Annotated in this window: 52 protein-coding genes and 1 pseudogene; 17 read left to right on the forward strand and 36 right to left on the reverse strand. The window is 61.0% G+C overall.

Features of this window, described 5'->3' with window-relative positions:
• Window positions 1-821 (forward strand): 4-hydroxythreonine-4-phosphate dehydrogenase PdxA (gene pdxA, locus MOV76_RS15925; RefSeq protein ID WP_247264860.1); only part of this gene is annotated, 821 nt, incomplete at its 5' end.
• A 13-nt stretch (window positions 822-834) separates the two neighbouring features.
• Here pdxA and MOV76_RS15930 read toward each other — a convergent pair.
• Complete coding sequence (locus tag MOV76_RS15930; RefSeq protein WP_247264861.1) at window positions 835-1317, reverse strand: RES family NAD+ phosphorylase; 483 nt, start codon at window positions 1315-1317, stop codon at window positions 835-837.
• Window positions 1314-1745, reverse strand: coding sequence for an antitoxin Xre-like helix-turn-helix domain-containing protein (locus tag MOV76_RS15935; RefSeq protein ID WP_247264862.1), 432 nt, complete (start codon window positions 1743-1745; stop codon window positions 1314-1316). The genes MOV76_RS15930 and MOV76_RS15935 overlap by 4 nt, the downstream gene beginning before the upstream one ends.
• Before the next feature lie 170 nt (window positions 1746-1915).
• Between MOV76_RS15935 and MOV76_RS15940 the strand changes: the two genes are divergently transcribed.
• A complete protein-coding gene (locus MOV76_RS15940; RefSeq protein ID WP_247264884.1) occupies window positions 1916-2761 on the forward strand; it encodes an alanine--tRNA ligase-related protein in 846 nt (281 codons plus the stop codon).
• Window positions 2762-2874: 113 nt separating this feature from the next.
• Here MOV76_RS15940 and MOV76_RS15945 read toward each other — a convergent pair whose 3' ends face one another.
• The 5 genes from MOV76_RS15945 to MOV76_RS15965 all read right to left on the reverse strand — a co-directional run bounded on the left by MOV76_RS15945 (window position 2875) and on the right by MOV76_RS15965 (window position 6947).
• On the reverse strand, window positions 2875-3645 hold the full coding sequence (locus MOV76_RS15945; protein ID WP_247264863.1) for an ABC transporter permease: 771 nt from the start codon (window positions 3643-3645) through the stop codon (window positions 2875-2877).
• The gene (locus tag MOV76_RS15950) at window positions 3642-4430 is read right to left on the reverse strand and encodes an ABC transporter ATP-binding protein (RefSeq protein WP_047620406.1); all 789 of its coding nucleotides are present in this window, start codon (window positions 4428-4430) and stop codon (window positions 3642-3644) included. Before MOV76_RS15950 ends, MOV76_RS15945 begins: the two co-directional genes overlap by 4 nt.
• Window positions 4431-4438: 8 nt before the next feature.
• Complete coding sequence (locus MOV76_RS15955) at window positions 4439-5485, reverse strand: ABC transporter substrate-binding protein (protein WP_247264864.1); 1047 nt, start codon at window positions 5483-5485, stop codon at window positions 4439-4441.
• Window positions 5486-5537: 52 nt separating this feature from the next.
• On the reverse strand, window positions 5538-5975 hold the full coding sequence (locus MOV76_RS15960) for a VOC family protein (protein WP_181292273.1): 438 nt from the start codon (window positions 5973-5975) through the stop codon (window positions 5538-5540).
• A gap of 108 nt (window positions 5976-6083) precedes the next feature.
• Window positions 6084-6947 carry an AraC family transcriptional regulator gene (locus MOV76_RS15965; RefSeq protein WP_018446150.1) on the reverse strand — a complete coding sequence of 288 codons (864 nt, stop codon included), beginning with the start codon at window positions 6945-6947 and terminating at the stop codon, window positions 6084-6086.
• Between the two features lie 366 nt (window positions 6948-7313).
• Between MOV76_RS15965 and MOV76_RS15970 the strand changes: the two genes are divergently transcribed.
• From MOV76_RS15970 to MOV76_RS15985, 4 genes are all read left to right on the forward strand, one after another.
• Window positions 7314-8324 (forward strand): sugar ABC transporter substrate-binding protein, encoded by a 1011-nt coding sequence (locus MOV76_RS15970; protein WP_018246659.1) that lies wholly within the window; start codon window positions 7314-7316, stop codon window positions 8322-8324.
• Window positions 8325-8389: 65 nt separating this feature from the next.
• On the forward strand, window positions 8390-9940 hold the full coding sequence (locus MOV76_RS15975) for a sugar ABC transporter ATP-binding protein (protein WP_247264865.1): 1551 nt from the start codon (window positions 8390-8392) through the stop codon (window positions 9938-9940).
• Window positions 9930-10949, forward strand: coding sequence for an ABC transporter permease (locus MOV76_RS15980; RefSeq protein WP_247264866.1), 1020 nt, complete (start codon window positions 9930-9932; stop codon window positions 10947-10949). Before MOV76_RS15975 ends, MOV76_RS15980 begins: the two co-directional genes overlap by 11 nt.
• Window positions 10950-10951: 2 nt before the next feature.
• The gene (locus MOV76_RS15985; protein WP_247264867.1) at window positions 10952-11953 is read left to right on the forward strand and encodes an ABC transporter permease; all 1002 of its coding nucleotides are present in this window, start codon (window positions 10952-10954) and stop codon (window positions 11951-11953) included.
• A 37-nt stretch (window positions 11954-11990) separates the two neighbouring features.
• Here the strand turns inward: MOV76_RS15985 and glpK are convergent, their stop codons facing one another.
• The 10 genes from glpK to MOV76_RS16035 all read right to left on the reverse strand — a co-directional run bounded on the left by glpK (window position 11991) and on the right by MOV76_RS16035 (window position 23145).
• Window positions 11991-13493 (reverse strand): glycerol kinase GlpK, encoded by a 1503-nt coding sequence (gene glpK, locus MOV76_RS15990; RefSeq protein WP_018446154.1) that lies wholly within the window; start codon window positions 13491-13493, stop codon window positions 11991-11993.
• 147 nt (window positions 13494-13640) lie between these two features.
• Window positions 13641-15365, reverse strand: coding sequence for an ABC transporter substrate-binding protein (locus tag MOV76_RS15995; RefSeq protein ID WP_247264868.1), 1725 nt, complete (start codon window positions 15363-15365; stop codon window positions 13641-13643).
• Between the two features lie 81 nt (window positions 15366-15446).
• A complete protein-coding gene (locus MOV76_RS16000) occupies window positions 15447-15743 on the reverse strand; it encodes a DUF2160 domain-containing protein (protein ID WP_018246653.1) in 297 nt (98 codons plus the stop codon).
• Entirely contained in the window at window positions 15743-16654 is a 912-nt protein-coding gene (locus tag MOV76_RS16005) for a carbohydrate ABC transporter permease (RefSeq protein ID WP_018246652.1), read from the reverse strand. The genes MOV76_RS16000 and MOV76_RS16005 overlap by 1 nt, the downstream gene beginning before the upstream one ends.
• Window position 16655: 1 nt before the next feature.
• Entirely contained in the window at window positions 16656-17522 is an 867-nt protein-coding gene (locus MOV76_RS16010; RefSeq protein WP_003552206.1) for a carbohydrate ABC transporter permease, read from the reverse strand.
• A 2-nt stretch (window positions 17523-17524) separates the two neighbouring features.
• Window positions 17525-18595, reverse strand: a complete 1071-nt coding sequence (locus MOV76_RS16015; protein WP_018246651.1) for an ABC transporter ATP-binding protein — start codon at window positions 18593-18595, stop codon at window positions 17525-17527.
• 9 nt (window positions 18596-18604) lie between these two features.
• Window positions 18605-19684 (reverse strand): ABC transporter ATP-binding protein, encoded by a 1080-nt coding sequence (locus tag MOV76_RS16020; RefSeq protein WP_168319803.1) that lies wholly within the window; start codon window positions 19682-19684, stop codon window positions 18605-18607.
• A 41-nt stretch (window positions 19685-19725) separates the two neighbouring features.
• A complete protein-coding gene (glpD, locus tag MOV76_RS16025) occupies window positions 19726-21240 on the reverse strand; it encodes a glycerol-3-phosphate dehydrogenase (protein WP_115157788.1) in 1515 nt (504 codons plus the stop codon).
• 119 nt (window positions 21241-21359) lie between these two features.
• Window positions 21360-22133: a DeoR/GlpR family DNA-binding transcription regulator gene (locus tag MOV76_RS16030; protein ID WP_018246648.1), complete on the reverse strand. Its 774-nt coding sequence runs from the start codon at window positions 22131-22133 to the stop codon at window positions 21360-21362.
• Between the two features lie 94 nt (window positions 22134-22227).
• A complete protein-coding gene (locus MOV76_RS16035; protein WP_247264869.1) occupies window positions 22228-23145 on the reverse strand; it encodes a DMT family transporter in 918 nt (305 codons plus the stop codon).
• Window positions 23146-23219: 74 nt separating this feature from the next.
• Between MOV76_RS16035 and MOV76_RS16040 the strand changes: the two genes are divergently transcribed.
• The gene (locus tag MOV76_RS16040) at window positions 23220-24149 is read left to right on the forward strand and encodes a LysR family transcriptional regulator (RefSeq protein ID WP_247264870.1); all 930 of its coding nucleotides are present in this window, start codon (window positions 23220-23222) and stop codon (window positions 24147-24149) included.
• 108 nt (window positions 24150-24257) lie between these two features.
• Here the strand turns inward: MOV76_RS16040 and MOV76_RS16045 are convergent, their stop codons facing one another.
• Window positions 24258-24749: a GNAT family N-acetyltransferase gene (locus MOV76_RS16045; RefSeq protein WP_032994396.1), complete on the reverse strand. Its 492-nt coding sequence runs from the start codon at window positions 24747-24749 to the stop codon at window positions 24258-24260.
• A 76-nt stretch (window positions 24750-24825) separates the two neighbouring features.
• Window positions 24826-25347 (reverse strand): DUF992 domain-containing protein, encoded by a 522-nt coding sequence (locus MOV76_RS16050; protein WP_018246644.1) that lies wholly within the window; start codon window positions 25345-25347, stop codon window positions 24826-24828.
• Window positions 25348-25936: 589 nt separating this feature from the next.
• Between MOV76_RS16050 and MOV76_RS16055 the strand changes: the two genes are divergently transcribed.
• Both MOV76_RS16055 and MOV76_RS16060 read left to right on the forward strand, forming a co-directional pair.
• A complete protein-coding gene (locus tag MOV76_RS16055) occupies window positions 25937-26185 on the forward strand; it encodes a membrane protein (protein WP_012759902.1) in 249 nt (82 codons plus the stop codon).
• Window positions 26186-26205: 20 nt separating this feature from the next.
• The gene (locus MOV76_RS16060) at window positions 26206-26565 is read left to right on the forward strand and encodes a hypothetical protein (protein WP_028732287.1); all 360 of its coding nucleotides are present in this window, start codon (window positions 26206-26208) and stop codon (window positions 26563-26565) included.
• Between the two features lie 80 nt (window positions 26566-26645).
• Here the strand turns inward: MOV76_RS16060 and MOV76_RS16065 are convergent, their stop codons facing one another.
• The 4 genes from MOV76_RS16065 to MOV76_RS16080 form a co-directional block, all read right to left on the reverse strand.
• Entirely contained in the window at window positions 26646-26810 is a 165-nt protein-coding gene (locus MOV76_RS16065; protein ID WP_003549551.1) for a DUF1328 domain-containing protein, read from the reverse strand.
• A gap of 86 nt (window positions 26811-26896) precedes the next feature.
• Entirely contained in the window at window positions 26897-27487 is a 591-nt protein-coding gene (locus tag MOV76_RS16070) for a hypothetical protein (RefSeq protein ID WP_018246642.1), read from the reverse strand.
• A 107-nt stretch (window positions 27488-27594) separates the two neighbouring features.
• Window positions 27595-27987, reverse strand: coding sequence for a VOC family protein (locus MOV76_RS16075; protein WP_018246641.1), 393 nt, complete (start codon window positions 27985-27987; stop codon window positions 27595-27597).
• Between the two features lie 101 nt (window positions 27988-28088).
• Window positions 28089-29711: an ABC-F family ATP-binding cassette domain-containing protein gene (locus tag MOV76_RS16080; protein WP_247264871.1), complete on the reverse strand. Its 1623-nt coding sequence runs from the start codon at window positions 29709-29711 to the stop codon at window positions 28089-28091.
• 205 nt (window positions 29712-29916) lie between these two features.
• Between MOV76_RS16080 and MOV76_RS16085 the strand changes: the two genes are divergently transcribed.
• Entirely contained in the window at window positions 29917-30246 is a 330-nt protein-coding gene (locus MOV76_RS16085; protein WP_047620396.1) for a DUF6665 family protein, read from the forward strand.
• A gap of 120 nt (window positions 30247-30366) precedes the next feature.
• On the forward strand, window positions 30367-31236 hold the full coding sequence (locus tag MOV76_RS16090; RefSeq protein WP_047620395.1) for an aldose 1-epimerase family protein: 870 nt from the start codon (window positions 30367-30369) through the stop codon (window positions 31234-31236).
• Window positions 31237-31277: 41 nt separating this feature from the next.
• Here MOV76_RS16090 and MOV76_RS16095 read toward each other — a convergent pair whose 3' ends face one another.
• Window positions 31278-32867, reverse strand: a complete 1590-nt coding sequence (locus MOV76_RS16095; RefSeq protein ID WP_018246637.1) for a DHA2 family efflux MFS transporter permease subunit — start codon at window positions 32865-32867, stop codon at window positions 31278-31280.
• 24 nt (window positions 32868-32891) lie between these two features.
• Window positions 32892-34076, reverse strand: a complete 1185-nt coding sequence (locus MOV76_RS16100; RefSeq protein WP_247264872.1) for an HlyD family secretion protein — start codon at window positions 34074-34076, stop codon at window positions 32892-32894.
• Window positions 34077-34212: 136 nt separating this feature from the next.
• Here MOV76_RS16100 and MOV76_RS16105 point away from each other — a divergent pair, with 136 nt between their 5' ends.
• Window positions 34213-34860 carry a TetR/AcrR family transcriptional regulator gene (locus MOV76_RS16105; protein ID WP_247264873.1) on the forward strand — a complete coding sequence of 216 codons (648 nt, stop codon included), beginning with the start codon at window positions 34213-34215 and terminating at the stop codon, window positions 34858-34860.
• A 125-nt stretch (window positions 34861-34985) separates the two neighbouring features.
• Here MOV76_RS16105 and uxuA read toward each other — a convergent pair whose 3' ends face one another.
• Window positions 34986-36173: a mannonate dehydratase gene (uxuA, locus tag MOV76_RS16110; RefSeq protein ID WP_018446169.1), complete on the reverse strand. Its 1188-nt coding sequence runs from the start codon at window positions 36171-36173 to the stop codon at window positions 34986-34988.
• A 42-nt stretch (window positions 36174-36215) separates the two neighbouring features.
• Entirely contained in the window at window positions 36216-36938 is a 723-nt protein-coding gene (locus MOV76_RS16115; RefSeq protein ID WP_028732280.1) for a GntR family transcriptional regulator, read from the reverse strand.
• 285 nt (window positions 36939-37223) lie between these two features.
• Here MOV76_RS16115 and MOV76_RS16120 point away from each other — a divergent pair, with 285 nt between their 5' ends.
• The 3 genes from MOV76_RS16120 to MOV76_RS16130 all read left to right on the forward strand — a co-directional run bounded on the left by MOV76_RS16120 (window position 37224) and on the right by MOV76_RS16130 (window position 39526).
• A complete protein-coding gene (locus MOV76_RS16120) occupies window positions 37224-37628 on the forward strand; it encodes a DUF2934 domain-containing protein (protein WP_247264885.1) in 405 nt (134 codons plus the stop codon).
• A 38-nt stretch (window positions 37629-37666) separates the two neighbouring features.
• Window positions 37667-37918, forward strand: a complete 252-nt coding sequence (locus tag MOV76_RS16125) for a hypothetical protein (RefSeq protein ID WP_247264874.1) — start codon at window positions 37667-37669, stop codon at window positions 37916-37918.
• Between the two features lie 333 nt (window positions 37919-38251).
• Window positions 38252-39526, forward strand: a complete 1275-nt coding sequence (locus tag MOV76_RS16130) for an O-antigen ligase (protein WP_026230626.1) — start codon at window positions 38252-38254, stop codon at window positions 39524-39526.
• A 21-nt stretch (window positions 39527-39547) separates the two neighbouring features.
• Here the strand turns inward: MOV76_RS16130 and MOV76_RS16135 are convergent, their stop codons facing one another.
• Both MOV76_RS16135 and MOV76_RS16140 read right to left on the reverse strand, forming a co-directional pair.
• A complete protein-coding gene (locus tag MOV76_RS16135) occupies window positions 39548-41542 on the reverse strand; it encodes a nucleoside-diphosphate sugar epimerase/dehydratase (RefSeq protein ID WP_018246629.1) in 1995 nt (664 codons plus the stop codon).
• Window positions 41543-41663: 121 nt separating this feature from the next.
• Window positions 41664-42230, reverse strand: a complete 567-nt coding sequence (locus MOV76_RS16140) for a sugar transferase (protein ID WP_026188787.1) — start codon at window positions 42228-42230, stop codon at window positions 41664-41666.
• A gap of 555 nt (window positions 42231-42785) precedes the next feature.
• On the opposite strand from MOV76_RS16140, the pseudogene MOV76_RS40350 reads away from it, so the two are divergent.
• Together MOV76_RS40350 and MOV76_RS16150 are read left to right on the forward strand one after the other, a co-directional pair.
• Window positions 42786-42867, forward strand: a pseudogene (locus MOV76_RS40350) (type II toxin-antitoxin system VapC family toxin); the annotation flags it as partial.
• A 102-nt stretch (window positions 42868-42969) separates the two neighbouring features.
• Window positions 42970-43227, forward strand: a complete 258-nt coding sequence (locus tag MOV76_RS16150) for a CrpP-related protein (protein ID WP_168319733.1) — start codon at window positions 42970-42972, stop codon at window positions 43225-43227.
• A 94-nt stretch (window positions 43228-43321) separates the two neighbouring features.
• Here the strand turns inward: MOV76_RS16150 and MOV76_RS16155 are convergent, their stop codons facing one another.
• From MOV76_RS16155 to MOV76_RS16185, 7 genes are all read right to left on the reverse strand, one after another.
• Window positions 43322-45124 (reverse strand): adenine deaminase, encoded by a 1803-nt coding sequence (locus MOV76_RS16155; RefSeq protein WP_247264875.1) that lies wholly within the window; start codon window positions 45122-45124, stop codon window positions 43322-43324.
• 452 nt (window positions 45125-45576) lie between these two features.
• A complete protein-coding gene (gene lhgO, locus MOV76_RS16160; protein WP_247264876.1) occupies window positions 45577-46782 on the reverse strand; it encodes an L-2-hydroxyglutarate oxidase in 1206 nt (401 codons plus the stop codon).
• A gap of 146 nt (window positions 46783-46928) precedes the next feature.
• Entirely contained in the window at window positions 46929-48371 is a 1443-nt protein-coding gene (locus MOV76_RS16165; protein WP_247264877.1) for an HlyD family type I secretion periplasmic adaptor subunit, read from the reverse strand.
• Window positions 48368-50512, reverse strand: a complete 2145-nt coding sequence (locus MOV76_RS16170; RefSeq protein WP_018246621.1) for a peptidase domain-containing ABC transporter — start codon at window positions 50510-50512, stop codon at window positions 48368-48370. The genes MOV76_RS16165 and MOV76_RS16170 overlap by 4 nt, the downstream gene beginning before the upstream one ends.
• Before the next feature lie 43 nt (window positions 50513-50555).
• Entirely contained in the window at window positions 50556-50864 is a 309-nt protein-coding gene (locus tag MOV76_RS16175) for a hypothetical protein (RefSeq protein WP_247264878.1), read from the reverse strand.
• A gap of 66 nt (window positions 50865-50930) precedes the next feature.
• On the reverse strand, window positions 50931-52151 hold the full coding sequence (locus MOV76_RS16180) for a GTP-binding protein (protein WP_247264879.1): 1221 nt from the start codon (window positions 52149-52151) through the stop codon (window positions 50931-50933).
• 22 nt (window positions 52152-52173) lie between these two features.
• Window positions 52174-57516, reverse strand: a complete 5343-nt coding sequence (locus MOV76_RS16185) for a DUF4082 domain-containing protein (RefSeq protein WP_247264880.1) — start codon at window positions 57514-57516, stop codon at window positions 52174-52176.
• Window positions 57517-57671: the final 155 nt, after the last annotated feature.

Genomic DNA, 57671 nt, shown 5'->3' on the forward strand with positions numbered 1-57671 from the left:
GGCTGCGGTTCGGGCCCGCCGATGCACCCAGTGACGACAGGATCGCCGTCGACGAGGTCGCGCTCGGCGCGGCCCTACCCGAGATCGGCAAGGTCAGCCCCGTCGCCGGCGATGCCTCGGTGCGCTATATCACCCGCGCCGTCGATCTCGCCATGTCGGGGCAAGCGGATGTCATCGTCACCGCGCCGATCAACAAGGAGGCGATGAACCTCGCCGGCCATCACCATGACGGCCACACCGGGCTTCTCGCGCATCTCACCGGCTCGAAGAGCTCCTTCATGCTGCTTGCCTCCGAGCGGCTGAACACCATCCACGTCTCCACCCATATCTCGCTGAAGGGTGCGATCGAGCGCGCCAAGACCGAGCGGGTGCTCGCCACCATCGAAGCTGGCCACAAGCACTTCCTGCGGCTCGGTCGCAAGGCGCGCATCGCCGTCGCCGGCCTCAATCCGCATTGCGGCGAAAACGGCCTGTTCGGCACCGAGGACATGGAATTCCTGGCGCCCGCCGTTGAGCAGGCGCAGGCAAAAGGCGTCGACGTCGTCGGGCCGATCTCGGCCGATACGGTGTTCGCCCGCGCCTATAACGGCGCCTTCGATCTTGTCATCGCCCAGTATCACGACCAGGGCCATATCCCGATCAAGCTCGTCGCCTTCGACACCGCGGTCAACGTCTCGCTCGGCCTGCCGATCGACCGCGTCTCGGTCGACCACGGCACCGCCTTCGACATTGCCGGCACCGGCAAGGCCAACCACGTCAACATGCTCTCGGCCATCGCCTATGCCAGGCTGATGGCCCGCTCGCCGCGGCGGGAGGTGTGAACCACCAACCCCATCAAATGCCGAACAAGCGACGATCCCAGAAGACGGGTTGGTGGAGGCTCGCGGTGATCGAGGGGAATTCCGGGTGGGCCGGGTTGATCAATATGTTGCGGTCGACGCGGGCGACGACGCTTGGCACCAGCAGGATGACGCTGCGTTTTTCCTGGCACCAGCGTTCGCCAAAAGCCTTGCTGACGGCGGCCGGCATGCTGTCCCAGCCGGGCAGCGCGGGCTCGGAGAAGACCTCGTAGCTTAGCCCACGCGGCAGGGTGATTGTGACATAGTGCTGGTTGGGCGGCAGCCGCCCGCTGCCGTGAACGAGCTTTTCCAGCAGCGCTGTCGAATAGTGCTCGCTTGTGTAGATGATCGGGCTGCCCGAAGTGTTCCACCGCCCTGGCGCGATGGTCGAGCCGGTGGCGTCGAAGATCGGATAGGTTCCACTGGGATCTCCGATGCGGACGGATGTCAGCGTGCGGTCGAGATGCTGTGCGTTCACGCAGCACTGCCGTATTTCAGGCTTCCGAGGATATCGAGCACGAGTTCGCCGCCGATCTCGCTCTGGATGACCACGTCGATCGGCCGCCTGTCCTCCAGCATCGCATGCGGACGAAACAGGAAATCACGTGCCTCGGTCTCGGTCAGCCAGACATCGAGCGCCGATCCCCAGACGCGCGCCAGACGCGCGAGCTTTATGCCCTCGTCGGAAGAGAGCCGATGCTTGGATTTGCGCCGCTCATAGGTGGCCTTTGGAACGAGCCGGTATTTGAACTGGGTATCATCAGGCGCCAGGAGCAGCGCCATGCGATCAAGCGCCTTGACCGGCAAACCTTCCTCGATACTGGAGAGCAGGCCGAAGGCCGAACGCGACGCCGGCTCCCTGGCGGGCAATCCGAGAACATCGGCGATGACTGCAAATCCCATCATGGTCATGGTCCTTTTCACTTGATGTTATATTTAGTCTCAAGTGAGACAATGATCAATAGCGCCGATCCGGCTTATCTCCGATAGCAGCGGATTGCCCTGCGCGCCGGAGACCTCTATATTTTCCGAAGGCACGAACAACGAAGGAGGTTGCCTATGTCACCGCGGGACGCCTGATCCAGCAATATCAAGACTTCTGCCTTTCCAAGGGCATTGATTTCATACGCATCGAATCCGTACGGCCGCATGACGATACCACGCTCTTCTGCAGCGCTGGAATGCAGCAGTACAAGCCCCTCTTCTCCGATCCCTCCCATAGTGGAACCGTCGCAAACAGCCAGGCCTGCCTGCGCATGGGCGACCTCGACGAGATCGGCGACGGAACTCATCTTCTCCATTTCACCATGCTCGGCCTTTTCTCGTTCAGGGAAATGACCGTCGGCAGCGCCATCGATTTCTGGCTCGAGTTTCTGGGAACGCTCGGGCTCGTGCCGGATCATGTGACGATCCATCCGGATCGTCTGGTGGAATGGACGCCGCTCTATGGCGGGCGTGTGCCCATCGTGCCGGATCCGGAATGCATGTGGGGCGATGGCAGCATCAGCGGATACTGCACCGAGTTCTATAAGGACGGCGTCGAGATCGGAAACATCGTCAATCCGCTTGGAAGCTGCATCGACGTCGGCTTCGGCCTCGAGCGTCTCGACATGATCGTCAACGGCACGCCGCAAGACGATGCGCTCGGAGAGCTGTGCGAGACGGTCATGACAATCGTGGAAAGCGGCTACCGGCCGGGCAACAAGGAGCAGGGATACGTCTTGCGAAAACTGCTCCGTCGCATCCACAAGATGGGCGGCACGCTCGATCATCCCTTCTTCACAGAAGAGGTCGAGCGCCAGAAGCGGCTGCGCGCCAAATATCTGCGTCTGCGTGACCGGCATCCAGAGATGAGTCCCGACTGGTGGTTCGACACTCACGGCATCGATCTCTCCGACATCCGGGAGACCGCGGACGAGTAGCAAGGCGCAAGGCCTCCCGCAGAGAACAGCGGGAGGCCTTGCCATATCCTGGAAAGCGTCAGCGTTTCGGCCGCCTCCAGTTTGCCCAGGCGGCGTTCGTTCGCGCCGAGGTTTCAGCCTTGCCCCTGATGCAGCCGACGGAAAATCCGCTCGATCTGGGCAACAGCGGCATAAAAGACGATGCCGGAGAAAGAGGCGAGCACGACGGCGGCAAAAAGCCTTTCCGCCTGATAGTTGAATGTCGACTGGATGATGACGGCACCCAGCCCCTGGTTCGAACCGATCCACTCCCCGACAATCGCGCCGATCACACAGGTGGTCGCCGAAATGCGCAGCGACGCAAAGAGTAAGGGGGCAGACCGTGGGGCGCGCAAGCGCCAGAAGGTCTCCCACCCGTTCGCCGAAAGCACGTGCATCAGGTCAAGCTCGCTCGCAGTCGCCAGATTGAGGCCCCGGGCGGTATTCACCAGGGTTGGGAAGAAGCAGATGAGAGCGGCGATGATGACCTTTGGCAGCATGCCGAGGCCGAAGATCAGGATGATGATCGGTGCGAGCGCCAGCACCGGGATGGTGTTGAAGAGCAGGACAACGGGAAAATAGGCGGCCTGGAACCGCGGATTATAGACAAAGGCAACCGCCAGGATCACGGCGAGACTATTGCCCAGGAGGAAGCCGAGGCCCGCCTCGCCCCATGTCGGGATCGCATTCGACAAAAGGAAGCGCCATTCGATGCCAAGCGTGCGCAGGATCGCCAGCGGCGTTGGAACGATATAACCGGGAATACCGAGCGCCGGCACCAGCCATTGCCAGGCAAGGAGCAGCGAAAGGGCGCCGATAACAGGAAGGCCGATCGCCTCGGTGAGTGACAACGGACGGTGCCTCATGCAGCCGAACTCCCCTGCTGCAGCAATTGGCGCAGATGGGCCGCGGTCTCCTGGACGTCGAGGCTCTCGCGCCGACAGAGGCCGCGCTCGTCTTTCAGCGGCGTAAGATCGATCAGCGCCTGGACGCGGCCGGGATTGGCCGCCAGGACCAGCACGCGTCCGCCGAGATAGATCGCCTCGATGACGCTGTGGGTCACGAACAGGATGGTCGTGCCGGTCCGGCGCCAGACGTCCAGAAGCTCGTCGTTCAGTCGTTCGCGGGTGATCTCGTCGAGCGCACCGAAAGGCTCATCCATGAGCAGGATATCCGGCTCGCATTGAAGCGCGCGCGCTATGGCGACGCGCTGGCGCTGGCCCCCGGACAGTTGATGCGGATAGCGGTCGGCCAGATGCGACAGGCCGACCAGCTCGATCCAATGGTCGGGTCGCGGGTCGACCGATCGCGAGACGCTCTTCTTCCCCACCTGCAGCGGCAGCGCGACATTCTCCCTCACGGTCCGCCAGGGCAACAGCGTTGCATCCTGAAAGACGAAGGCGACCTCGCGTCGCCGGCGCGCCTCCGACGCTGTCCTGCCGAGCACCGACAGCCGCCCGTCAAGCGGCGGAAGAAGATCCGCCACCGCACGCAGCAAGGTCGACTTGCCGCAGCCGGAAGGACCGAGAATGGTCAGAAACTCACCCCTGCCGACGCTGAGGTCGACGCCGGACAGAATGCGGGTCGTCTCGACAGCGCCGGCATAACCGACAGCCAAATCCCTGGTTTCGATGGCCGCTGCTTCAGGCAAATCCGCTCTCACGCAATCTTCGGACGGTCGCCCGCCGTCATGTCGAGTATCGCAGTCGTATAGCAATCCTCCAGCTTCGGCGCGCCGCTCTTGAATTGGCCGATCTTGTCGTAGACGGAAATCTGCTCGGCAAGAGCGGCCGGATCGAAGCTGCCCCAGCCATCCTTGCCTGTTGTCGCATCGAAGCTCAGCGACAATATACGCGGCACCGTCTGCAGCTCCACGGCAAGATCGAGTTGCGGATAGGCCTCCACCGTCAATTTGACTGCCTCTTCAGGATGTTCATGCGTCCAGGCCCAGCCCTTGGCGACGGCACGCAGCACCTTTGCCAGTGTCTCGGCATGGCCGGTTACGGCATCGTCGGTGGCGAAATAGACGTTGGCGTAGGACGGCAGGCCCGTGTCCTTCATCATCAGATCGATGCGGTCGGGGCCGATGATGGAAAGGGCCTGCGTGTTGGTGATCCATCCGGTCACGGCATCGACCTGGCCGGTCATCAGCGGCGTCATGTCGAAGCCGATATTGGTGATGGTCAGGCTCGAGGGATCGATATCGTTCTTCAGCAGAATGGCATCAAGGACATAACGGGCCGTCGGCTGGATGCCGATGCGCTTGCCGACCATATCCTTGACGGTGCGGATCGGCGCCTTCGGCAGCGAATAGAAGGCGAAAGGCGCCATGCGGAAACCGCAGGCGAAGATCTTGATCGGCACGCCGGATGATCTGGCAAGAAGAAGCTGGGCCGAATCCGAGAATTGACCGAGCTGCGCATCACCCGTGATCACAGGCGGCACCGTTGCCGAATTGGGACCACCAGGGGAAAACTCGACGTCGAGACCCTCGGCCTCGAACAGCCCTTGCTTGACTGCGACGATATCGCCGATCTGCCCATTGCTCATCAGCCAGTCATATTTGATGACGACCTTGGATGCGGCGGCATTCGATTGACGCGGCACGAACACGCTAATCCCTGCCGTCGCTGCAGCAAGGGCATAGGCTCCGCCCTTCAGGACGGTACGCCTGCCGACCGCGATTTGTCTGTCATCCCCGTTCATTTTCCTTGCCTTCCCCTTGTTGGATTGTTGGACGACCGGCCGATTGCGCTTGCTATTGCGGGTCGATGTCACCGATCGGGCCGCCTGCGGACCACGCATAAATTTCCCAGAGATTGTCGTCAGGATCGGCGAAATAGACGCATCGCGCGTTCCAGACATAGTCCTGCGGCGGTGCGTGGAAGAGCACGCCCGCCGCTTTCAGCTCCGTATAGGCGGCATCGACCTGCTCTGGCGAGGCGAGCTCAATGGCCGCGCAGGCCTTGTGCGCACCTGGAGGGGCGCGGCGGCTTGAGACGCCGGTATTCTCGGCGATATGCTCGATCTCCCACAGCGCCAGCGTCACGCCCGCTCCTTTGAAATCGGCAAAGCCCGGAGCCCGGCGGCGCGGTTTGAAGCCAAGCCGCTCGACATAGAAGGCCGATGCTTTGTCGATATCCTCGACCAAAAAGCAGATGTCGGTAATCGGATTGGTTTGCGCAAAAGCGGTCATATGGGGCCTCCTGATCGGAAAAGCCTCGCAGACCGCAGCCTCAAGAGATTTCAAATTCGTGCGGTTATCTTTCGCAAAATTGCTGATTTGCCATCGGCGGGTGCTAGCTCAAAGACGGACCGAACGCTGGTATTCCTTCGGTGTCGCCCCCATCAGCCGGCGGAAAACGCTGGAGAAATGCGCCTGGCTGGAAAAGCCTGTGGCATAAGCGATGTTTGCAAGCGTCTCCTTGCCGTCGGCGAGGTAAAGTCGCGCCCGCTCGATCCTGCGTTCGAGAACGAAGCGATGCGGTGCCATCCCGGCCGCCCGTTTGAATTCCCTGCTGAAGTGAAAGGGGCTCATATGGGCCACCCCGGCCAGCTCCTCCACACTCAGATCGGATTTGCCCAGCAGGTTCTCGATGTAATCGATCACACGCCGGAGATTGTCCGATGTCAGCGGACGATCGCCGACTTCGGGTTTGGCGCCCAGCAGCTTTACAACGCAGCAGGCGAGCGCCATCCCCAGATGCTGCATCAAAAGCGGGTCGTCGCGCCCGGTCTTCTCGGCGGCAAACGCAAGGGAGAGCGCGACCTGCAGCGTTGTCGGATCAGTCGTCGCGCTCAGCGCATCACTATCCCAATGCTCGGGATCGAAGCGAGAGCCGCCGATGCTGCTGTAGAGCGCAGGTGACTGGAAGATCGAGATATAGTCCGCCGCATCGCCATCGACTTCAAGGACGGTGGCGGCCGGTTGAAATCCCAGGGTGAACGGCGGCCTCTCAACTTTGCGGAATGCCCCGCTTCCAAGCCGATAGGCATATTTGCCGTGCGCCGTGCGGTTGATCGAAATTCTATGAAGGGAGCCCCTCGAAATCATTTGCCCCGCGGCGCTGCGATAGGTCTCGACGATCATGTCGCGTTGAACGAAGGCCTTGTAGCCTCCGAGGGATGGCCGGCTTATTGAGAAAATCTGCGGGTCGATGTCGGGCATTGTTTCATTCTCCCTAGCAGGGGAGAGGCAAGTTGCGCGCCAAGTGGAGCCAAGCTTCGCGCTGGATATCAACGTCGCAGCATAAAACCCGACGGTGCCCGTTAAATCCTGATTTTCCGCCTGCTGTCGCGCCACACGGCACCACGGCCTGGCAGGAGTTCACCCTCGGCAAATTTGGTCGCATGCGCAAGAATTATGCAGTGCATGTTTCTTCTTGATCGGCCCGCTCGCGGGAAACCGCGGCCGGAAATGAGCGTTCGCTCCGTCCACTCTTTTCATCGGAGCGCGTCATTTTGGAAATTCCTTTCTCCCTATTCTCATTAGTCTACTTAATTTATAGACATAACTGAATTGGAGAGAATGGTAATGAGCATCGAAAAGTCCGGAAGCGGTCTCGGAAGACGAGATCTGTTGAAACTGTCTGCCGCGGCCGGGGTTGCCGTCGCCGGTGCTTCGCTGGTCGGGCGGAAGCCGGTTCTTGCAGCCGAAGAGCAGTCGCTGAAAGGCAAACGCATCGCCATCAGCGCGACCGGCACCGATCACTTCTTCGACCTGCAAGCCTATAATGCCCAGATCGAAGAGGTAAAGCGCCTCGGTGGCGAGCCGATCGCCGTCGATGCCGGACGCAATGACGGCAAGCTGGTCTCGCAGCTGCAGACGCTGATTGCCCAGAAGCCGGATGCGATCGTTCAAATCCTCGGCACGCTCAGCGTCATCGATCCCTGGCTGAAGAAGGCACGTGATGCCGGGATCCCGGTTCTGACCGTCGACGTCGGTTCGACCAATTCGATCAACAACACCACCTCCGACAACTGGGGCATCGGCAAGGACCTGGCGCTGCAGCTCGTCTCCGATATCGGCGGCGAAGGCAACATCGTCGTCTTCAACGGCTTCTACGGCGTAACCCCCTGCGCGATCCGCTACGACCAGTTGGTCAATGTCGTCAAATATTTCCCGAAGGTGAAAATCCTTCAGCCGGAATTGCGCGACGTCATCCCGAACACCGTGCAGGACGCCTTCACGCAGATCACGGCAATCCTCAACAAATATCCGGAAAAGGGCTCGATCAAGGCGATCTGGTCAGCCTGGGACATTCCGCAGCTTGGCGCGACCCAGGCTTTGGCGGCTGCCGGGCGCACCGAGATCCGCACCTACGGCGTTGACGGCAGCCCGGAAGTGCTGCAACTCATCGCCGATCCGAATTCCCCGGCCGGCGCCGATGTCGCCCAGCAGCCGGCAGAAATCGGCCGCACCGCCATCCGCAACGTCGCCAAGCTGCTCGCCGGCCAGACGCTGCCGCGCGAGACCTATGTTCCAGCACTGCTCGCCAACAAGACCAATGTCGGCGAAGTCACCAAGAAGCTCGGCATCGGCTGACATTGAACCCGAGCGATCCGGTCGTCGCCGGATCGCTCGGAATCTGCCCGCCGGGAGAGATCGACATGACGGCCATTTCCTTGAAGCAGCCGGTGACGGCACGCGACGACATCATCCGCTTTGAAGGCATCGTCAAGCATTTTGGCGGCGCGCAGGCGCTTGCCGGTGCGTCGCTGATCGTCAGGCGCGGCACCATCCACGGTCTCGTCGGTCAGAACGGCGCCGGCAAGTCGACGCTGATCAAGCTGCTGGCCGGTCTCCATCAGCCCGATGGCGGCCGGATCGAGATCGAAGGGCAAACATTCGACAGGCTGACACCACATCTTGCCGAAGAGCGTGGCATCCACTTCATTCACCAGGATCGACTGCTGGTGCCGACCTTCACCGTCGGCGAAGCCCTGTTCCTCGGCCGGGAGCCGCGGATATCAGGCACGCCGTTCCTCGACCGCCGACTGATGCAGCGCCGCGCGTCTGATATTCTCAACGACTATTTCGGTATCCGCTTGCCGAACGCCGCCTTGATCAGCGAATTGTCGACTGCCGAAAAACAGATCGTGCAAATCACCCGCGCCCTCCTCAATCAGCCGAAAGTGCTCGTCTTCGATGAGCCGACGGCCGCCTTGGTGCGCCGCGAGGCCGATATCCTCTTCCGGTTGATCCGCCGTCTGCGCGACGAAGGCGTCACCATCATCTATATCTCGCATTACCTGAACGAAATCGAAGAGCTCTGCGACCACGTCACCGTGCTGCGCAATGGCCTCGACGTCGCCTCCCTGCCGATCGGCGACACTTCGGCCGGTGCAATTGCCCGGCTGATGGTCGAGCGCGACATCAAGGAGATGTTCCCGAAGCCGCAGGTGACGCCGGGCGAGGAAATCCTCAAGCTCGAGCAGCTGTCGGCGCCAGGGAAATATAGCGACGTGAGTTTCACGCTTCGCCGCGGCGAGGTGCTCGGCCTCACCGGCCTGCTCGGCTCCGGCGCAAAGGAATTGGTCCGCACTCTCTTCGGTCTGGAGACCCCGGCTTCCGGCCATATCGAGATCAGCGGCAAGACCACCCGTTTCACCAATCCCACCCAGGCAGCCGGTCGCGAGATCGCCCTGGTGCCGGAAGACCGGCGTCGCCACGGCGTCGCGCTCGACCTCAGCGTCGCGGAAAATATCAGCCTTTCGAGCCTTGGCCGCTTTACGCGTTTCGGCTTTCTCGATCGCAGACGCGAACAGAGAGAAGTGGACGCTCTGATTACGCGGCTGCAGGTGAAGACCAACGGGCGTGATGCCCTGCTGCGCACGCTTTCGGGCGGCAACCAGCAGAAGATCGCCATCGCCAAGTGGCTGAGCCGCCGTTCCGAGGTCTATCTCCTCGATGAGCCGACAGTTGGCGTCGATATCGGCTCCAAGGTCGAGATCTATACGCTGATCGGCGAACTCGCGTCGCGCGGCGCCGGCGTCATCGTGCTGTCTTCGGATCTGCCCGAACTCATCGGCATCACCGATCGCATCCTGGTGCTCTTCCGCGGCCGCGTGGTGCGGGAATTCATATCGTCGGAGACCACGGCGGATGCGGTGCTGGCTCAATCGACCGGATCATCTGAGGGACATCGCCATGTCGGCTGAAGTGGAATTCGCGCCTTCCGGTTTTTCCGCTGCTGAACCGCCTCCCCGCCCGGCCGGCAATATTGCGGCTGCGGCATTGCGCTTCGGATCGCTGATCGCTTTCGCCGCCATCCTGATCATCTTCTCGCTGACTGCACCCTATTTCCTCGGCATCGGCAATATCGGCAATGTGCTTGGTCAATCGGCCATCTCTGGTGTGCTTGCCATTGGATTGACGATCGTGCTGATCGCCGGCGGCTCCAATGTCGTCACCGGTGGCATCGACCTGTCGCTCGCTGCCAATATGGGTCTCAGCGCCGCCGTCTATGCGAGCCTGACGCAACTCGGCTACGGCGATGCGACGGCGATTGCCGCGACAATCTTGACCGGCGCCCTGATCGGCACGGTCAATGCCATTGCCGTCGTCTATGCCGGCATCGTGCCGCTGCTGGCCACGCTTGCCGTCATGAACGTCGTCGCCGGTCTGGAGTTGGTACTGACCGGCAATACCGTCCTGCCGGCCTCGACACCTTTCCTATCGGCGCTTTCCGCCTCGGATCCTTTCGGCATCCCGGTTCTTGCCTATGTGCTTCTCGGCTTCACGGCCGTCACCACGGCGATCGTGCAATATACCCCGCTCGGCCTGCGTCTCTACGCCGTCGGTGAGTTCCCGGATGCGGCGCGTGCCGCCGGTCTGCCGCTTCGCCGGCTGCTGGCTGGCGCCTTCGTCGCCAGCGGCGTCTCCGGCGGCATCGCTGGTATCCTGTCGGTTTCCTATCTGAGCGGCAGCACGACCGGTGCCGGTGAGATGCTGTTGCCCGTCGTCGTGACAGCCCTGCTCGGCTCGGTCTTTTCGCGCCGGCTGGTTCCAACGGTCACCGGAACGCTGCTTTCGGCCCTTTTGGTCGGCTTCCTGGTCAATGGTTTCCAGCTGCTGAACATTTCGAGCACGCTGGTCAGCGGCGTCCAGGGCGTCCTCATTCTCATCGTCGTTTCCGCGACCACGCTGCTGCGCCGACAGGAGGCTTGACCATGTCGCTCCAGACCCCTCCCCTCGCCGCCATCGGCTTGCCGCGTCTTATCGTCGGCGGCTTGGTGCGCTATGGCTTGATCCTCGCCCTGGTTGCGGTGTTTGCCGCCTTTTCCGTGGCAACGCCGACATTCCTGACGCCTGCGAACCTGCAGAGCATCCTCGTCAACAATTTCACGCTGCTTGCCATCGTCTCCATCGCCATGACCTTCGCCGTCGCGTCGGGCGGCATCGATCTTTCGGTGGGAACGGCGATGGATTTCGCCAGTTTCGCCTTCGTTTCGCTCGTTCTCGCCGGACAGCCGGTGGCAGTCGCCGCACTCGCGGGACTGGCCGCCGGCGCGTTCGTCGGTGCGTTCAACGCGCTGCTGATTTCCGGGATCGGCGTGTCGCCGTTCCTCGCCACGCTCGGCACGCTGTTCATCGGCCGCAGCGTTCAGCAGCTGCTGACCAATGGCGGCAATCCGGTCTATCTGCCGCCGAACGGCGTGCCGGAAGCCTTCCGTTTCCTCGGCCACGGCACGGTCGCCGGCTTCCCGCTGCCGCTTGCGGTTGCCATTGCCGTGATCGCGGCCGCTGCGGTCGTTTTTGCCCGCACGCGGTTCGGCCGCGTCATCCTGTCGATCGGCATCCAGCCGGGCGTCGTGCGCTATTCCGGCATCGCCGCGCCGGCCCATGTCGCGGTCACGTTCATCCTGGTCGGGTTGATCGCGGCAATCGCCGGCCTGATCCTGACCGCAACCGTCACCACCTACATCCCCTCCTCGGGCAATGCCTTCTTGCTGAATGCCATCGGCGCGACCTTCATCGGCACGACGCTCAGCCCACTCGGACGGCCGAATGTCGGCGGGACCGTACTCGGCGCCCTGCTGCTCAGCATCGTCGCCAATGGCCTGCTGCTGACCGATCTGAACTTCTATTGGCAGCAGGTTGGTACGGGCACGCTGATCTTCGCCGTGCTCGCCCTGAGCTTTATCAACAGAAAGGCTGCCGGCGCCGTGTGAACGTAACCGCCATTGCGGTCATATTCGGGGAACTGTTCTACCCCGCTGAAGCGTCGGAAATCATCCTGGATACGGCAGTCTTCCAGCCGATGATCTTGGTCTGCCGCTCGGTCTCATCCATCGAAGGGCTGAAGCGGCGGTCGCAGGCCCAGGCCTGCGCAAAATCCCGCATGCCTGGCCAGATGCCGGCTTTCGAGCCGGCAAGCCAGGCTGCGCCCAGCGCCGTCGTCTCGCGGATCGCCGAGCGGTCGACGGGGTTTCCGGTCATGTCGGCCAGGCACTGCATCGTCCAATCCGAAGCCGCCATGCCGCCATCGACGCGCAGCACCGTTTCCAGCTGGTTGACGCCCCAGTCCTTCTTCATCGCCACCAGCAGGTCGAGCGTCTGGTAGGCGACGGATTCAAGCACGGCGCGGGCGAATTCTGCCGGCCCACTGTTTCGCGTCAGACCGAAGATGGCGCCGCGCGCAGCCGGATCCCAATAGGGCGCGCCGAGGCCGGTGAAGGCTGGGACGATATAGACCTGCTGTCCGGGATCGGCCTTGGCCGCAAGCACCCCTGCCTCGGATGCCTGACCGATGACGCCGAGGCCGTCGCGCAGCCATTGCACGGCGGCACCGGCGATGAAAATCGAGCCTTCGAGCGCATAGGTCGTTTCGCCGTCAAGCCGATAGGCGATCGTCGTCAGCATCCGGTTGGAGGAGGAAACACGATCCCTGCCGGTGTTCAACAGGGCAAAGCAGCCGGTGCCATAGGTGGATTTCATCATGCCTGGCTCGAAGCAGGCATTGCCCATCGCCGCCGCCTGCTGGTCGCCGGCGACCCCGAGAATGGGAAGCTCCACACCGAACAGCGTCTTGTCGACGCGGCCGAAATCATCGGCACATTCCCTGACTTCAGGAAGCATGGCGGCCGGAATGCGGAGAATGCCGAGAAGCTCCTCGTCCCAGGCACCGTCGTCGATATTATAGAGCAGCGTCCTCGATGCATTTGTCGCCTCGGTGGCATGCACGCGGCCACCCGTCAGATTGTAGATTAGCCAGCTGTCGATCGTGCCGAAGCAGACGTCGCCCGCCTCCGCCTTCTCACGCAGGCCGTCGACATTGTCGAGCAGCCAGCGCAGCTTCGTTCCGGAGAAATAGGGGTCGAGCAGCAGGCCGGTCTTGGCGCTGAACAGCTTCTCATATCCATCGGCCTTCAGGCTCTCGCACATTTCGGCCGTGCGCCTGTCCTGCCAGACGATCGCCCGGTGAAGCGGTGTCCCGGACCTGCGATCCCAGACGACCGCGGTCTCTCGCTGATTAGTAATGCCGATCGCGGCAATGTCGGCGGCATCAATACCGGCATCGACGATCGCCTTGCGCACAGTATCGACGACCGATCGCCAGATTTCGGCGGCGTCGTGCTCCACCCATCCAGGCTGCGGATAATATTGGGTGATCTCCGCCTGCGCCGAGCCGGCCATTTTCATGTCGCCATCGAAGATGATCGCGCGCGACGACGTCGTGCCCTGGTCGATTGAAAGAATATAGCCGCTCATATCCGTCTCCGGCTCGCACGAAACCGCTCCTGCCGAGGACAGCAGGACGCGGAGGTTTCATGAGAGAAAGATTGTGGGTGCCACCGGCTTGTTGCCGGTGGCGGGAAGTGATGGCCGGAAGCCCCGTCGCTTCCGGCCGGGTCCGCCTTACTTCGACTGCCAGCTCTTGACGAGTTCGTCGTAGTTGACCGTGACCGGCTTTTCCTTCTCGTTCTCGATCTTCAGCTGCGGTGCAAGGTTGCCCTTCTTCACCGCATCCGCGTTCCAGTAAGCGAGATCATGCTCTTCGGCCAGTTTCGGGCCGATATCGCCCTGGACGCCCGATTTCTCGATACGGCCCATGACCTTCTCCTGCTCGCCGCAAAGAGAATCCATGGCTTCCTGCGGTGTCTTGGCGCCGGCAGCGGCGTCACCGATAGCCTGCCACCAAAGCTGAGCCAGCTTCGGATAGTCGGGAACGTTGGTGCCGGTTGGCGACCACTGAACGCGGGCCGGCGAACGATAGAACTCGATCAGACCGCCGAGCTTCGGAGCACGCTCCGTAAAGCTCTTGTCGCGAATGGTGGATTCGCGGATGAAGGTGAGACCGAGCTGGCTCTTCTTCACGTCGATCGTCTTGGAGGTCACGAACTGTGCATAGAGCCAGGCAGCTTTCGCGCGGTCCGTCGGGGTCGATTTCATCAGCGTCCACGAGCCGACGTCCTGATAACCAAGCTTCATGCCGTCTTTCCAGTAAACGCCATGTGGGCTCGGTGCCATGCGCCATCTCGGCGTGCCGTCCTCATTCATAACAGGCAGGCCAGGCTTGACCATGTCTGCGGTAAACGCCGTGTACCAGAAGATCTGCTGCGCGACGTTACCCTGTGCCGGCACCGGACCGGATTCCGAGAAGGTCATGCCCTGAGCTTCCGGCGGTGCGTACGCCTTCAACCAATCGAGATACTTCTGGATCGAATAGACCGATGCCGGGCCGTTGGTATCGCCGCCACGCGCGACGCACGAACCGACCGGACGCGAGTTCTCGTCGACCTTGATACCCCATTCGTCGACCGGAAGACCGTTCGGCAGGCCCTTGTCGCCGTTGCCAGCCATCGACAGCCAGGCATCGGTGAAGCGCCAACCGAGCGACGGGTCCTTCTTGCCGTAATCCATATGGCCGAAGACCTTCTTGCCGTTGACGTCACGGCCGGTAAAGAATTCGGCAATGTCCTCATAGGCCGACCAGTTGACCGGAACGCCCAGATCGTAGCCGTATTTCGCCTTGAAATCGGCCTTGTTCTTCTCGTCGTTGAACCAGTCGTAACGGAACCAGTAGAGGTTGGCGAACTGCTGGTCGGGAAGCTGGTAGAGCTTCTTGTCAGGCGCGGTCGTGAACTTGGTGCCGATGAAGTCGTCGATATCGAGGCCGGGGTTGGTAACGTCCTTGCCTTCGCCGGCCATCCAGTCGGTCAGGTTGCGCACCTGCTGATAACGCCAGTGGGTACCGATCAAGTCGGAGTCGTTGACCCAGCCGTCATACAGGTTCTGCCCGGTCTGCATCTGTGTCTGGATCTTCTCGACGACGTCACCCTCTTGAATGACGTCGTGCGTGACCTTTATCCCGGTAATCGCAGTAAAGGCCGGAGCCAGAACCTCGGACTCATACTTGTGGGTGGTCAAGGTTTCCGAAACAACCTTGATGTCCATCCCCTGGAAAGGCTTCGCAGCATCGATGAACCATTGCATTTCCTTTTCCTGGTCGGCGCGAGAGAGCGTCGACACGTCGCCGATCTCTTTGTCCAGAAAAGTCTTTGCCTCGTCCATGCCGGCATAGGCCGACCCGGTCATGGCCAGCAGCACGGCTGCTGTCGTCGTCAATAAATGCCTTCGCATGATATCCTCCCAGGGTTTTGCGATTGCAGTCTTCACGTCTCAGGCGGCCAGAAAAACCCCGGCCATCTGCATCAGTTTGCCTCACACGTAACGGAATACGCCGACGGCGTAGACAACGGAGAGAGCGAGAGCCCACCAGAGGCTTGATCCCGCGAGACCAAGCCAGGCAAGATGGATAAAGGCGCTGCCGAGCAGCGAAAGGAAAAGCCGATCACCGCGCGTCGTCTCGAAGCGCAGGATTCCGATCCGCGGGTTGCCGCCCGGCACGGCATACTCCCAGACCCCCATGCCGATCAGCAGCAATGCGATAACGATGAAGAACGCGGCCGTCGGCCAGGTCCATGCCATCCATGAAAAATCGGGAAGCGAAAAGCCCATCAAACCCTCCCCAGGGCAAAGCCCTTGGCGATGTAATTGCGCACAAACCAAATCACCAGCGCCCCTGGGATCAAGGTCAGAACACCCGCGGCGGCGAGCAAGCCCCAATCCATGCCGGATGCGGAGACGGTACGGGTCATGGTGGCAGCGATCGGCTTCGCGTCGGTCGTCGTCAGCGTTCGTGCGATCAGCAACTCGACCCAAGAGAACATGAAGCAGAAAAAGCAGGCGACACCTATGCCGCTCGCAATCAGCGGCGTGAAGATCTTCAGGAAAAACCGCGGGAACGAATAGCCATCGATATAGGCCGTTTCGTCGATTTCCTTCGGTACGCCGGACATGAAGCCTTCGAGGATCCAGACCGCAAGCGGCACGTTGAAGAGGCAATGCGCCAATGCCACGGCGATGTGCGTATCGATCAGTCCAAAGGCTGAGTAGAGCTGAAAGAACGGCAGGGCAAAGACCGCCGGCGGCGCCATCCGGTTCGTCAGCAACCAGAAGAAAAGATGCTTGTCACCAAGGAACCGATAACGGGAGAAGGCATAGGCCGCCGGCAGCGCGGCTGCCACCGAGATCACCATGTTGATCACGACATAGGTGATTGAATTGATGTAGCCGGAATACCACGCCTTCTCCGTGAAGATCGTCACGTAATTGGCGATCGTCGGGTTATGAGGATAAAGCGTCAGAGAATTCACGATTTCCGCGTTGGTCTTGAAGCTCATGTTGACGAGCCAATAGATCGGCAGCAGGAGCACGATGATATAGATCGTCGGAACCAGCCACCACCAGCGCGATTCCTCGCCGCGCCGGCGCATCAGATGGCTGACTTCATCGGAGGAGAGACCGCTTGCGACACTAGTAACGCCTGAGATTTTTCGGCTCGCTGTCGTTTCGTTGGAGGCGCTCATTTCAATTCTCCGCGTCGTGGCTTGTCATGACGGTGTAGAACACCCACGAAAGCAGCAGGATGATCAGGAAATAGATCAGCGACATGGCAGCGGCCGGACCGAGGTCAAACTGTCCGAGGGCGGTCTTGACCAGATCGATCGACAGGAAAGTGGTCGCGTTGCCGGGACCGCCGCCCGTGACGACAAAAGGCTCGGTGTAGATCATGAAACTATCCATGAAACGCAGCAGCACGGCGATCAGAAGAACGCGTTTCATCTTTGGCAGCTGGATATAGCGGAATACGGCCCAACGAGACGCACCGTCGATCTTGGCTGCCTGATAGAAAGCATCCGGAATGGAAACGAGGCCTGCATAGCAGAGCAAGACGACCAGGCTCGTCCAGTGCCAGACGTCCATGATGATGATCGTCACCCAGGCGTCGAGCGGATCCTGCACATAGTTGTAATCGATGCCGATGGCATTGAGGGAATAGCCGAACAAACCAATGTCGTTGCGGCCGAACACCTGCCAGATCGTGCCGACAACGTTCCACGGGATCAGCAGTGGTAGCGCCATCAGAACCAGGCACACCGGCACGCCGATGCCCGATTTCGGCATGTTGAGCGCAATGAAGATACCGAGCGGGATCTCAAGAGCGAGAATGATCAACGAGAAAATGAGATTTCGCTGCAGGGCGGCCCAGAAACGGTCGGAATGCAGGATTTCGGTAAACCAGTCCGTTCCGTTCCAGAAGAACTGGTTGTTTCCGAAAGTGTCCTGAACGGAATAGTTCACAACCGTCATCAAGGGAATGACGGCCGAGAATGCCACCAGCACGAGGACCGGCAGGACCAGAAACCACGCTTTGTTGTTCCAGGTTTTTTCCATGATCAAGCCTCCGGTCCAGCGCGCCAAGAGTCGGCATAGATACTGATACCCGACGGCTCGAAGGTTACCCGGGGATCAGCCGGAATGTCCCCGTCTTCAGGGACGACGATCGCGATCGGCTGGCCGGCAAACTGCGCGCGGACGATCTTCTGCCGGCCGATATCTTCCACCTTGCTCACGGTCACAGGCATGCCCTCGCGGCCGACCCGGATAAACTCGGGCCGGATTCCAAGCTCTACCTTGGCCGCTGCCGAAGTCTTTGGCGCATAGTCGAGCGTCAGAGCGTGCTCGCCGACCCGAACCGTGCGGCCTTCCACCTTAGCTGGCATGAAGTTCATGCCTGGAGAACCGATGAAGTAGCCGACGAAGGTATGGCTCGGACGCTCGAAGAGCTCGGCCGGCGTGCCGATCTGCACGATCTCGCCATCGTACATCACCACGACTTTGTCGGCGAAGGTCAGCGCCTCCGTCTGGTCATGCGTGACATAGACCATCGTAAAACCGAACTGCTTATGCAGCCGCTTCAGCTGCGACCGCAGCACCCATTTCATATGTGGATCGATAACAGTGAGCGGCTCGTCGAAGAGAATCGCGTTCACATCCGAGCGCACGAGGCCGCGGCCGAGCGAAATCTTCTGCTTTTGGTCCGCCGTCAAACCGCGCGCGCGACGCTTGGCCCAGTCTGCAAGATCAATCATCTCCAATATTTCGCGGACACGACGATCAACATCAGGCTCCGCGACTCCGCGGTTGCGCAAGGGGAAAGCCAGATTGTCATAGACGGTCATCGTGTCGTAGATCACCGGAAACTGGAATACCTGCGCAATATTTCGCTGCTGCGTCGGCAGGTTCGTAACATCCTGTCCGTCGAAGAGAATTCGCCCTTCAGACGGCTGAATAAGGCCGGAAATGATATTGAGCAGTGAGGTCTTTCCGCAGCCTGAAGGTCCGAGCAGCGCATAGGCGCCGCCATCGTTCCACTCGTGGTGCACTTCCTTGAGAGCGTAGTCCTTCTCGCTCTTCGGGTTCGGCCCATAGGCATGTCGAATATGATCGAGGGTGATACGTGCCATGATTTTCTCCTAGCCCCTCTGCCTGGCAGTGGTGATCGCCCGGCCGTCCGCGCCGAACGCCATCAGGTGGCGCGTATCGATGAATACGGAGAGATCCGTGTCCGGGTCGACATTGTGGATGCCGTGCGCAAGCATCACCCAGCGGGTGTCGGCAAATTGCAGATGCACGAAACTTTCCGACCCGGTGATCTCCGAAATCTGTGTCCGTGCTGTCAGCCGCGCCGAATCAGCCGTCTGGGCGGTTGGTGCAAGATGATGGGGGTGAAACGCTATGGTTGCCGGCCCGTTCGGCACATTCTGAAGATGCGGCGGCACAGCAAAAATCAGAATGCCATCGCGCAGGAAGTTGCCTTCCGATTTGACCAGATCGATAAAATTCAGCGGCGGATCGGCAAAGGTTTTCGCCGTCGTTAGATCGACCGGATGGCGATAGACCTCGACCGTCGGGCCGAACTGCGTGATCCGGCCCTCGCTGAGCGCTGCCGTATTGCCGCCCAGCAACAAGGCTTCGGAAGGTTCCGTCGTGGCATAGACGAAGATTGCGCCGGACTGCGCGAAGATCCGCGGCAATTCCTGCCGCAGTTCCTCACGCAGCTTGTAGTCGAGGTTGGCAAGCGGCTCGTCCATCAAAACTAGGCTCGCATTCTTCACGAGCGCACGGGCAAGCGCCGTGCGCTGCTGCTGGCCGCCCGAGAGGTTGAGCGGCGTGCGATCGAGATAAGGACCGAGTTTCAAAAGTTCGGCAGCCTTGCGCACCTCCAGATCGATGGTCTTGGCATCCTTGCCGGCAATCCGCAGCGGCGAGGCAATATTCTCGTAGACCGTCAATGCCGGATAATTGATGAATTGCTGGTAGACCATAGCGATGTTGCGCTTCTGGACAGGCATACCTGTCACGTCAGCGCCATCAAAATGGATCGTACCGGTTGTCGGCCGATCAAGGCCGGCCATCAGACGCATCAACGAGGTCTTGCCCGACAAGGTCGGCCCAAGCAGAACGTTCAGCGTTCCTCTTTCAAAAGCAAGATTGGTCGGGTGGATATGATAGTCTCCTCCCACCATCTTTGCGGCCTTCCGCAGTTCCAGCATTCCTGTTCCCGTGCCTCCACGCAGCGGGGACCACACGCCGCCTATCCGACCATCGCCGGTATGGCAGCCATGTACTCCTCCAGTGACTGGGCCTGCTCCTTCGAAAGGCGCAGACCATCCTTTGTTCTCCTCCACAGCACGTCTTCGGCGTGCCGGGCCCATTCATGTTCAACGAGATAGGTAACCTCGACCTCGTAGAGATCGCCGCCGAACAGCCGTCCGAGATCGTCGATGCCGCGGGCATCGCCGAGCAGCGCCTCGGCCCTGGTGCCATAGCGGCGCACCAGGCGGCGGGCATGCTGATCGGCGAGGAACTGATAACGCCGCTTCAGCTTGTCAACTTGTGCCTCATAGCCCCGAACCGGGAAGTCGCCGCCCGGCAGATGGCTTTTGCCCGTCCATGGGGCACCCTTGACGCCGATCGCAGCGCCGATCTTCTCCAGCGCGTGTTCGGAAAGCCGGCGATAAGTGGTGAGTTTACCGCCGAAGACGTTGAGTAGCGGCGCGGCGGCACCTTCGCCTTCCAGCTTCAGTACATAGTCGCGCGTCGCCTCCTGTGCCTTCGAGGCGCCGTCGTCATAAAGCGGCCTGACCGCTGAATAGGTCCAGACGATATCCTCCGGCCTGACGGGCTCCTTGAAATATTCCGACGCCGCATTGCAGAGGTAGACGGTCTCCTCCTCGGAGATCCGGACATCCCGCGGATCGGCGGTATAATCGCGATCCGTGGTGCCGATCAGCGTGAAGTCGCCCTCGTAGGGGATGGCGAAGATGATGCGGTTATCGGGGTTCTGGAAGAAATAGGCTCTCACATCGTCGAATTTCTTCTTCACGACGATATGGCTGCCCTGGACGAGGCGGACATGATGGGCTTCGTTCTGGCCGAAAGCGGAGCGAATGACATGGTCGACCCAGGGACCGGCGGCATTGACCAGCATGCGGGCCTGATGGCTGTCATTGCGGCCGCTCACCGTATCGGTGGTCTCGATCAACCACAGGCCATTCTCGCGCCTCGCCGACACCACTTTGGTGCGCGGCATGATGGTTGCCCCTTTGTCAGCGGCGTCGCGGGCGTTCAGTACCACCATGCGGGCATCGTCGACCCAGCCGTCGGAATATTCGAAGGCCTTGGCAAAAAGCGCTTTCAGCGGTTTGCCGGCCGGATCGCTGCGCATGTCGAGAACGGATGTCGGCGGTAGCAGCTTGCGGCCGCCGAGATGGTCGTAGAGGAAGAGGCCGAGCCGGATCAGCCAGGCCGGCCGGATCCCGCCCTTGTGGTAGGGCAACACGAAACGCAGCGGCCAGATGATGTGCGGCGCCATCGCCCAGAGGATCTCGCGCTCCATCAGCGATTCACGCACCAGACGAAACTCGTAATGCTCAAGGTAACGCAGGCCGCCATGGATCAGCTTGGTGGCGCCCGACGAGGTACCCGAGGCGAAATCGTTCATCTCCGCCAGCGCCACCGAATAGCCACGCCCAACAGCGTCGCGCGCGATGCCGCAGCCGTTGATGCCGCCCCCGATGACGAATATGTCGTGAATATTTCGGCCCAATTCCCCCTCCGAGCCCGCTGTCGATTTCGCATCGCACAAAATTTGCGCAATTGCGAAAGTAACACCAGTTAAAACGAAAGAGATCCGAATGTCAAACGAATGTTTCCGCAGATCTCCGTCTAACGGGATCGGCCATTCGTTTCGATCAGTTTCACATTGTTTTCCAGGCAGAGATTGCGGATCGACGGCACCGGACAGTGATCGGTGATGAAGGTATGAACCTGGGACAGCTGGCCGATCCTGACCGGGGCGGTACGTTCGAACTTCGTCGAATCGGCTACGAGAATGACATGTCGGGCATTGGCGATGATTGCTTGAGCGACCTTCACTTCGCGAAAATCATAATCGAGAAGCGCGCCGTCTATGTCGATTGCCGAAGCGCCGATCACAGCGTAATCGACCTTGAACTGGCGGATGAAATCGACGGCCGCCTCGCCGACGATCCCGCCGTCCGAACCGCGTACGACCCCGCCGGCAATGACGACCTCGATTGCGGGAAAAAGACGTAACCTATTGGCAACATTGATATTATTGGTGATAACCATCAGCTCGTGATGGTTGGCGAGCGCCTCGCCCACCGCCTCGGTCGTCGTTCCGATATTGATGAACAGCGAGGCACCGCTCGGGATGAGCTCGACCGCCGCAATGCCGATTGCCTGTTTCTCGGACGCGGCGATCTGCCGGCGCGCCTCGTATTTGACGTTCTCCGTCCCGCTCGGAAATGTTGCGCCGCCATGGATGCGTGTCAGTACCTGCGCATCACAGAGATCGTTCAGGTCCTTGCGGATTGTCTGCGGCGTCACCGAAAAGCGGGAGGCGAGCTCCTCGACCAGAACCCTGCCGCTCGATTTTGCAATCGCGACGATTTCAGTTTGTCGGTCGGTCAAGAACATGGGACGCCTTTCGATCTGCTTTCGTTTTAAAGAAAGCGAATGGCGGCGCAATGCCTAACTGTTGCCAGGCCGCCTTCGCGGCCCGAATTTGACGCTACCGCTTCCGCATCACGTTGACGACCAGCACGCCGAGAATTGCCATGATGCCACCGATTGCGCCGAGCGCGGTCGGAATTTCGCCCAGCCAGACAAAACCGATCAGCGTGGCGACCGGCGGAACGCCGTAAAGAAAATTCGAGGCGCGGGCGGCCGTCAGCCGCTTCAGCGCGATCGCCCAGGTGAGGTAGCCGATCGCTGTGGGGAAGATGACGAGATAGGCAACGCCCCAGTTCACCTCCGCCGGTGCGGCGGCAAGCGCCTGGATCGTCGCCGGAACGGCCGGAACCAGCGGCACGGAACCGATGAGCAGGATCCAGGCGGTGACGGCAAGCGCCGGCAGCCGTCCGAGCAGCGGCTTCTGCAGCACGCTGGCGATCGCCGAGCAAAGCGCTGCGCCCAGGATGAGGATGGCATTCGGATCGAGCTTGAAACCGTCATTGGAGGCGACCGCAATCAGCGCCACGCCCCCGAAGGAAACCGCGGTCCCCGCCCAGCCCCAGCGGCCGAAACGCTCGCCAAGCGCAAATGTGGCGATCAGGGCGGTGAAGACGGGCATGGTGTTGATGATGAAACTCGCCGGTCCTGCCGTAACGGTCTGCTCGCCAGTGTTCAGCAGCACCGCATAGGCGGCGATAAAAAGCACGGCGGCAACGGAGAGGCGGACGAAATCGCGTTTTTCCGGCATCGGCCGGTAGATGACGAGATAGACGAGAGCAATGACGCCGGCTGCCACATAACGCGCCGTCGCCAGTTCGATCGGCGTCAGCGGTCCGAGGCAGATGCGGATCACCACGAAAGAGGAAGCCCAGAAGAGGATGGTGACGAGGATCGCCGCAAAGGCCACCAGATCGAACCCGCCTTGCTGTTTCGTCGACATCGATGCGCTTGCCGCCATGCTCATTTTCGCCTCCATATGTTCCTGCGGACAATGGATTAGGCCTTCGATGCGTGCTTGAAAAGCATCGCAATCGATGATCAAATGTGCGTATGGTTCACAGCTCACCAGTGCTTCCGCCACTCGATACGCTCGAGACCTTTGCCCGTGCAGCCCGGCTCGGATCGTTTTCGGCCGCAGCCGAGGAAAGCGGCATCACCCATGGCGCGGTGTCGCGGCAGGTCTCGCGCCTGGAGCGCTGGATGGGCGTGCGCCTGTTTGCGCGCGAAGCCCGCGGCGTGCGCCTGACGCCGGAAGGTATGCGGTTTTTCGCGCGGGCGGAGGAAGCACTTGCGCTGCTCGGCAATAGCGGCGAACGCTGGCTGCCTCGCCGTAACAAGGCGGTAGTGCGCCTTTCGGTGACGCCCTCTGTCGCCTCCCTATGGCTGTTTCAACGCCTGCCGAAGCTCGAAGGAAACGAGCTGCATGTCGAGCTCACGCTCGAACACCGGCTGGCGGATTTCGGCGAAGGCACCGATCTGGCCATTCGCTGCGGCAAGGGGCCGTGGGCCGGCGTACGCGCCCTGCCGCTCTGGCAGGAGAAATCGTTCCCGATCGCCGCCCCGGCGCTGGCGGACCGGCTCGGGCAGCATTCCGATGCCCTTTCGCTGCTCGATCTGCCGATTCTGCATGATTCGAACATCGAAGGCTGGCGCCGCTGGCTCTCCCGCGAGGGTGTCGACTATATACCGCGCGGCCACGACCGGCGCTTCGAGGACTACAATCTGGTGATCGATGCCTGTGCGCAGGGGCTCGGGATCGCACTCGCGCGGCCGCCGCTATCGGATGCCGCGCTGGCGGCCGGACGCGTCGTCGCCTTGTCGGAGCGGACGCTCGATTATCATGTGGCCTTTCACCTGATCCGGCCGGACGATGCGCTTAGAAGCCCTGCCATCGAATTCGCCAGCCGCTTCCTGCGCGAGGCCGGCCACGACGAGGCGACGATTGCCACTTTTATCGCGCCCGGCCGAGCGAAAACGTAAGTGGAAGAAGCGACACCGGCGGCCTTCAAGCGGCCGGGCATGAGGTCTTTACCCTCGGTTTCGATGCGGGAGAGGTCGCGCGCTTCGATGAAGGCTTCGCCCGGGCCGTTACTCTGCCAGAAGCTTCAGGCGCATTTCCTTCGCCAGCTCGAAACCAGCGGCTCGATAGACGGGCTCGCCGGCATCTGAAGCATGGATGACGGCCGTCGTGCAGCCGATCGATTTCAGATAGTCGACAGCCTTGTCGGTCAGCGCCGATGCGATGCCGCGCCGGCGGAAGGCGTCGGCGACATAGACGGACCAGATGTAACCGTGCAGCCGCTGTTCCGGCCGGATGACCTCCGGAAACGGCGATTGGTGCAGCTGGCAGGATGCAGAACCGGCGATGTCACCGTCGACGACCGCAAGGAACGAGGTCAGGCGGCGCTCTTCGCGACCGCTTCTGATAAAGGACAAAATCCGCGCCGCCGCATCAGACCTGTAGTGTTCCGGTGGTGTGCCGTAGCTGTCCCAGATCTTCAGATAGTGCCCAACCAGGATCTCGTCCTCGCTGGGCTTTGCCATTCGAATATCCATCGTGTCGTGATCCGGCTTGGGCATATGAGGGCGCGAAATCGCTCCTCAGACGAGGTGGCGTCCCCTGCCGCGATGCGGCAGGGGACGCCAAAAGGCTACATCAATTCGCTGCCGTGAGCGTCATCGAGGCGCTGCCGGCCGCAACGTTGAGGCCGAGCTGACCGGTCAGGCTGACCGTCTGCAGATGGATCGAGCCGGACGTGCCGCCAACCAGGAGATTGGCGCCGACACCGGCACCGAGCGTCGCTTCAGCGCTAGCGCCGACATAGAGGCCGGCGAGCGAACCGCGGTGATAGCCGGCCGTCGGCGCGAACACGGCCCAGATCAGGCGGCTGCGCGTGGTGAAGCCAAGGTCGATGCCGAGCTTTCTCACTTCGCCCGTATAACGATCCGAAAGTTCGTTGCCGACGGTCGACTGGAAGATGCAGTCGGCCTCTTTGGAGGAGCCGAGCACGTAACCCGTGCCGCCGCCGATATCGCAGGTGAGGTAGCCGATCTTCACGCCATTGCGCAGGTCCGGCTCTTCATACGTCCTGGTGACGAGGTCGGCGGCATTAACCGCCCCAGCGCCGACCAGCGTCAACGATACCGCGGCAAACGCCGTCGCAAAAGTTTTATTCATAAGTCTCTCCTTCTCAAATCGTGACGGGAGCATACCCGGCTACTCGCCACCAGATTCGGCAACAGATAACGGACGGAACCGCAAAACGATCCCGACCCGGCATCATTTACGCATCGCATGTCAAAGCGCATGGGAGGGCGCAACCGACAAACACGGCTACGGTTCAGCCCCCATTGGGACATTTCGAAGGCATCATTTCGCGTCATCCGGTTATTTTACGATGTTGTCAGCGATGGTTGCCGGAAAGGCACGATCCTGATCGCCGTCAACTCTTAACGAGCGGTATCATGCAAATTGCAGGCGCCCCATTTGGATAGGCGATCGATGATCGCGCAGGTTGCCATGCCGTATAGATAGCTGTACTATTTGAAAATACTCTCCATGCAGCGCTGTAACTGGAGAGGAATCGGCATGATTGCTTGGCATTGCCGCAGAATTTCCGCTTGTTTTCCGGAATTATGCTTCCGTTCGAACGGAAACTAAGTCTGAATTTGAGAGATATAATCAGGCGATATTTTCGCGGGGGCCGGACAATCGTACGCCCGCTCATCTCTATTGGAGATAGCGGGTAATTTATCGGGAGGGAAAGATGCGCATACGCAGGACAAACATCATACTGGCGGGATGCCTTGCCGTCTCCGCCTGCCAGTCCGGGCCGACGTCACAGGCCGTCTCGGATCGTAATTCCGAATTCGGCTGCATCGCGGGAACCGTCGGCGGCGCGATTGTCGGTGGCTTGATCGGCAGTACGATCGGCGCCGGAACCGGGCAGGTGCTTGCTGTCGGCGCCGGCATAGGCGGTGGCGGTTTCGTAGGCAACCGCCTGGCTTGCCGATAATTGGGGAGGGATATCAAGCGATGAAAACCTTGGCTTTCGCGACGACACTCATCCTGTGCCAATGTGTTGGGGCAGTGGCGCAACAGCAGCAACAGCCCGGATCGATGTATCAGGGCCAGATGGACCGGCTCGACGGCAATGCCAGCAAGGCCGTCGACCGTTCGGAATACGAGACCTTCATGGGCACGGCTTTCGGAAGTCTCGACAAGAACAAGGACGGCAGCCTGCAGTCCGACGAGACGGTGCAGATCCTGACGGTCGAGCAATTCACTTTGACCGACGCGAACCACAACGGCCGCATCAGCCGAAGCGAATTCATGCAGCGGGTGATGGCGGATTTCGCGACCGCCGACCACGACCGGGATGGAAACCTTCAGTGACGTAGAGGTCAAACCGAGTGTGGCAATAAAGAAAAACCCGGCGATGTGTTCGCCGGGTTTTTATACTCGATCTGTCCGCACTATACTTTTCGCATTAGTCTCATGACGAGCGACACGACGAACAGAACCAGGAAAATGAAGAACAGAACCTGGGCAATGGAAGCTGAAGCACCTGCGATGCCGCCAAATCCGAGGACGCCGGCAATCAAGGCCACAACGAGAAACACCAGAGCGTAGTAAAGCATCGCAATCTCCTTTTACGTTGCTGCGGAGATAACGGAGGCCGCCCCATTTGGTTCCCGTCCGTGTCACGGTCGGCGCATCGGCTTGTTCAGCCGAAATGAAAAACGCCGCTGTACCTCCGGTCGCCTTCATTCGGCTCGGGAGGTTCGGCCGCATCGAGATAGGCCTTGAGCGGCCCGGTCAGCACGAACCAGATGCTGGCTCCGAGCATGAAACAGGCTCCCACCGGATCGTCGATGCGGGCGATGAACGGAAGGCAGGCGGATGCGAACAACACGATGATCCGCACCGACCACTCCGCCTCACGTTTGGCGATGGCCCGCGCTCTCAGCGATTTATATTCCCGAGCGCCGTAACCGCCTCCCCCTGCCTTCACAGCCGAAAGCAGTTTTCGCGCGGACGGCAGCGCCAGCATGATCAGCGCGGCAACGCTGAGCGTGAAAGTCTCGCCGGCCATGACCTGCCCGCTCGCGATCAGCAGAAAGGAGAGCACGACGAGATTCCATGTCGGCTCCAACAATTCCGGCGGTTGCCGCGTGCGGAGATGCCAACTCCGCAGCAAACCCGCCGCGCCGTGCAGTAGCGGCTGATCGATATAGCGATTGATCCAGTCCATGCCGTTGTGCCCGTCCCCGATTGCATGAAGAGGCCTTCGAACACCACGGAATTTGGTCATCATCGTGGCGATAGCCGTGGAATCCGCCCTTCGCGTGGACGAACTGGCATTACCGAGGCGCGTCACGGTCGCAAAATCTGAAGGCGACCTCAGAACTCGGCGACACCAATTTAGCGCAATTCCTGCGCAACCTCCCAGACATGGCCCGACGGATCCGCAAAGGCCGCGGTACGGCGGCCCCATGGACGATCGATCGGACCATTGAGCAGCGTGACCCCGAGCTTGCGCAGTTCCGCGCAAACCGCATCGACGGCATCGACCTTGATCGTCAGCAGGACGCGCGCGCCGGAACCCGGTGCTGCCACCGCCGACGGCTCGACCAGTTGAGGCGCTTCCGTCACTTTCAGCAGGTTGATCATCGTCCCAGAGAATTTCAGCACCGAGGATACTGCGTCCTCATAGACGATCTCGGGTGCAAAGACCTTCTGGTAGAACGCTTTGGCCTCGTCGATATCATCGACGAACAGGGTGACGACCTCGATCCTGTCTAACAGCATGGACATATCTTCCTCCGTTGCTTCGACCGCTCAGCCGATATCGCTGGCCGGCTGTCTGCTGGTCGCCTCGAGCCTGGCAATTTCGACATGCCCCGCGAAAAAATCCGTCAGCTTCGCAGGCCGGGCGCCTCCTGGCCGGTGCGCGCCACATATTCGGTGTAGCCGCCGCCATATTGGTGGACGCCCTCGGGCGTCAGTTCCAGCACCCGGTTGGAGAGTGCGGCGAGAAAATGCCGATCGTGCGAAACAAACAGCATGGTGCCCTCATATTGCGACAGTGCCTTGATCAGCATTTCCTTGGTGTCGAGGTCGAGATGGTTCGTCGGCTCGTCGAGCACGAGCAGGTTCGGCGGGTCGAACAGCATGATCGCCATGACCAACCGGGCCTTCTCGCCGCCTGATAGTACCCGGCACCGCTTCTCGACATCGTCGCCGGAGAAACCGAAGCAGCCGGCCAGCGCGCGCAACGGCCCCTGCCCTGCCTGCGGGAACTGGTCTTCCAGCATCTGGAAGACAGTGCGCTCGCCATCCAATATATCCATGGCGTGCTGGGCGAAATAGCCCATCTTGACGCTGGCGCCGAGGGCGACGCTGCCCTGATCAGGCGCGGTGGAGCCGGTCACCAGCTTCAGCAGCGTCGACTTGCCGGCACCGTTGATGCCCATGATGCACCAGCGCTCCCGGCGGCGCACGACGAAGTCGAGTCCCTCGTAGATGCTGCGGCTGCCGTATTTCTTATGAACGTTCTTCAGGTTGACCACGTCCTCGCCGGAGCGCGGCGCCGGCTGGAACTCGAAGGAAACGATCTGGCGGCGCTTGGGCGGTTCCACCCGGTCGATCTTCTCCAGCTTCTTCACCCGGCTCTGCACCTGCGAGGCATGCGAGGCGCGCGCCTTGAACCGCTCGATGAACTTGATTTCCTTGGCAAGCATGGCCTGCTGGCGCTCGAACTGGGCCTGTTGCTGCTTCTCGTTCTGCGCCCGCTGCTGCTCGTAGAATTCGTAGTCGCCGGAATAGGCCGTCAGCGTGCCCGCATCGATCTCGATGATCTTGGTGACGATGCGGTTCATGAACTCGCGATCATGCGAGGTCATCAGCAGCGCGCCCTCGTAACCTTTCAGGAATTCCTCTAGCCAGATCAAGCTTTCGAGATCCAGATGGTTGCTCGGCTCGTCGAGCAGCATGACATCGGGGCGCATGAGGAGAATGCGAGCAAGCGCTACGCGCATCTTCCAACCGCCCGACAACGCGCCAACATCGCCGTCCATCATCTCCTGGCTGAAGCTGAGCCCCGCGAGCACTTCGCGTGCGCGGCCCTCGAGCGCGTAACCGTCCAACTCCTCGTAGCGCGCCTGCACCTCTCCGTAACGCTCGATGATCTCTTCCATGCTATCGGCTTGCTCGGGATCGGCCATGGCGGCCTCGAGATCGCGCAATTCGCCGGCAACGATGCTGACCGGGCCGGCACCGTTCATCACCTCGGCGACGGCGCTGTGGCCCGCCATCTCGCCGACATCCTGATTGAAATAGCCGATGGTGACGCCCCTTTCGACGGAGACCTGCCCCTCGTCGGGCTGCTCCTCGCCGTTGATCATCCGGAAGACGGTCGTCTTACCGGCGCCGTTCGGGCCGACGAGGCCGATCTTCTCGCCTCTGTTAAGAGCCGCGGACGCCTCGATGAAGAGGATGCGGTGACTGAGCTGCTTGCTGATATTTTCAATACGGATCATGATTTGCGCGGGAGCCTGGAGAAGGAGATTTTGGCGCGCTTATGCCATGCGGGGAAATCGCAGGATAGCCCTGTTTCCGACCGTCTTGATCTCAAGAGTATGATGCCGAAAGGTGTGAGCGGTTTTCGGGCGAACATGCTCGCCTTCTTTAATTTGGAACCGGATTGGATATTATCGCGGCTCACGCCAACGGAGACCTGTGCCAATGAGCGTTCGTCCGCCGCAGTCCTTCAGACCATCCGAGCAGAATAAAAACGGCTTCAACGTCCTCGAATACGAGCTGATGTCGGAACGCGCGGATTCGCTTGGACGTCACGGACTGAAAGCGGAGGCGGCACTTGCCGCCCTGAAGGCCTGGGCTCCCGACGGCCAGAGCACTGAGGAACGCGAGAGGCTTCTCAATGAAGCCTCCGACGCCGTCTGGGCGTTCTTCATCCAGCGTGAGATCTGCGGGTTGCGGAACAACCGCGACGCCGTCCAGCGCTACGGCATTCCGAACGAAGTGATCGCCAGATTGGGCGCGGTGCGGAAGTAGCGCACTGCGACGGCTCTGCTATTGTCACCGTGGCTGCCGTCCTGCCTCTCTCTATTGGGTGGAAATCCCCGGTGCGGAAAGGTATGGCTTGGTGCCCAACCAATGCGAAAGGGAAACGCGATGCCAACCTCCATCCGGATCGGCAATCAGGATCTCACCGTCGATGTCTCCACCCTCGGCGCCGAGATGCAGGCGCTCACGTCAAGCGATGGGCGTTCATGGTTGTGGACGGGCGACGCGGCCTTCTGGACCGGGCGTTCGCCGATCCTGTTTCCGATCGTCGGCAAGACACCTGACGACAAGATCACGATCGACGGCACGGTCTATCCGATGGCCCAGCATGGTTTTGCCCGCCGCAGCGAATTCGCGCTTGCGGCATCCACCGAGACGATGTGCCGGTTCGAACTGACCGCCTCGGAGGCGACGCGGGCGGTCTATCCCTTCGAGTTTCAGCTGGCCGTGGTGCATGCGGTCGAGGGCCGGGCGTTGACTGTCACGGCGGAGGTCAGCAATCGCGACCAGAAGCCGATGCCCTTCGGTCTCGGCTTCCATTCGGCCTTCGCCTGGCCATTACCCGGTGCTTCCGGGCGCGACCATATCGTCACCCTAGACAATGAAGGCGAGCCGGCGCTCGTGCGGCTGGAAGGCGGCCTCATCAACCCTGCGGCCTTGCCCTCGCCGTTCGATGCCGGCCGGCTGGTGCTCGATCATGCCATGTTCGAGCAGGATGCGATGATTTTCCCGAGCGGTGCGGGCGAAGGGCTGCGCTATGGCGCAGAAGGCGGGCCGGCCATGCATTTCCATTTCGAAAACCTGCCCAATCTTGCGCTGTGGACCAAGCCGGGGGCGCCCTTCCTCTGTGTCGAGCCCTGGCATGGAACGGCCGCGGAAGCGGGAGGTTCGAGCGAGCTATCGAAGAGGCCTTCGACCACGATCCTGGAACCGGGTGCTGTCGCCCGCTTCGCCTTTACGGTCGAAATCCCGCAATAGAAAGCGCTCGCCAGGAAGCCCGGCGAGCGCCGGTATTTCGTTCAGTGAGCGCCGGCGCCACCGCCGGCCCGCGGTTTCTGGGTGAGCAGCAGGGCAACGGCTGCAATGGCAAGAACAACGCCGATGACGGCGAAGGTATCGGCAAAACCCAGGATGAGGGCCTGGCGCCTGACAATCTGGCCAAGCGCCACGATGGCTTTCTGGGCTGCGACGGCATGATCGGAAACACCATGCTGCAGGAAGTAGCCAGTCATCTGGTCGAGACGGTTGCGGACTTCGTCGCGGCCGAGCGTCACCGACTGGCCGATGATATTAGAGTGGAACTGCTCGCGTTTGGTCAGCACCGTGCCGAGTGTCGCCGTGCCGACGGCGCCGCCGAGATTGCGCAGCATGTTGGTCAGGCCCGAGGCGGCGGCCGCATCTGATGGAGCGATGCCGGCAGTGGTGATGGCGGTGATCGGTGTCAGCACCAGGGCCTGGCCGATGGCGCGGACGATATTCGGAATCCAGAACTGGTCGCCGGCGGTATCGGCCGAAAGCGTGATGTTCATGAAGCAGCTGATCGCGAAGATCGAGATGCCGAGGAAGCCGATGTAACGCGCATCGAAGCGCTTCATCATCATCGGCACGAGCGGGATCAAAAGCAGCTGCGGCAGGCCGGTCCAGGCCAGGACATTGCCGATTTGCTCGGCATTATAACGCTGCACCTGGCCGAGATATTGCGGCAGGATATAGACGGTGCCGAAGAGAGCCACACCGACCAGCACGTTGACGGCAACGCCGATGCCGAAATTGCGCTGCTTGAGCAGCCGCAGCTTGACCAGGGGCTTCTCCACCGTCAGCTCGATCCAGATGAAGGCGACGAGGAAGACGAAGGCGACGATGCTGAGCTTGACGATGAAGGGCGAGGAGAACCAGTCTTCCTTGTTGCCCTCTTCAAGCACCGTCTGCAGCGCCGAAAGACCGATCGCCATGGTGAAGATGCCAGCCCAGTCGCCCTCCCTGAGTAGGCCAAGCTGCATCGGCTGCTTGTCGAGCGTCAGGGCAAGGGCGACCGCCATGATGGCGCTCGGGATGGCGTTGATGAAGAAGATCGTCTGCCAGCCATAGTTTTCGGTGAGGTAACCGCCGATGGTCGGGCCGATCGCCGGTGCGAAGGTAACCGAGAGCGCGAAGATCGCCAGGCCGAGCGGCTGCTGCGATTTCGGCAGCTTGGTCAGCACCATGGTGAAGGCCATGGGGATGAGCACGCCGCCGGCAAAGCCCTGCAGGCCGCGCAGCACGATCATCGTGCCGAGATCATGGGCGAAGGCACAGGCGATCGAAAACAGTGGAAAGAGGACGGAGTTGACGAGGATAAAGCGCCGGAATGAGAAGACGTTGCTGAAATAGGCCGTCAGCGGAATGACGACGATCTCGCCGATGAGGTATGAGGTGGAGATCCAGGCGCCGTTGTCGACGCCCGTTCCGATGCCGCCCTCGATGTCGAGCAGCGAGGCATTGGTGATCTGGATGTTGAGGATCGCCATGAAGGCGCCGATCATGCCGGCGAGAACGGCGATCCATTCCCTGGTGCTGGCGCCGGTTTTCGGCTGCGGAGCGGCGATTGATGTTGCTGCGATGGTGGACATGACACAAACTCCTCGACCCCCGGCCTAGCTGCGGTCGTTCTTGGTGTCGATGCTCGGCTGGACGGACATGCCGGGTCGCAGGTCGACGTTGGCGGCGGCGTCGCCGTCGAGCACGATCCTGACCGGAATGCGCTGGACGACCTTGGTGAAGTTGCCGGTGGCGTTATCGGGCGGCAGCAGGGCGAATTCCTGGCCGCTTGCCGGTGCGAGGCTGTCGACATGGCCGTGATAGGTGCGGCCGGGGAACATATCGACCTCGATATCGACTGGCTGGCCGGCCTTCACGTCGGTGAGATGGGTTTCCTTGTAGTTGGCGATGACATAGGCAGCCGTCGTCGGCACGACCGACATCAGCTGGGTGCCAGCCTGGACATATTGGCCGATGCGCAGCGTCCGGTTGCCGACGGTGCCGTCGACGGGCGCTGTGATCGTCGCATAGGAGAGGTTGAGCTCGGCCTGGTGCTGGACGGCCTGGCTGCGCGCAAGAGCCGCCTTTGCCTGGGCCAGTTCGGCGTTGAGAAGATCGACCTGCTTGACGGCGGCATCGAGCGAGGCGGTGTCGCGGACGATCGAGGCCTGGGCGGCAGCGATCTGCGAGGCGGCCTGCTGTGCCGTCTGGACCGGGGCGTAACCGCTGGTGGCAAGGTTCGAATAGCGCTTGTTGTTCTGCTCGGCAAAGGTCTCGTTGGCGCGGTCGACGTCGACGGTCGCGCGGGCGGCGGCAATCGTGGACTGCTGGATATCGAGCGAAGCCTGCTTGGCGTTGACGGTGGCTTCCCCGGCTGCGACATCGGCCTTTGCCTGATCAAGGGCTGCCTTGAAGTCGCGGTCATCGATGCGGGCGAGCGGCTGGCCGGCCTTGACGGTCTCGTTGTCCATGACGAGGACCTCGGCGAGATAGCCCGAAACCTTGGGGGCGATGGTGCTGCTGTCGGCTTTCACATAGGCGTCGTCGGTCGAGATATGGAAACGCCCGACTGTCCAGTAATCATGGCCGTAATAGGCGCCGGCGGCGATCAGCACGAGGGCGGTGGCACCGAGAAGCAAGGAGCGGCCGCCACGCTTGCGGGCGGGCTTTTCCTCGGCAATGGGGGCAGCGGCCTCAGCGATGAGCGGTGGCTTGCCGGCGTCCAGGCTCGCGGGAGCGGCTTCGGCAACGGTTTCGACGGCGTTATTGTTGTTCAAGGCACGCAGCTTCTTGGTAGTCATTGTCTTTCTCCGGATGACGGGTCGCCGTCTCTTGGGCTGCGGCCTCTGAATTCAAGTGAAATCCTATTTAGGAAACTTGATAATTTCCAAAATATGCACTATAAAATGGATGTCAATAGGAATTTGGAAAATCATCATGGTCCAAAATCAACAAATTGAGAGAAGGCCGCGCGGAAGGCCGCAGTTGCGCTGTGACGACGACACCAGGGGCCTGATCATCAAGGCGGCAAATACCCAGTTTCACGAGAATGGATACGCGGCGGCAAGCATCGCCACGATCGCCCAGGAGGCTGGTGTTTCCACAAAGACCCTCTATCGGCTGTTTCCGACCAAGGCCGATCTCTTTGCCAGCATGATCTCAGAGCGTATCGTCGGTTTCCTGCTCGCGCTCGATCCCCCGATGCTCGCCAATGCCGATCTGAGAGATGGGCTGGAACGTATGCTGATGGCTTACGGCATGCTGTCGCTTTCTGTAGATACGGTCACCATCATGCGCCTCGTCATCGGCGAGTCGGACCGCTTCCCTGAAATCGCCACGTCCTTCTACGAACAGGCGATCCTACGCACCAATGCGCTGATGGAGGACTGGCTGCGCCGGCAGGTCGACCGCGGCCTCATTGCGCTCGAGGATCCGCATTTAGCCTGCGGCATGCTGCGCGGGATGATGGCCATGGAACCGCAGCGCGCGGCGATCCTGCGTCAGGAGCCACCGCCGACGATCGAAGCAATACAGGCGCGGGCGAAGATGTGCGCCGATCTTTTCCTGAAGGGTTGCGCGCTCTGAAGCATCGCTCGGGCTTCAGAGCGCGATGATTTTTTCTTACGAGCGAGCCGGTGCGGGCGCGGGAAGAAGCTTGCCCCGCAGCAGCCCAATTCGCCAAGGTCAGTCGATGCCGTTCGAGGACACCCTCAGGTCGGCGGCGCGCCCAGAGCATGCAGGATACCGCGCAGTTCGGCGAGGCCGCGCATGCGGCCGATGGCGGGGTAGCCTGGGGTGACGACCTTGTCGAGATCGTCAAGCATGCGGTGGCCATGATCCGAGCGGAAGACGATGGTGTCTTGTGTGCCGCGGTGGCGGTCTTCCGCGACCAGTTCCCGAAGCACCGCGACCATGTCGACGTCGCCTTCCAGATGCGCGCTTTCATGGAACGTTCGGCCGTCGCCCTCGCGCGTCGTGGCGCGCAGATGGGCAAAGTGGATGCGCGAGGCGAAGCGCCGTGCGATCGCCGGCAGGTCGTTCTCGGCGCGCACGCCGAGACTGCCGGTGCAATAACACATGCCGTTTGCCGCCGATGGCACCGCATCGAAGAGCGCGGCATAATCATCGGCCGTCGAGGCGATGCGCGGCAGGCCGAACAGCGAGCGCGGCGGGTCATCGGGATGCAGCGTCAGCTTGACGCCGCGCGCTTCGGCAGCCGGCGTTACAGCCTCCAGGAATTCGATCAGGTGCCGACGCAATCTTGCTGCATCGATACCGCTATAAGCGACCAGCTTTTCCCGGAAGGCCGGTATGGTCAGAGGTTCGGTGGTCGACCCCGGTAGAGCCGAGGTGATGATGCGGGTGATGTCGGCGACCTCGTCGTCCGTCATCGCCTCGAAGACGATACGCGCCCTTTCCCGGTCTTCCGCGGAATAGTGCTGCGCCGCATCTGGCCGTTCCAGAATGAAGAGATCGAAGGCTGCGAAGCGCTCGTGATCGAAACGCATGGCGGTGGCGCCCGTCGGTGTCACGAAATCGAGTTCGGTGCGGGTCCAGTCCACCACCGGCATGAAATTATAGCAGACAATCGGAATGCCGCAGGCGGCGACCGCTTCGAGGCTGGCGATCCACGCCTCGATTTCCGCCTTCGCCTCCCCGCCCTTGCGCTTGACCGCGTCGGGGATCGGGATGCTCTCAACGACCGACCAGACGAGCGGCGCACGGTCGCCCGGCGTCGTCTCGATCAGAGACTGGCGTTCGCGCACTTCCTTCTCGGTCCAGGCCCTGCCGATCGGCACCTGATGCAGCGAAGAGACGATATTGGTGGCGCCCGTCTGACGGACGTCATCCAGCGTCACCGGCGCTTCCGGTCCGAACCATCTCCAACCTTGTCGCATCCTTCTTCCTTCCCTGGTCTTTCGTTTCGTGTTGGCCTGCCGTCAGCAGAAATAATCGGGGTAACGCGCGCGCAGTTCGTCGACATCGGGAATGACGGCGCTTAAGTGATGGATCATTGCGCTGCGTGCAGCCGCCGCATCGTGAGCGGCGAGCGCATCGCGGATAATGATGTGTTCGTGCACCACGTTGTCCATGCGCCCAAGCACCGGCAGCGTCAGCCGCCGCGCCCGATCGATCTGCACCTTGACCGTTTTCAAGATTGCCCAGATGCCGGGATAACCTGATATCTGCGCGATCGCCTCGTGGAAGGCCTCATCCTCCTCATGGAAGCTCGAGGCATTGTTGGTCGCGGCGTGCGACCGCTGCCGGGCGATGATGGTATCGAGACGGGCGATGTCTGCGGCAGTCGCGGTCAGGGCCGCAGTCTCGACGGTCGTGCCTTCGAGCGCCTTGCGCACAACGACCGCCTCGGGGATCGCCGAGACCGGCACCCGCGAGACGACCGTGCCCGATTGCGGATAGATATCGACCAGTCCACCTTCGGAAAGCCTGAGCAGCGCCTCACGCACCGGTGTGCGGCTGACGCCGAAATCATCGGCAATCCGCTTTTCCTGCAGCAGCATGCCAGGCGGCATTCGTAGCGACACGATGTCGGCGTAGAGACGATCGTAGATGGCGCCGGCCGTGGTGATGCGGCGCAGCCTGCCGCCAACCTCCTGCGACGTCGGGACTACCAAGACTTCGGTTTCTGATGCTTGCGACATAACGATACCGGGCGTCGATGCTTGTTGGCATACTAGTATATCAGTTATATGGCCTTGCCAAGACGTGCTGCGGGTGAGTGAGGGTATAGCGCCACATCTCGTGATTCAGCGCTTCGCGAATTGAGCATTTCAGTCTGGGCCCAGGGATCGAGCAATGATTGCGCTTCAAAAGCGCTGGTGAACGGCATGAGCCTTGCGAAATCAGAAGCCCGATCTTTGTGCCGTGACACTCTTTGTTTGGAACTTAGATCCGTCGAGTTGGTTGAAATCCCCAAGGAGATGGTCATGAAAAACCCAGCACGACGCAAGATAAGCGAAAGTACGACCGACGACGGGCGGCCGAAAGCTCCACCCGTTGCGGACGCACGCGGACAGAAGATGGCTCGGCGAGCCGCAAACCAAATCGACAGGAAGAGCGGCGGGTTGCCAGCAGCCACCCGCGAGGAGGAGATCCGAAGAAGGGCATATTCGCTGTGGGAGAAGGAGGGGAGGCCGGAAGGCAAGCACCGGCATCACTGGACCCTGGCCGAACATGAACTCGACGCCCAGCAGGGCGAGGCCGACAATCCTCCAAATCTCGCAGCCCTGCGAGAGGCCTCGCGCGAACATACCGATGCATTCCTCGTCAAGACGGATCTCGAAGACGCGGATCAACGCGAAGCCTCCCCCGGCACACGCGAGCAGGATTGAACTTTCCGCCTCGCGCCAATCTCAGAAAGGTCCCCGAAATGGTCGACAAACAGAACTTGAACGCTGGATTCACCGGAACGCCCACCGAGCAGCCGGAGGGATTGACCAAGGTCGCGAAGTCGGCAGCCAAAGAGATGAAGCGCGAGGCCTATGCCGTCGCCTCCGGCGCTAGAGAGCACCCGTACACAGCAAGCGCACTGTTGCTCACCACCGGCATTCTGGCATTCGGGCTCGGCTATCTCCTCGGTCGATCATCGGCGGAAAGCTCCACAAGGGTGTATTGGCGATAGCGGCAGACACTTCACGTCAACGAAACGCAGCATCGGTTCTTCGATTGGCTCTCCTGATCCCGATGTTGCCGCCTTCTCTTCCCGCAGTACGCTCGTCGGATGATCACGATCAAACCCTCAAATCAAGCCGCACCTCAAACGTGTTTTCCGTTGAAGCCGGCTTTCCCGCCGTATCCGTTTGCCGCGATCATCGAATAGAACCATGTCTGTCCAGAACGGCCTGTTGCCTGAATACCACGTTGAATAAAGCCATGGATTGCGCCCTCATCGCGACTTGACAGCCGTCTTCACGATCCTTAGCGAGGCAGTATCGACACGGTCAGGGCCGGCATAGTGAATTATTTTAAACAACTCAAGATGGCGGTTCTCGATCCCGGAAATGGGGCGGGAGGCGCGCTCGACCGAAACAACCGCATTGCGGTCTTTGCCTTTGCAATCCTTCCAGGACTTTCGCCGAACTTTAACTCCTTCATCCTCCTCGCGTCGATGGTGTGGGGCCTCTACGGTCTGGTCACGGGCCGCCTGGCCTTGAACCTGTCGCGATCCGACCGGCTGGTTGCCATTAGCATGTCGATCTACCCGCTGGTGATGATCGCCAGCATATTCATCAATCCGCCTTACTCCGAAGAACTGGACTGGATATTCCGGCTCCTGCCTTTCTTTTCGGTCTGGCTGATATTGCCGCGGATGCGCCAATCTCCCGATGGCCGTCTCTTGCCGCTCTTTATCCTCGGCGCAGGCATCGGCATGATCGTCACCTTTGTCTTCAGTCTCCTGCAGATCATGTTTCTGATGTCCAGGGCAGAAGCTGGAACTTCGAACGCTGCACTGCTGGGGATCATAGGCGTTCTTTTCGGCGGCATTGCGCTTCTCAACGTTCAATCTCCGAGAAGCGTGGAGCAAAGAATTGCGATATTGGGATATGCCGCCGGTCTAGGCTGCGTTCTGCTTTCCGGAACGCGCTCGGCCTGGCTGGTCATTCCCGTCCATATCGTCATTTTTTTCTGGTATTTTCGCAAACACAGCTTCCATTTGAGTTTGCGCAGCCTCGCCATTACCGGCTCCTTGCTGTTAGCGGGACTTATCACTCTGGGTAGCGGCCAGATCCTCGATCGCATTGAAGCGCTCCAAGGAGATCTGACAACGCTCGAACGCAGTGACGGCGAGATCACGTCGCTCAGTGCGCGGTTCGCTTTGTACAAAGGTGCACTATCAGCAATCCGCAAGGACCCCTTGACTGGTTATGGCCCGCAAAACCGGATGACTTCGGTTTTGGCAGAGCTGCCCGATAGTATAAGGCCACAGCTGCCCTTCTCGCATGTCCACAACGGTTTTCTGACTGCGGGAATCGACGCCGGCGTTTTCGGCATTGCGGCGCTTTCGCTGATGCTCCTGACGCCCGTGATAGGCGCGTGGAGAAAAGAACCCGGACCGGGCCGGGATCTCGCCATTGCGCTCGCTCTTCTGCTCGTCAGCAGCTACGTCATAACCGGCAGCTTTGGCATCATGTTCAATCAGAAGGCTCTGGATCCGATCTTCGCCTATTTGGTCGCCCTTATTTGTGTGGACCGCGGCAGCACACGGTTTGCGCCTGTCGTTCGGAGGTAACGTCTGCTGGCACTTGACGTCTCAGGCCGCCGTATTGGTTTCGGCGCCGGTGAAGGCCAGATCCGAGACTTCACCGGTTGAGGAATAGCCGGAGACGAGCTCCGCCAACATCGCGCGTGCCGCGACCATATCGTTCCGATCCAATACCGCATTGAGCGAGTTGAGCTTTTTCGAAAGCTCCGGCCAGAAGAGGAAATCCTCGCGCGCCTTCATAATGCGAGGATGTTCGGTTGTTTCAGGGTTGTCGCCGATCAAAAGTTCTTCGTAGAGCTTCTCGCCGGGCCTGAGGCCGGTAACGGAAAGCTCGATATCCCCTTCAGGATTGTCATCGTCGCGGAGGGTCAGCCCGGAAAGCTCTACCATCTTGCGGGCGAGATCGGCGATGCGCACGGGTTCTCCCATGTCGAGCAGGAAAACATCTCCACCCTCGGCCATCGCGCCAGCCTGGATGACGAGTTGCGAGGCTTCCGAAATGGTCATGAAGTAGCGGGTTATCTCAGGATGTGTCAGGGTAACGGGGCCGCCTTCCTTGATCTGCTGCCTGAAAAGCGGCACGACGGATCCGGACGAACCGAGTACATTCCCAAAGCGGACCATGGAAAAATTGGTTCGCATTCTGTCGGTCGTAGACTCCGCTGCGAGCGCCTGCAGAACCATCTCCGCCAGTCTCTTGCTGGCCCCCATCACGTTCGTGGGGCGTACGGCCTTGTCTGTACTGATCAGCACGAAATTCGAAACGCCGCATTTATTGGCCGCGCGCGCCGTGACCAGCGTACCCATGACATTGTTCTTGATGCCTTCCACGGCATTATGTTCGACAAGGGGCACATGCTTGTAAGCGGCTGCATGATAGAGCGTGTGTGGTCGCCAGCTCTGCATGATATGTTCCATGCGATCCTGGTCGCGAACGGAACAAAGAATTGGGACGATCTGCAGATCTTCTTGTCTGTACAGCTCGGCCAGCTTCTGCAATTCGGCATGGATATTATAAAGCGCAAACTCGTTCTGATCGAGGAGGATCAGGGTGGAAGGCTCGTTGCGTAGAATCTGGCGGCACAACTCGCCGCCGATCGAGCCACCAGCACCCGTGACCATAACCACCTTTTTACGCATCGCCTTGTCAAGCAACTCCTGCCGTGGCGCGACCGCTTCTCTCCCCAGCAGATCTTCGATCTCCAGCTCACGGATGTCGGAGACGGCGATGCGTCCCTGAGCCAGGGCCGTGAGATCGGGCAATGTACGAACATTGACCCTGGCTTTGCGGATGTGCTCCAGGATTTCGTTGCGACGCTGTCGCGATGCGGATGGAAGAGCAAGAAGTACATTGTGGACGCCAAGAGCTTCGGCAAGCACCGGAAGATCCGAGGGGTCATAGATCGGCAAACCACCCATGACGCCGCCCTTGAGACGCGGATCATCATCCAGATAGCCGACGACATTGAGTTCGGCGCTGTTCATCAAGGCAGCCGCCAGTTGCCGCCCGGCCTTCCCCGCCCCATAGATCAACACCTTGGCGAGCATATTCTTGTGGAGGATGCGCTGGTAGGCATCCCCGAGCCAGTAGCGGATACCCAGCCTCGACAGCCCGATCGCAATCAACAGCAGGAAGGGCTGGAGGATGCCGACGGTTCTCGGAACGCCCGGCACACTGAGGGCGGTAAAGATCGTCATGAAGGCAAAGCCGTAGATCGCAATCGCCTTCAGAACAGTAATGAAAGCAGCCATATTGGCATAACGAAAGATCGCCCGATACATGCCCATGACGATGAAAATGGGAAGTGCCATGCACAAGGAAACGAAGACCGGCAACCACTGGACGCCGGTTAGTACCGTCCATTCGTTGAGGCGGAAGCAATAGGCCAGCCAGATGGTTAGAACGCAAAAGCTGGAATCCACCAGCAAAGCCAGAGCACGTTTGGCAACCCGCGGCATCGCCAACAGAGGGGCGACGAGCGCTTGCATCGGCTTTAAGAACCATCCTGAGCGCGATGTCTCAGCGGGGGTATTTTCAGGCATTGCTTACCAGCGTTTCGCAGATCGATCGACACCACCTTCTTGTCATTTTCTGCAACGAGCGCAACTGAAATAATCGGAAACCAAGGTCTTCCGCACTGCTTATCTATCAGAAGTAGGTAGCTTAATGCCTTATTCCCTTACGGCGGATTACCTTCTCGGCCGTCATAAACAGGATGCTTATGTCGAGGCCGAGCGAGCGACGTTCGAGATATTCGATATCGAATTTAACCTTCTCCGGAATCGGCAATTCGTCACGTCCGTTGATCTGCGCCCATCCCGTCAATCCGGGCAAGAGCTTGTCGACGCCATGGGCCGTCCGCAATTCTATTAGGTCGTATTGATTGTAGAGTGCCGGCCGTGGGCCGACGAAACTCATCTTCCCCTCGAGAATGCACCAGAGCTGCGGCAGTTCATCGAGGCTGGATTTGCGTAGAAACGAGCCGATAGGCGTCAGAAACCGATCCGGGTTTTCAAGCAGATGCGTGGCCACCGTCGGCGTGTCGACGCGCATGCTGCGAAACTTTGGCATCAGAAAGATCTGATTGAAACGGCCGACACGTTTTGACCAATAAAGGATTGGTCCCGGCGAGGTAAGGCGAACACAAAGAGCGACGATGAGGATTGGAAGGAGCAGGATCACCGACGCAATCAAAGCCAGCAAAAAATCCACCGCCCGTTTCAAACCCATGCTCCGCAGCTCCGCGCCATCGACCGACCATCCGCCGTTCACGCTATCGCCTGCCGTATCGTCAAAAAGCGTTTCGCGTCAACTGGAGGACATGGTGTTTTATCTATAGGCATGCTCGATCGATCATCGACCTGTTGGCCCCCTCCCGCCATGCCCGTCTGGGTTCCACCACGCTGCAAACCGGTCGGCTGCTTCCCCCGGGAGGCTGATCATGGGTCTTATGCACCCCCGCGGTTGGCAGCTTGTTTGGCCGATACGGACCGACACCGCTCGTCGTCCCGGGTGCCATTCTGCTTAATATGCTGATGTGGCCCCTGACATTCGTCCAGCAGGACACCTCATTCTGGCTGCTGCCCGTGGCCCAATGGAACGACCACTCCGCACGCTGAGTTGCGTCCCATAAAAGGTTGTCGGAGGGCTGTAGCGGCAATTTTGGCGAAAGGGACTGGCGACGCCTGCGTGGCGAAAAGATCGGCTTTGTTCTTCAGGATGCGCTCGTGTCGCTTGATCCGCTCCGGCGGATTTCCTTGCCGCTCAGCGCGGAGCGATCGTCGCCACGACGAAGTCATGACAATGATTGACCGACATGGCATTTTCAGCATGGGCATTGGCCTACACGGATGCCCACGTGCTGGCGCAGCCGCGAGCTGGCAACTGTCCCAAATTAACCCATTAATTAGCATTCTCTTGCATGCGCGGACTGCGATGTTACCCTCGCCGACATCGTGGGGGATCGCGTATGACGATTGAAGAGCTGATCGATTTACAGGAAGCAGGCTCAAGGGCGCGGGTGCTCGGCCTGAAGGCTCACGAAAACCCATACCTCGCCGCCCATAGGATGCCTACTGGTGATACCAGTGCCCTCGGGGATTGGCTTGCGCGTCACGACGCGTGGAAGTTCGGTTGGGAAGCGGAGGACGCTAGCCGCGAAGGTAGGATTGCTGCGCACTTCAAGGAGTTGATCTCTACTGCCAAACAACGTGCGCTCGATACGTAACCTTACTGATGGCGGTTTGCTAGCGACGAGTTAGGTTTTCTTGCCCCGTCGCAGCGAAGGATCCGCACCTCTTTCACCATCGGATTGCCGGCGGTCAGGTCTTTTCGAAGAGTGGCGAGATCACCATTTGCGGCACCAGCACCAGACCCTTGTCGGTTATCCGGATTGCCGGGATGACCGACAGCGGGATGAGGTTGAAGCCCATATAGGCGATGGTGCAGCCTGCCTTTTCCCATTCGAGCTTCAAGGCCTTTACCTCGTCCGCGACCTGGTGCACGCGCTTGTCGGACAAAAGCCCGGCGATCGGCAGTGGCACCATGGCCGTCACCTTGCCGTCCATCACGACGCAGACGCCACCCTGCTTTTCTTCGATCGCGTCGAGCGCCACCTGCATGTCCGCTGCATTGGTGCCGGCGACGATAATGTTGTGGCTGTCGTGGCCGACCGAGGATGCGACCGCGCCTTGTCTGAGCCCGAAGCCGTTGAGCAGTCCGTGGGCGATATTGCCGGCAGACTTGCCGTGACGCTCCACCACCGTCACGAAGCAGAGGTCGTGCTTGTCGAAATGCGCCTGCCAGTCATTGGCCGGTTCCAGCGTGACGGTGACATGGCCCAGCGTAATGCCAGGCAGCTCCGTCTTGATCGTATGAGCGACGACCGTCTCCGTCGGTAGTTCCGGTGTCAGCTTGAGATTTTTTGGCAGCTTGACCGTGTGGTAGGCGGTATCTGGATAGCGGTACGGTTTCGACAGGGCCTCGTCGAGGATCGGCGTGATCTTCTTGCCGTCGACGACGAGCTCGCCACCATACCAGGTGCTGACCGGCGTAAGGTCGTCGTTGAGAAGCACCAGGTCGGCGCGCCGCCCGCCGCCCAGACCGCCGATTTCGCCTTCCATGCCAAACCGCGTCGCGCCGTGCAGCGAACCCATCGCCCAGGCCTCTTCCTGCCTCATGCCGTATTTCACGGCTTCGCGCGTTACCCAGTCCAGGCCGAAGGCGAGCAGATCTTCCGCATCTCGGTCGTCGGTGCAGACGGCGACGCGCTTATGGGAAGCGCCGAGCTCGGTGATCGTCTTGATCGCCTGCGGTAGCGAATGCCAAGGTGTCGTCGGCGGGCCGCCGCGCAGGAAGATCCACACGCCGGCTTCCAGGAGGTCGTCGGCAATGTCGCGGTCGATGGCTTCATGCGTGTCGGTGACACCGGATGCCGCATAGGCGGCAACGAACTCTCGTCCGTAGACATGACCCGACACCGGCCTGCCGCGCTCGAGTGCCGCAGCCAGGATCGCATGGCTGCGCTCGTCGCCCATTGCAACGGGGACGAAATCCATCTTCTCGCCGAGAGCCACGGCTTCCGGCCACTTGTCGAACAGGGCGGCGATCTTATCCGGCGTCAGGTCGCCGCCGGCTGTTTCCAGATCCGGCGTCGTCGCCGGCACGGTGCTCGGCACGGTCAGGAAGATGGATAGCGGCGCCTGCCGTGCATCCTCGAGCATTGCCTCGACGCCGGCGACGTCCATGACGTTGCCGATCTCGTGGCTGTCGCAGAAGATCGTCGTCGTGCCGTTGAGGAGGGCCGCTTCGGCATAGGCGCAGGCCGTCACCATCGAGGATTCGATATGGATATGCGGATCGACCAGGCCGGGGGCGATGATGCCGCCCTTGGCGTCGTAGAGCCTAGCGCTCCCGCCGCTGTAGCTACCAGCCGGCTTCACGGCAGCAATGCGGCCACCCGAAATCCAGACTTCCCGTCCGTCGAGAAAGCGCTCCGAATAGGTGGACAAGACGCGCGCGCCCTGGATGACCAGATCGGGTTCGCGACGAGCGGAGGCGACATCGGCAAGACGGCGGGTCATGGTCGAGAGCGGCTGAACGGAGAAGCGGGTAAGCGTGCTCATGAAAACCTCTTTCCAGGGCGGGGAGAACAGGCAAGATTGTAAGGAACGCCGTCGAGTGAAGAAAGCACGAATAGTTGTTGTCACTGGCGTGGGTACCAGCCTACTGGATCGGGGCAACAGGCAGGGATGCCCTACCGCTCGGGCAATCGAGCAGAACTGACAAACTTCTGGCGAGGACATAAGGCTTGGCAGAACGGCTCCATCGAACCGGACCAGCGTCGTCAGCCCGTCTTTCGGCGGCGGCAGAATGAAGAGACGAAAGAGGCTGCCACCCGGAGCCGGACAAGCGGCATGGCGCCGGCCGCATCGAAGCTATGCAAGATCCCCCATCCAGTCCTGACCTGGAACGAGTTCGACCTCCTGCTGGCTCCGCGGTCGGAGCGACCGGCATCGTTCATTGCGACTTCGGGAAATCTTGTCTTGAACGTCATCCGGTTTCCCTCACGGTTTCTTCAGCCGGCGGAAAAGCACCTGTCGGCAATATCCCGGCCGATCGGGATCGACGACGTGGCTGCTGGCGACGGCGCATTGCAGACGTGCAGCATGCGACCCGTCTTTAGGAACAGGAAATCATGCTCCAGACGCCCGTCCCGCATCACGGCCTGGGCCCGGATGCCCGCTTCCATCGGCTGAAGGTCTTCGAGTGTCAGCGACGGGCAGTATTTGCGGCACGCTTCCAGATAGTTTTTCCGCCACAGCGAGTCCCTGAATTCGTGCACGGAGGCGCCTGCGTTTTTCCAGAGAAGCCGCCATAGGCCCGGAAACGAGAGACAGTCGCTGAGATCCCGGATGTTTATGCTGAATTTCGGATACCCCTCGCGCGCCATTCCCAGAACCGCATTGGGTCCGACGGTAAGGCTGCCGTCGATCATCTTGGTGACATGAATGCCAAGGAATGGAAGCGACGGATCGGGCACCGGATAGATCAGGTGCCTGACCAGTCCATTCCGCGACGGCGGCAGACGGAAATATTCGCCCCTGAACGGTATGATTTGATGATCGATCTTGAGGCCCGCAAGTTTGGCGATGCGGTCGGACTGCAGGCCGGCGCAGGCGATCAGCTGTCTGGCCCGCCATTTGCGCTCACCCGCTGAAATCTCTACGAGATCCGGGGTTTCGCGGATCGCGGAAACCTGCGTATTCAATGCGATTTCCACGCCCTGAGCGGCCAGTTGAGCGCCCATGGCGACGCACACAGCCTTGTAGTCGACGATACCCGTCGCCCGAACGAAAATTGCCGCGACGCCTTCGACCATGGGCTCGCGTTGTTTCAGCGTATTCCGATCGAGCCATTCAATATCGATGTTGTTGATCTTTGCTCGTTCGGCCAGGTCCTTCAGGCGGCGGTGTTCGAGCTCGTTGGTGGCAACCACCAGTTTTCCGCATTGTTCATAGGGTACACTCTTCTCCCTGCAGAACGCCTTGATGGCATCGGCCCCCTCCCGACAGAGGCGCGCTTTCAAGCTGCCTGGCGCATAGTAGATTCCCGCGTGGATGACGCCGCTGTTGTGCCCTGTCTGGTGAACGGCCAAGCCAGGCTCCTTTTCAAGGAGAACTACACTTGCACTGGGACGCTTTTCCAGAACGGCCATGGCGGTGGCAAGACCAACTATGCCGCCGCCTATAATGCAGACGTCGTGAATCATTGCGACACTCATTCCCAATCGATCGAAGTTAACGCCGGAAGCCGGGCAGATCCGACTTCACGAACATGCCGGCGCGACAGGCCGCGGCTTTGAGACGCGAAATTTCTGCCTTGAATCTTACTCGAGATCCCAGTTCGGGGAGACTGATCCATCACGTCCTAAGGTTCGCGTATTGCGTTGTCGAGGCCACGCAGCAGCGGATACAGGAAATAGGAGATCACCGTGCGGTTGCCGACCTTGATTTCGGTGGTCACAGTCATGCCGGGAAGCAGTCGCACCGGCACATCTGTGGCATTCAGCCGGGTATCGGCAAGCAGGATCCGCGCCTTGAAAAAGGGGGCGGCCGGCTGTCCGGGGGTGGCGGTCTGCTCCTGTTGGCCGGTTAGGAAGGTGTCCTGGCTGATGGTCCTCACCTCGCCTGTCGCGGTTCCGTATTTCTGGAACGGATAGGCGTCGAGCTTGATACGGGCTTCCTTGCCGACGGCCACCCGGCCGATATCGCGCGTGTTAATCGAGACTTCCGCTTCCAGCGGCACGTTAATGGGCACGAGTGTGACCACCGGCTCGGCCTCCCGCACCACCGAACCGACCGAGCGCTGCGCCAGGTCGAGCACGACGGAATCGGCCGGAGCCGTCAGCACGACCATGTTGCGGCGCAGTGCCATCTTCTTTAGTTCCTCGTCCGCCATGTCACGCTGGCCGCGCAGCTCCACTAATTGCTCCATCGCCGCCCGGCGGAAATCCTCGATGAAGGCCTGCCGGTCCGCCCTCAGCTTGGCATAGGCGTGTGCGGCCTCGTCGGCCCGGCCGCGGACGGCTGTCAGATCGGATTCGACGTCGAGGCGGGCGTCGCGCGAACCGAGCAGCGTGATTAGCGAACCGCTCTGGTTGTCATAGAGCCTCTCCCGCGCTGCTTCGATCTGTGAGAGCCCATCACGTCGGTCATTGAGCACCGCCTCCTGGTTTTTGCTCGCCACAAGAGCGGCCGATTGGCCGGCGATCTGCTGATCGAAATTCTGCAGCTGCGCCACGTAGAAGGCGCGTCGCTGGCCGAAGAGCTGCGCCTGCAGCATCTGGTCGGGCGTATCTCCCGCCATCTTCGTATAGTCGTCGCCGGCAAGCTCGGCCTCGATGCGCCTCACCTGGGCGTCGAGCGCGGAGAATTTCGCCTGCTGCTGGTCGACATCGGCCTGGCTGAAGGTGGCGTCGAGGGTCGCGAGCGTCTGACCGGTATGCACGACCTCGCCGGCCTTCACCTCGATCGTGCGGATGATCGAGGTTTCGAGCGGCTGGACGACGATGGTCGGCTGGGTGGTGACGAGCTTGCCGGGCGCGATCACCACCTCGTCGATCGAGGAGACCGAGGCCCAGGTGATCGCCGAAGCAATCAGCGCGGTTACGCAATAGAGCGTCATGCGCGCAACTCTGGGCGGCGCACGTTCCTCGAGCTCGACGGCATCGGACTGGAATTCGGCAATTGCCGGCGGCAGCGGCGGGCGGGCGGTCAGTTCCCTTCCCTTGCCCGAGGGCGCCTTGTCTGAGGGAGCCTTGTCTGAAGGGACCGGCAGGTTCTCGCTGGGTTTTCTGGTGTGCGCGTTCATGCGACCTGCCTCATCTGCTGGGACCACAGATGGCGATAGGTCATGCAGCGCGATACAAGCTGATCGTGCCGGCCGATATCGGCGACCTTGCCACGGTCGATGACGAGAATGGCATCGGCATCGACGAGCGTCGAAAGCCGGTGCGAGACGATGACGACAGTGCGGCCGGCGGCGATGCGGCTCAGATTCTCGCGGATGATCGCCTCACTGTCGGGGTCGAGCGCGCTCGTCGCCTCGTCGAAGATCAACAGCTTCGGATCGGTGATAAGCGCGCGGGCAATGGCAAGCCGCTGCTTCTGGCCGCCTGAAAGGTTGGAGGCGTTTTCCTCCAGCATCGTGTCAAAGCCGCGCGGCAGGCGCTCGATGAACTCCTCGGCGCCGGCGATGCGGGCGACTTCCATGATCTCCTCGATGCTGGCATCGGGCTTGGCGGCGGCAATATTCTCGCGCACCGAGCCGCGAAACAGGAAACTATCCTGCAGCACGACGCCGATGCTCGTTCTCAGATGCACGAGGTCGATCTCGCGGCTGTCATAGCCATCCATGCGCACGAGGCCTTCCTGGCTCTGATAGAGGCCCTGGATGAGCCTTGTGATCGTCGTCTTGCCCGAGCCGCTCTTGCCGACCACCCCGAACAAGCAGCCCGCCGGAATGGCGAAGGAGACATTGTCGAGCGCCGGCGCGCTGTCCGGGCCGTAGCGGAAGGTGACCCTGTCGAATTCGATGCGGCCCTGCAGATGCGGCCGTACACCTCGCCCGCGGCCCGCCTGCTCCGGCCGCTGGTTCATGATCTCGCCGAGCATGCGCACGGAGAGCGCGACTTCCTGATATTCGTGCACCATGGTGACGATCTGTACCAGTGGTCCCGAGACCCTGCCGGCAAGCATGTTGAAGGCGACCAGCGCGCCAATCGTCATCGCGCCGCTGAAGACATCGAGCGCGCCGAGGCCGATGATCGCGACGCTCATCAGCTTCTCCAACAGTCCGGTCATCGCCTGGGCGATGGTCGAGATCTTGTCGACCCGGAAACGCACGGAGATCGACTGGGCCGAATAATCGTCCCACACCTTGCGCTGGCGCGGCTCCAGCGCCAGCGATTTGACGGTGCGCATGCCGTGCACGGTTTCCACCAGCAATGCCTGCCGGTCGCCTTCGGCCTGGTAGAGCGCCTGCAACCGGCGCTGGAACGGCCCGACGAGCATCATCACCACGAGGCCCACGAGGGCTGCGAAACCGAGCACGACAAGCGTCAGCTTGACGCTATAGAGAAGCAGGATCGGCACGAAGACCAGGAGCGAAACGCCGTCCAACAGTGTGAGAAATAGCCGGCCGGTCAGGAATTCACGGATGCGCCCCGTCTGCTGCATATGCTTGACGAGAACGCCGGCCGAGGCCTGTTCGAAGAGCGCGATCGGCAGGTTGAGCAGATGGCCGAAGGTGCGGGTCGCCACGCGGATGTCGATCCTGTTCGTCGCATAGAGCAGCAGATAGCGGCGCAGGAAAGTAAAGGTCGCGTCGAAGACGAGCGCGATCGCAATGCCCGCCGTGAGAACCGTCAGCGTCGCATAGCTCTGATGCACCAGCACCTTGTCGATGACGAGCTGAAAGAAGATCGGCGTCGTCAGCCCCAGCCCGTAGAGCACGAAGGCGGCGAGCGCGACATCGCGGAAGAAGCTGCGCTGCTTGATGATCTCGGGGACGAACCAGCGGAAGCCGAAGGGCCGGTCCTCATCGGACATGCGATAGTTGCGCTTCACCAGGATCACCGATCCGAGCCAGGCCTTGCCGAACTGCTCTTCGCTGAGCATCATCACTTCGGCGCGTGATGCCAGCGGGTCGAGAACGCGGATTCTCTCATCCTCCCCGCTCCCGACAGCGCCGGCGATGACCACCCAGTTGCCGTTCGTCAGCTCAGCGAGCACCGGGAATGCCTCGCCAAGTTGGAACAGGGATCGCCAGTCGAGCGTCAGATGCTTTGCCCTGAGGCCGGCATCCTTGGCCATGCGCAGCAGCTGCCGCAAGACAACAGGATCGTTGCCGACGGCATAATCGTGCTGCAATCGTTCAGGAGCAAGATCGACGCCGTGATGACGCGCGACCAATGCAAGACAGTGAAGGTTGGTATGCAGAAAACCACTCATGGCCCACCCGAAACAATACGAGACTGAGGCAATATTTGTTTTATCAGTTGAAGTTCGGCGAGGCGTTCGAAGCGCCTGCCTGCATCGACTGAATATCGGCAGCCGCCGCGGTTGACGTATCACCGATACGACGGACCGCGCCAGCCTCGACCAACCCGCCAAGCGCCTTCTGCATGAGATCGACCGCATTGGCGAAGGCATCGACCGGCATGATGATGCGCTGGCGGAATACCGGCTTCGGATTGTTGTTGGCGTCACGATCGGTGGCCGAGAGCGACATCAGGTCGATGCGCACGATCGTTCCCGTGATGGTGATTTCGCCGATGCCATCTGCATAGAGTTCGTTGCTCATTGTTCTCTCCTCTGGTTGATAATCAAAACGTCTTCACCTTGGGCGTCTTACGTCCATTAGGATGCTCTATCGATGTGAATGTGCGTGCTGCCAGGCCGGAAGCGGGTCCCGAAGTCCGGCAGCGGTCTGCGGATCGAAGCCCGTCTCCTCACCGGTCAGGCAGTCGTCGAGTGCGGTGCGGATTGTGTCTTCGTCGAAGCCGGCGCCGATGAAAACGAGTTCCTGGCGGCGGTCGCCCCAGACCTCGTCCCAATGCCGTTCGATGAGCTGGCGGAACTGCGGATAATGCGGCCATTGCGCCTTCGGCACGGACGCCCACCAGAAGCCCTTGCTGTCGATGCGGCACTGCGTGCCGGCAATCGATAGCAGGCCGATCTCGTCGGGCCTTGTCGCCAGCCAGAAATGGCCCTTCGCGCGGATGAGGCCCGGCCATTTCCTGTCGAGAAAATCCCGCAGCCTGGAGGGATCGAACGGCCGGCGGCTGCGATAGACGAAGCTCGAAATACCGTATTCCTCCGTCTCCGGCATATGGTCGCCCCAACCGAAGAGTTCCTTGTGCCACAGCGGATGACGGGCAGCTCTCGCTTCGCTGAAAAGGCCGGTATTCAGGATGGCGTCGAGCTTCAGCTGGCCGAAGCCGGTCTCGATGACGCGGGCATCGGGGTTGAGCGCGGCAACGACGCGGCGAACCTCGGCAAGCGCTGCAGGCGGCACATCCCGCGCCTTGTTGATGACCACGACATCGGCAAATTCGATCTGCTCGACGAGCAGTTCCACCAGCTTGCGCTCGTCGTCTCCGTCCCGGCTCTCGCCGCGATCCCTCAGGAACTCCGCGCTCGCATAATCGGCCAGAAGATTGACCGCATCGACGACGGAAACCATCGTGTCGAGCCGCGCGACGTCGCAGAGGGCTGCCCCGCTCTCGTCGCGGAAGGAGAAGGTCGCTGCGACCGGCAACGGTTCGGCAATGCCGGTGCCCTCGATCAGCAGATAATCGAAACGGCCGGCGGCGGCGAGGCGGCGCACTTCGCTCAGCAGGTCGTCGCGCAATGTGCAGCAGATGCAGCCATTGGTGAGCTCCACCAGCGTCTCGTCCGTCCGCGACAGGTTCGCTCCCCCGTCGCGGACGAGATCGGCATCGATATTCACCTCGCTCATGTCGTTGACGATGACGGCGACCCGACGCCCCTCGCGATTGCGCAGGACGTGGTTAAGGATCGTCGTCTTGCCGGCGCCGAGAAAGCCGGCAAGGACCGTGACCGGAAGTCTGTTGTCTGCACTCGTCATCGATACTCCCCGCTCGCTTCTTCTACGCCGCGAGCTGCGGTCTGAATGCTACGTCCACATAGTAGTTTGTGCTGTTATAGCTGGCACTTGGGAACAAGCCGCCCGAGCCATAGGCATAGACGCCGTTGTTGCCGCTGAGCGCCCTCAAGTCGCCGTTCGTCACATCGGCGCTGAAGTAATTGCCAGTCGCCGAATAATTGCCGTTGGTGCTGTAGGAAACGACATAGGGCGTATCCGCGGCGACCTCCACCTGCTGGGTGAGCGTCGCGGTCTGCCAGCCGCTTGCCGTTTCGTTGCTGAAGCTGACGCTGCCGAGCAATGTGCCCGAGGCGGTCCAGAGATAGCCGCTGTGCGGGCCTGTATTGTCTGCCCCTTTGTAGAAGCGGATGCCGGTGACCCAGCCTGCCGTATCGGCCTGGAATTTCATGCCGAGATTAACTGGCTGGTTGTCATTGACGGAGACGATCGAAGGCGTCGCATCGGCGGCAAAGAGGTTCTGCTCCGGCCCTCCCGTCTGGCCGCCGTTGATGGTGAGCGCAACCTGCGCCGACGCTGTGCCGCCCTTGCCGTCTGCAATTGCGTAGCTGAAGCTCGCCGGTCCCGAATAGCCTGCCGTTGGCGTGAACGTCACCATCTGGGCCTGGGCGTCGTATGCGACCGAGCCATTGGCCGCGCCACTGACGCCGGTGATGACAAGCGGATCGCCATCGGCATCGGTGTCGTTTGCCAGGAGCACTGAGGCCTGGATGGTGATCGGCGAGCCGGTATTGGTCGACAAGCCGCTGTCATTGGCGGCGACCGGAACCGCGTTCTGCGCGCCGCCCTGCTGATAGAGCACGTCGACCCAGTAATTGCTCGCATTGTAGGAAGCGGTCGGGAACAGACTGCCCGAGCCATAGGCATAAAGGCCGTTGCCGCCGCTTGCAGCACTCGACGGTGCCGTCAGCGCGCCATTCGTATGGTCTGTCGTGAAGTAGTTCGCCGTTGCGGAATAGAAACCGTTCGAATGGTAGCTCGCCACATAGGTGGCGCCGGCCGTAACATTGATCGGCTGGGTGAAGGAAACCGTCTGCCAGCCGCTCGCCGTCTCGTTGATGAAGGTCGCCTGGGCCAGAACCTGGCCGCTCGCCGTCCAGAGCGAGCCGACATGCGTACCGGTATCCTGGGCGCTCCTGTAATAGGTGAGCCCGGTGATCTGGCCGCTGGCGGAAGCGATGAACTTGACGCCGAGTTCGACCGAGTTGGCGTCATTGGCGGCGGCAACACCCGACGTATCGGCGCCGCTGAACAGGCTTGACGTCGTTCCCTGCACGGGCGGCGTGCCGACAGTGAGGCTGACGGTGGCCGACGCTACGCCGCCATATCCATCTGCGATCGAATAGGAGAAGCTTGCCGCACCCGTATAACCCGCCGTCGGGGTGAAAATGACGGACTTGGTCTGGCTGTTGAAGGTCACCGTTCCGTTGACGGCACCATTGACGCCGGTGATGCTGAGTGGGTCGCCGTCGGCATCGGTGTCGTTTGCAAGCAGGCTGGCTGCTGCAATCGACAGCGCCGTGTTGGAATAGGTCGAGTAGCCATTGTCATTGGCGGCGACCGGCACCGCATTGCTTGTCTGGGTGTAGACGACATCCACCCAGTAGTTCGACGACTGATAGCTGGAGGTCGGGAATGCCGAGCCCCCCACAGCGTAGACGCCGTTGTTGCCGGCGAGCGCCGTCAGTCCGCCGTTGGTATGGGCTGACGTGAAATAATCTGCCGTCGCCACATAGGAGCCTGTAGTGCTGTAGGAGGCGACATAGGTCGTGCCGGCCGCGATATGCACCGGGTTGGTGAATGTCGCGGTCTGCCAGCCGCTTACCGATCCACTGTCGGCGAAGCTGGCGGTCGCGACCAGCGTGCCGGCGGACGTCCAGAGGGAGCCGGTATGGGCGCCGGTATCGCCGGCGGTCTTGTAGTAGCGGATGCCGGTAATCATGCCGCTGGACGAAGCGACGAACCTCATCCCGAGTTCCAGCGACTGACCGTCGTTGAAGCTGGCGCCCGTAGGCCCCTCGCTTGATGTAAACAGCGTTTCCCCGGCAGGGCCCTGGTTTACGGTGAGGCTGACGTTGGCCTGATCGGTGCCGCCGCGTCCGTCCGACAGCGTATAGGTGAAGCTTGCCGGACCCGAATAATTGTTGGTCGGCGTGAAGATGACGGTGCCGTTCTGCCTATTGAGCGTCACCGTCCCGTTGACGGCATTGCCGACGGCCGAAATCGTCATTGCATCGCCATTGGGATCCGTATCGTTTCCGATGAGCGAGGCAATCGAGATGACGACGCTGTCGTTGCGGGTGATGGTCAGCCCCATATCGTCGGTCGCAACCGGCGCGCTGTTGGGACCGGCATCGAAGACGACGTCGACCCAGTAGTTGGTGCCGGTGCCGGGGCTCTGGCCGGGAAATGTGCCGGCATTGTCGCCATAGGCATAGACGCCGCCGCCATCGACGGCTTTCAGCGCGCCGCTGGCATAGGGGCTGGCGAAATAATTCTCGGTGGCGGAGTAGAAGCCGCCGCTGTGATAGGAGGCCACGTAGGTCGTGCCGGCGGCAATCTGGATCGGGCTGGAGAACAGCACCGTCTGCCAGCCGGAGAGCGACTCGCCGACCGATACTCCCGTTGCCAGCCGTGTTCCGTCGGCGCTCCAGAGGCTGACGACATGGTCGCCGATATTGTAGAAGCCCTTGTAGAAGCGGATGCCCTCCACGAAGCCTGCCGTCGTCGCCTGGAAGCGCAGGCCGAGCTCGACGGAATCGCGATCGATCGCCAATTCGACCGCCGGCTTTTCCGCCAGCGTCCATAGGCCCTGCGTGCTCGGCAGGGTGACGGTGACCTGCTTGCCGACAGACGGCGCCTCCATATTGACGCTGTCGTCGACGGCCCGTGACATGACCGTGTAGGTTCCGCTCGCCTGGACGACCCAGTTATAGCTCCAGCTCTCGCGGCCGGTGGCCTTGAACCAGTGCTGGCCGCCATCGGTCGAGACTTCGACGCCAGCAATGATGCCGCCGCCGAAATCCTGCGCCGTTCCCGTGATCGTCACATGCTGCCCTTCGAGGAAGCTTGCGCCGACGATCGGCGAGGTGACCGACGAGGTGGGCTTCAGCGTGTCGGTCGATTGTGTCGCAAGGATCAGGCTCGCATCCAGCGTGGTCGGCTGAATGCCCATGTCCGCGAACATGTTTACCATCGCCTGCTGCACATTGCGATCGGTCGAGGTTGCCGGACCTTGGTGGTTGTCACTCAGCCCCCAGGACCAGAAGACTGTGCCGGCGCCGAAGACCAGCGCGCCGCTTGCCGACCGGTACATGGTGAGACTATGGGTCGCCACTGCATCGCCAACCGTCGCGCCATAGTCGCGCAGATACGTGCTCACCGAGACCGAGGAGAGCGACAAGTTGATCAGTCCGGCCGGACGGAATCCGTTCTCGACATCGGAATCCCATTCGTAGCCGAGCAGGTTCTGCACGAGATTGTAGGTCTCACCGTCCTGCAGCTCCGAAACGTCGGTATTGCGCCAGAAGCGTAGGTTCGAATAGTCGTAGGGGATGGAGATCGTATCCTGGCGGTAGCTGTCCACCTGGAACATCGTGCCCGTCAGCGCATTCTCCGGCTGCTGCCCCGGATCGGCATAGCGCGGATCGCGCCAGGTGCCGGTGCCGACATTGCTCGGATCCGTGCTCGTGCCCCAGGTTTCCTTGTAGCAGACCATGGTGCGGTAGGCCTGGCCACTGCCGTCGATGCTGCTTTCCCAGCGGACCTTCCAGTAGCACTCGTTGCCGCTCCAGAAGGCGAGGTTGACGCCGGCATCGCGCGCCGCCTCGACATTGGCGCGCTGTTCGGCAGACCAATATTCGTCATGCCCGACGGAGAGATAGGCATCGTGGTTGAGCAGCAGCGCGCCGTTGCGCGTCGCATCGACGCCGGAAATATAGGAAACGTCGTAGCCGTTCTGTTCCAGCCACGAAATGGCGGAGGATTCGACGCCGAAAATGTAGTCGTGCGAGCCGCCGATCGGGCTCGTATTGGTAATGATCGGCCTGTTATAGCTGACCGCCGAGGCCCGACCGATGGCCTGCAGGCCGCAGCTGCAGTTCGGCGGCAGGTAACCGATCATGTCTGCCGGATCGACGGGCACCTGACCATAATAGAGGCTGGCGCCGCCCCAGGCATTATAGGCCTGCCATGTCGTGTCGGACGTCTGGAAGACGATATTGCTGGTGGAGGCGTCGTCGCGCACGACGAAAGGAATGATGCTGGCGTCTTCAACGCCGTCCTCGCGCACCAGCTTGGCGAAATAGACGCCGGAGACCGCGTCCGTCGGAATCTGCCAGCTCGCCGAGACCGACCAGTTGCCGCAGTCGATCAGGCCGAGCGACATATCGACGATCGGATGCGGCTGGATCTGCGCCGTTGTCAGCGATTGCTCGATGGAGTCGACCTTGCGCGCCCCGTCCCCGCCATAATAGCCCATGCGGTAGATATCGATGCGGTAATGGGTGGAATCGGTGGCGATCTTGAAATCGACCGTCTGGCCGATATTCGTGCTGATCTCGGTGGCGAAGCCCTGGATGGTGCCGCCGCCGTCGCCCTCCAGACCCCACTCGCTGATCGGATTGCCTTGCTTCATGTTCTCGAGCGCGATCTTGTTGGGCGTCGCAGCAGTTGCAGCAGCTGCAGCCGCCGCCACCGGTGCTGCAAGCGCAGTCGGGGCCGCGGTCGTATTGGCGGAAGCGTCCTGGCTTGGCCCCAGCGAGATGGAGGCTATCGAGGTTTGAAGGCGCAATGACGTCGTGCCGGAACCGGCGGCAGGATCGGCCGGCGGCGTGGTAGCGCCTCCCGTGCCGGCATCGCTGGTAACACCCGTCAGCACGGGCGCGGCAGGCAGCGTCGCAGCCTCCTCGTACGGGTCCGGGCCGAGCACGGTGCGCTCGGATGACGTAGTCGTCGTCTGCAACACTGTCGCAACCGACGCCGTCTTGGCGGACGTGTCCTGTGCGCTGCCGTCGCCTGCAGGCGCAGGCATCGCCGTTGGTGGAATCGAGGCCGTCTGCACGCCGCCTGCTGAGATCAACGCGGCGGGCAGCATGATATTGCCTGTGTAGGAGGACGCGAGGGCGGCGCCGTCGAGATTGGCGAAGCTGCCCTTACTGGCAAAGCTTTGGGAACCATCGGTACTCGTGGAAGATACAACCGTCGCGGTTCCCAGCACTGCGCTCCACGCTGAGGGTGCACGACAGATACTCAACGCTCCACCAAATGTACTCAAATACTCACGATTACTGACATGAATTCTCCGCATCAGCGGCGTCCCCTCCCGCATTGGCCGGCCCTTCGACCGCTATAGCAAGGCGTGTATTCTGGCACCTTTGCTAAGGGAATGTACGACAGCAATCTGGGGTATGAGGGAGGTATCCCCTACGCCGATATGATGATCCTCAACGTAGGCCGGCCGACAAAGTCCCAGAGCTGCCTGCG

The organism is Rhizobium sp. PRIMUS64 (assembly GCF_023006465.1).
Classification (GTDB): Bacteria; Pseudomonadota; Alphaproteobacteria; order Rhizobiales; family Rhizobiaceae; genus Rhizobium; species Rhizobium leguminosarum.

Excerpts from the sequence above, each read along its gene's own strand:
- MOV76_RS15935 (WP_247264862.1), bottom strand. The coding sequence starts at position 1,745 with ATGATGGGATTTGCAGTCATCGCCGATGTTCTCGGATTGCCCGCCAGG.
- MOV76_RS15945 (WP_247264863.1), bottom strand. The coding sequence starts at position 3,645 with ATGAGGCACCGTCCGTTGTCACTCACCGAGGCGATCGGCCTTCCTGTT.
- MOV76_RS15955 (WP_247264864.1), bottom strand. The coding sequence starts at position 5,485 with ATGAACGGGGATGACAGACAAATCGCGGTCGGCAGGCGTACCGTCCTG.
- MOV76_RS15960 (WP_181292273.1), bottom strand. The coding sequence starts at position 5,975 with ATGACCGCTTTTGCGCAAACCAATCCGATTACCGACATCTGCTTTTTG.
- MOV76_RS15965 (WP_018446150.1), bottom strand. The coding sequence starts at position 6,947 with ATGCCCGACATCGACCCGCAGATTTTCTCAATAAGCCGGCCATCCCTC.
- MOV76_RS15970 (WP_018246659.1), top strand. The coding sequence starts at position 7,314 with ATGAGCATCGAAAAGTCCGGAAGCGGTCTCGGAAGACGAGATCTGTTG.
- MOV76_RS15975 (WP_247264865.1), top strand. The coding sequence starts at position 8,390 with ATGACGGCCATTTCCTTGAAGCAGCCGGTGACGGCACGCGACGACATC.
- MOV76_RS15980 (WP_247264866.1), top strand. The coding sequence starts at position 9,930 with ATGTCGGCTGAAGTGGAATTCGCGCCTTCCGGTTTTTCCGCTGCTGAA.
- MOV76_RS15985 (WP_247264867.1), top strand. The coding sequence starts at position 10,952 with ATGTCGCTCCAGACCCCTCCCCTCGCCGCCATCGGCTTGCCGCGTCTT.
- glpK (WP_018446154.1), bottom strand. The coding sequence starts at position 13,493 with ATGAGCGGCTATATTCTTTCAATCGACCAGGGCACGACGTCGTCGCGC.
- MOV76_RS15995 (WP_247264868.1), bottom strand. The coding sequence starts at position 15,365 with ATGCGAAGGCATTTATTGACGACGACAGCAGCCGTGCTGCTGGCCATG.
- MOV76_RS16000 (WP_018246653.1), bottom strand. The coding sequence starts at position 15,743 with ATGGGCTTTTCGCTTCCCGATTTTTCATGGATGGCATGGACCTGGCCG.
- MOV76_RS16005 (WP_018246652.1), bottom strand. The coding sequence starts at position 16,654 with ATGAGCGCCTCCAACGAAACGACAGCGAGCCGAAAAATCTCAGGCGTT.
- MOV76_RS16010 (WP_003552206.1), bottom strand. The coding sequence starts at position 17,522 with ATGGAAAAAACCTGGAACAACAAAGCGTGGTTTCTGGTCCTGCCGGTC.
- MOV76_RS16015 (WP_018246651.1), bottom strand. The coding sequence starts at position 18,595 with ATGGCACGTATCACCCTCGATCATATTCGACATGCCTATGGGCCGAAC.
- MOV76_RS16020 (WP_168319803.1), bottom strand. The coding sequence starts at position 19,684 with ATGCTGGAACTGCGGAAGGCCGCAAAGATGGTGGGAGGAGACTATCAT.
- MOV76_RS16030 (WP_018246648.1), bottom strand. The coding sequence starts at position 22,133 with ATGTTCTTGACCGACCGACAAACTGAAATCGTCGCGATTGCAAAATCG.
- MOV76_RS16035 (WP_247264869.1), bottom strand. The coding sequence starts at position 23,145 with ATGGAGGCGAAAATGAGCATGGCGGCAAGCGCATCGATGTCGACGAAA.
- MOV76_RS16040 (WP_247264870.1), top strand. The coding sequence starts at position 23,220 with ATGGTTCACAGCTCACCAGTGCTTCCGCCACTCGATACGCTCGAGACC.
- MOV76_RS16045 (WP_032994396.1), bottom strand. The coding sequence starts at position 24,749 with ATGCCCAAGCCGGATCACGACACGATGGATATTCGAATGGCAAAGCCC.
- MOV76_RS16050 (WP_018246644.1), bottom strand. The coding sequence starts at position 25,347 with ATGAATAAAACTTTTGCGACGGCGTTTGCCGCGGTATCGTTGACGCTG.
- MOV76_RS16055 (WP_012759902.1), top strand. The coding sequence starts at position 25,937 with ATGCGCATACGCAGGACAAACATCATACTGGCGGGATGCCTTGCCGTC.
- MOV76_RS16060 (WP_028732287.1), top strand. The coding sequence starts at position 26,206 with ATGAAAACCTTGGCTTTCGCGACGACACTCATCCTGTGCCAATGTGTT.
- MOV76_RS16065 (WP_003549551.1), bottom strand. The coding sequence starts at position 26,810 with ATGCTTTACTACGCTCTGGTGTTTCTCGTTGTGGCCTTGATTGCCGGC.
- MOV76_RS16070 (WP_018246642.1), bottom strand. The coding sequence starts at position 27,487 with ATGATGACCAAATTCCGTGGTGTTCGAAGGCCTCTTCATGCAATCGGG.
- MOV76_RS16075 (WP_018246641.1), bottom strand. The coding sequence starts at position 27,987 with ATGTCCATGCTGTTAGACAGGATCGAGGTCGTCACCCTGTTCGTCGAT.
- MOV76_RS16080 (WP_247264871.1), bottom strand. The coding sequence starts at position 29,711 with ATGATCCGTATTGAAAATATCAGCAAGCAGCTCAGTCACCGCATCCTC.
- MOV76_RS16085 (WP_047620396.1), top strand. The coding sequence starts at position 29,917 with ATGAGCGTTCGTCCGCCGCAGTCCTTCAGACCATCCGAGCAGAATAAA.
- MOV76_RS16090 (WP_047620395.1), top strand. The coding sequence starts at position 30,367 with ATGCCAACCTCCATCCGGATCGGCAATCAGGATCTCACCGTCGATGTC.
- MOV76_RS16095 (WP_018246637.1), bottom strand. The coding sequence starts at position 32,867 with ATGTCCACCATCGCAGCAACATCAATCGCCGCTCCGCAGCCGAAAACC.
- MOV76_RS16100 (WP_247264872.1), bottom strand. The coding sequence starts at position 34,076 with ATGACTACCAAGAAGCTGCGTGCCTTGAACAACAATAACGCCGTCGAA.
- MOV76_RS16105 (WP_247264873.1), top strand. The coding sequence starts at position 34,213 with ATGGTCCAAAATCAACAAATTGAGAGAAGGCCGCGCGGAAGGCCGCAG.
- uxuA (WP_018446169.1), bottom strand. The coding sequence starts at position 36,173 with ATGCGACAAGGTTGGAGATGGTTCGGACCGGAAGCGCCGGTGACGCTG.
- MOV76_RS16115 (WP_028732280.1), bottom strand. The coding sequence starts at position 36,938 with ATGTCGCAAGCATCAGAAACCGAAGTCTTGGTAGTCCCGACGTCGCAG.
- MOV76_RS16120 (WP_247264885.1), top strand. The coding sequence starts at position 37,224 with ATGAAAAACCCAGCACGACGCAAGATAAGCGAAAGTACGACCGACGAC.
- MOV76_RS16125 (WP_247264874.1), top strand. The coding sequence starts at position 37,667 with ATGGTCGACAAACAGAACTTGAACGCTGGATTCACCGGAACGCCCACC.
- MOV76_RS16135 (WP_018246629.1), bottom strand. The coding sequence starts at position 41,542 with ATGCCTGAAAATACCCCCGCTGAGACATCGCGCTCAGGATGGTTCTTA.
- MOV76_RS16140 (WP_026188787.1), bottom strand. The coding sequence starts at position 42,230 with ATGGGTTTGAAACGGGCGGTGGATTTTTTGCTGGCTTTGATTGCGTCG.
- MOV76_RS16150 (WP_168319733.1), top strand. The coding sequence starts at position 42,970 with ATGACGATTGAAGAGCTGATCGATTTACAGGAAGCAGGCTCAAGGGCG.
- MOV76_RS16155 (WP_247264875.1), bottom strand. The coding sequence starts at position 45,124 with ATGAGCACGCTTACCCGCTTCTCCGTTCAGCCGCTCTCGACCATGACC.
- lhgO (WP_247264876.1), bottom strand. The coding sequence starts at position 46,782 with ATGAGTGTCGCAATGATTCACGACGTCTGCATTATAGGCGGCGGCATA.
- MOV76_RS16165 (WP_247264877.1), bottom strand. The coding sequence starts at position 48,371 with ATGAACGCGCACACCAGAAAACCCAGCGAGAACCTGCCGGTCCCTTCA.
- MOV76_RS16170 (WP_018246621.1), bottom strand. The coding sequence starts at position 50,512 with ATGAGTGGTTTTCTGCATACCAACCTTCACTGTCTTGCATTGGTCGCG.
- MOV76_RS16175 (WP_247264878.1), bottom strand. The coding sequence starts at position 50,864 with ATGAGCAACGAACTCTATGCAGATGGCATCGGCGAAATCACCATCACG.
- MOV76_RS16180 (WP_247264879.1), bottom strand. The coding sequence starts at position 52,151 with ATGACGAGTGCAGACAACAGACTTCCGGTCACGGTCCTTGCCGGCTTT.
- MOV76_RS16185 (WP_247264880.1), bottom strand. The coding sequence starts at position 57,516 with ATGCGGGAGGGGACGCCGCTGATGCGGAGAATTCATGTCAGTAATCGT.